Origin of the sequence: Sphingorhabdus sp. EL138 (assembly GCF_945882965.1) — a bacterium.
In the GTDB taxonomy this organism is placed as follows: domain Bacteria; phylum Pseudomonadota; class Alphaproteobacteria; order Sphingomonadales; family Sphingomonadaceae; genus Sphingorhabdus_B.
In genome coordinates, this window is sequence record NZ_CAMCWY010000002.1 from 115343 (window position 1) to 156725 (window position 41383).

30 protein-coding genes and 2 pseudogenes (1 of these 32 only partly in view) are annotated in these 41383 nt (G+C 52.2%); 27 read left to right on the forward strand and 5 right to left on the reverse strand.

Annotated elements, in window-relative coordinates; all coding sequences use genetic code 11:
• The 20 genes and pseudogenes from Q0N43_RS01545 to Q0N43_RS01640 form a co-directional block, all read left to right on the forward strand.
• Positions 1-297, forward strand: the final stretch of a protein-coding gene (locus Q0N43_RS01545) for a hypothetical protein (RefSeq protein ID WP_295441478.1). The gene continues 969 nt to the left of window position 1, outside the view; the window shows 297 of its 1266 coding nt (coding positions 970-1266); its start codon lies off the left edge, out of view; it ends in the stop codon at positions 295-297.
• Positions 298-455: 158 nt separating this feature from the next.
• Complete coding sequence (locus Q0N43_RS01550) at positions 456-1640, forward strand: hypothetical protein (RefSeq protein WP_295441481.1); 1185 nt, start codon at positions 456-458, stop codon at positions 1638-1640.
• The gene (locus tag Q0N43_RS01555; protein ID WP_295441486.1) at positions 1637-2797 is read left to right on the forward strand and encodes a glycosyltransferase; all 1161 of its coding nucleotides are present in this window, start codon (positions 1637-1639) and stop codon (positions 2795-2797) included. Before Q0N43_RS01550 ends, Q0N43_RS01555 begins: the two co-directional genes overlap by 4 nt.
• Positions 2798-2823: 26 nt before the next feature.
• Positions 2824-3951 carry a glycosyltransferase gene (locus tag Q0N43_RS01560; RefSeq protein WP_295441488.1) on the forward strand — a complete coding sequence of 376 codons (1128 nt, stop codon included), beginning with the start codon at positions 2824-2826 and terminating at the stop codon, positions 3949-3951.
• 630 nt (positions 3952-4581) lie between these two features.
• A complete protein-coding gene (locus Q0N43_RS01565) occupies positions 4582-5010 on the forward strand; it encodes a putative colanic acid biosynthesis acetyltransferase (RefSeq protein ID WP_295441491.1) in 429 nt (142 codons plus the stop codon).
• Positions 5007-5651 carry a class I SAM-dependent methyltransferase gene (locus Q0N43_RS01570; protein WP_295441493.1) on the forward strand — a complete coding sequence of 215 codons (645 nt, stop codon included), beginning with the start codon at positions 5007-5009 and terminating at the stop codon, positions 5649-5651. The genes Q0N43_RS01565 and Q0N43_RS01570 overlap by 4 nt, the downstream gene beginning before the upstream one ends.
• A gap of 28 nt (positions 5652-5679) precedes the next feature.
• Entirely contained in the window at positions 5680-6579 is a 900-nt protein-coding gene (locus Q0N43_RS01575) for a glycosyltransferase family 2 protein (protein WP_295441496.1), read from the forward strand.
• Positions 6580-6610: 31 nt separating this feature from the next.
• Positions 6611-7357, forward strand: coding sequence for a glycosyltransferase family 2 protein (locus Q0N43_RS01580; RefSeq protein ID WP_295441500.1), 747 nt, complete (start codon positions 6611-6613; stop codon positions 7355-7357).
• Positions 7358-7367: 10 nt separating this feature from the next.
• Positions 7368-8489, forward strand: coding sequence for a GDP-mannose 4,6-dehydratase (gmd, locus tag Q0N43_RS01585; RefSeq protein WP_295441503.1), 1122 nt, complete (start codon positions 7368-7370; stop codon positions 8487-8489).
• 5 nt (positions 8490-8494) lie between these two features.
• Positions 8495-9451: a GDP-L-fucose synthase gene (locus tag Q0N43_RS01590; protein ID WP_295441505.1), complete on the forward strand. Its 957-nt coding sequence runs from the start codon at positions 8495-8497 to the stop codon at positions 9449-9451.
• 89 nt (positions 9452-9540) lie between these two features.
• Positions 9541-9774, forward strand: coding sequence for a sugar phosphate nucleotidyltransferase (locus Q0N43_RS01595; RefSeq protein WP_366845895.1), 234 nt, complete (start codon positions 9541-9543; stop codon positions 9772-9774).
• Between the two features lie 12 nt (positions 9775-9786).
• A complete protein-coding gene (locus Q0N43_RS01600; RefSeq protein ID WP_295441507.1) occupies positions 9787-11445 on the forward strand; it encodes a hypothetical protein in 1659 nt (552 codons plus the stop codon).
• A 93-nt stretch (positions 11446-11538) separates the two neighbouring features.
• Positions 11539-11732, forward strand: a pseudogene (locus Q0N43_RS01605) (IS3 family transposase); the annotation flags it as partial.
• A 331-nt stretch (positions 11733-12063) separates the two neighbouring features.
• On the forward strand, positions 12064-12687 hold the full coding sequence (locus Q0N43_RS01610) for an outer membrane beta-barrel protein (RefSeq protein WP_295441510.1): 624 nt from the start codon (positions 12064-12066) through the stop codon (positions 12685-12687).
• A gap of 361 nt (positions 12688-13048) precedes the next feature.
• Positions 13049-13690 carry a heme-binding protein gene (locus Q0N43_RS01615; RefSeq protein WP_295441512.1) on the forward strand — a complete coding sequence of 214 codons (642 nt, stop codon included), beginning with the start codon at positions 13049-13051 and terminating at the stop codon, positions 13688-13690.
• A gap of 233 nt (positions 13691-13923) precedes the next feature.
• Positions 13924-14586: a sulfotransferase family protein gene (locus tag Q0N43_RS01620; RefSeq protein WP_295441514.1), complete on the forward strand. Its 663-nt coding sequence runs from the start codon at positions 13924-13926 to the stop codon at positions 14584-14586.
• A 51-nt stretch (positions 14587-14637) separates the two neighbouring features.
• Positions 14638-16356 (forward strand): glycosyltransferase family 2 protein, encoded by a 1719-nt coding sequence (locus Q0N43_RS01625; protein ID WP_295441516.1) that lies wholly within the window; start codon positions 14638-14640, stop codon positions 16354-16356.
• Positions 16357-16585: 229 nt separating this feature from the next.
• Positions 16586-17011 (forward strand): annotated as a pseudogene (locus tag Q0N43_RS01630) (IS5 family transposase); the annotation flags it as partial.
• Positions 17012-17115: 104 nt separating this feature from the next.
• A complete protein-coding gene (locus tag Q0N43_RS01635; protein ID WP_295441519.1) occupies positions 17116-18609 on the forward strand; it encodes an AMP-binding protein in 1494 nt (497 codons plus the stop codon).
• A gap of 16 nt (positions 18610-18625) precedes the next feature.
• Positions 18626-19393 (forward strand): 3-ketoacyl-ACP reductase, encoded by a 768-nt coding sequence (locus Q0N43_RS01640; RefSeq protein WP_295441521.1) that lies wholly within the window; start codon positions 18626-18628, stop codon positions 19391-19393.
• Positions 19394-19618: 225 nt separating this feature from the next.
• Here the strand turns inward: Q0N43_RS01640 and Q0N43_RS01645 are convergent, their stop codons facing one another.
• The 3 genes from Q0N43_RS01645 to Q0N43_RS01655 form a co-directional block, all read right to left on the reverse strand.
• Complete coding sequence (locus Q0N43_RS01645; protein ID WP_295441523.1) at positions 19619-20590, reverse strand: division plane positioning ATPase MipZ; 972 nt, start codon at positions 20588-20590, stop codon at positions 19619-19621.
• A 408-nt stretch (positions 20591-20998) separates the two neighbouring features.
• Positions 20999-21475: a hypothetical protein gene (locus Q0N43_RS01650; protein ID WP_295441526.1), complete on the reverse strand. Its 477-nt coding sequence runs from the start codon at positions 21473-21475 to the stop codon at positions 20999-21001.
• Between the two features lie 124 nt (positions 21476-21599).
• On the reverse strand, positions 21600-21728 hold the full coding sequence (locus tag Q0N43_RS01655; protein WP_295441528.1) for a hypothetical protein: 129 nt from the start codon (positions 21726-21728) through the stop codon (positions 21600-21602).
• A 34-nt stretch (positions 21729-21762) separates the two neighbouring features.
• On the opposite strand from Q0N43_RS01655, the gene Q0N43_RS01660 reads away from it, so the two are divergent.
• Positions 21763-22014 carry a type II toxin-antitoxin system RelE/ParE family toxin gene (locus Q0N43_RS01660; protein ID WP_295441531.1) on the forward strand — a complete coding sequence of 84 codons (252 nt, stop codon included), beginning with the start codon at positions 21763-21765 and terminating at the stop codon, positions 22012-22014.
• Between the two features lie 11 nt (positions 22015-22025).
• On the forward strand, positions 22026-22367 hold the full coding sequence (locus Q0N43_RS01665; protein ID WP_295441534.1) for a helix-turn-helix transcriptional regulator: 342 nt from the start codon (positions 22026-22028) through the stop codon (positions 22365-22367).
• Positions 22368-22635: 268 nt separating this feature from the next.
• Here the strand turns inward: Q0N43_RS01665 and Q0N43_RS01670 are convergent, their stop codons facing one another.
• Positions 22636-23139 carry a hypothetical protein gene (locus Q0N43_RS01670; RefSeq protein ID WP_295441537.1) on the reverse strand — a complete coding sequence of 168 codons (504 nt, stop codon included), beginning with the start codon at positions 23137-23139 and terminating at the stop codon, positions 22636-22638.
• A gap of 630 nt (positions 23140-23769) precedes the next feature.
• Positions 23770-24798, reverse strand: coding sequence for a hypothetical protein (locus tag Q0N43_RS01675; RefSeq protein WP_295441540.1), 1029 nt, complete (start codon positions 24796-24798; stop codon positions 23770-23772).
• A gap of 1128 nt (positions 24799-25926) precedes the next feature.
• Between Q0N43_RS01675 and Q0N43_RS01680 the strand changes: the two genes are divergently transcribed.
• The 5 genes from Q0N43_RS01680 (at position 25927) to Q0N43_RS01700 (ending at position 41017) form a co-directional block, all read left to right on the forward strand.
• The gene (locus Q0N43_RS01680) at positions 25927-35157 is read left to right on the forward strand and encodes a hypothetical protein (protein WP_295441543.1); all 9231 of its coding nucleotides are present in this window, start codon (positions 25927-25929) and stop codon (positions 35155-35157) included.
• Between the two features lie 91 nt (positions 35158-35248).
• Positions 35249-35995, forward strand: coding sequence for a SapC family protein (locus tag Q0N43_RS01685; protein WP_295441546.1), 747 nt, complete (start codon positions 35249-35251; stop codon positions 35993-35995).
• A gap of 419 nt (positions 35996-36414) precedes the next feature.
• Positions 36415-37761, forward strand: coding sequence for a TolC family protein (locus tag Q0N43_RS01690; protein WP_295441549.1), 1347 nt, complete (start codon positions 36415-36417; stop codon positions 37759-37761).
• The gene (locus Q0N43_RS01695) at positions 37748-39841 is read left to right on the forward strand and encodes an ATP-binding cassette domain-containing protein (RefSeq protein ID WP_295441551.1); all 2094 of its coding nucleotides are present in this window, start codon (positions 37748-37750) and stop codon (positions 39839-39841) included. Before Q0N43_RS01690 ends, Q0N43_RS01695 begins: the two co-directional genes overlap by 14 nt.
• A 6-nt stretch (positions 39842-39847) precedes the next feature.
• Positions 39848-41017, forward strand: a complete 1170-nt coding sequence (locus Q0N43_RS01700) for an HlyD family efflux transporter periplasmic adaptor subunit (RefSeq protein WP_295441554.1) — start codon at positions 39848-39850, stop codon at positions 41015-41017.
• Positions 41018-41383 lie beyond the last annotated feature (366 nt).

Sequence of the window (41383 nt, forward strand, 5' to 3'; positions counted from 1 at the left end):
CGCGATGTTTACAATTCTCCGTATCGATTGGGATGGTCTTTCGTCATTGCTGCTTGGTGTTTGGTGAGCTTCCTTGGCAGTGCTGCGTTAATGTCAGTACCAACTAACAAGATCATAGTTTGTACGGCTGTAGCTCTTATTGCTCTTATTCTCACGACTATGTTGGCATACCCGAAGCATCAGCTTAGCCTCACATGGGGGTACTTGGTTGCCATGGCAGCTTATGCCTGCTGCTTAATTGCCGTGATTTGTAACGAGTTCAGGACATCCAATAGTCCTTCTGCCTCCAGAATTTAACTGTAGGGGCAATATAGGGCCCCTTTGTACGACCGTCCCAGCACATTTCAAAGCCCGATACCATGTTGGATTATCTGCTCAGCGCTCCTAATACTTCAGGATCAAAAAATCTGAAAATAACAAATGCTGTTCACTAGACAAAAAACCTTCATTAAAAAATGATCAAAATTGAAACAAAACATGAAAAAGATAAATTCGGCTTTTTATTGCTGGCTATCTATGCATTTGGCGGCTTGGGTTTAGAATTGTTACGTAGACTAGACAGCAGATTTGACAATTCGTTTTTTTCGGAAAGATTAATTGTAACAAATGATGCTTTAAATATATTATATATTCAAACTTTTGTCATGTTATTTGTTTTTCTTTTAGCCAGAAACTTATTTCTATTTCCCATAATTGCAAAATCCCGCAGCATGGTTAGCCTCAGCCCATACATAATATACTTTGGAGTACTGTGTTTACTTTTATTATTTTCAATTTATCACTTAGAATATATTTGGCTTCAAATGCCGGATCGTTTCGAAGGCGCTTTCTACGTCAATGCGTTAATCACTATTGGATCCTCTGCTCTGATACTTGCCTACAATGTAGAGAAATTTAGACCACTTTCAGTAATTAGCGTTCTATTATTTTTCTTTGCGTTAACATACGCGGCGGCGACTGGCTCCAGGGCTGCGGCGCTTCCGTTCTTGGCGTTCGCGGCCTGCGCCTTTGTGAACCGCAATAAAATAGCCGCGCTGGCGCTTGCCCTGCTATCGCTCAAAGCACTGTTAACGGCGCTCGCAATCCGAGCAGAACCGAGCTTTGCTAACTTTGCGGCCAACTTTTTCACATTTGACGCGTCGGAACTTTTTAACAACTTTACTTCAATAGTCGCGCTCTCCTTTCCAGCGGGATATACTGTTCAGGTAGCTTTAGATGCCCACAGTTCACCAGATAGTTTATGGGAAAATATTTTATATCTTTCTCCCATACCTTCCGGCTGGTTACCCGAAGCACTATTTGTAAAATCAACTTTATCCGACGCACTTGGATTTGATTCAAACGTTCTTGGCATCAACACTGATATATACTCCGATCCTATATATAGGGGAGGAATAGTAGGAGCTTTTACCTATCCAGTGTTTCTTTTTGGATTGTATTTCCTGTCAATGTTTTTCGCTTTTCGAATGCCACAGCGCTGGCAATATTCTGCTGCGATGATGTCAAAAACCCTTGCTGCATATGGTCTTATAGGAGGCATGGTGTTCAGCTATCGGTCTGCCACCCGATGGCAGTTGGTTTTTATTTTAATTCTAGCAATCTATATTAGATTAATTAAAGGAAGAAATTCAAATATATGAATACATTAATCATGCACAACACTTTGTGGTCAAAATATAAAGCTGCAGTATTTACACAATTGGAAATTATTGCATTTGAAAGTTTTATCGATTTTAATTTCGTACACATTGCGGAAACGGAGGATGACAGAGTTTCACTTTCTTCTGTAGATTACGAATCCCATAAATATAATTATGAGCTTTTGTGTTCAGGAACAATAGAGAGCAATTGGTGGCCGAAAAGATCGTTCAGACTCATTAAATACTTAAATTCTAAAAAATGGAATTTGGTACTAATACCAGGATATTATAGGCCTGAATATTGGATTGCGCTGGTCTATTGCTTGATAAAAAAAATAAAAATTGGCCTTTTTTGTGACAGTACAAAATTTGATAGCCACTCATCCAGCGCAAGATTATTTTTGAAACGTATTTTTGTTTTCTTTTGTGACGGTTATTTTGCGTATGGTCGCCGAAGTTCCGATTACCTCCGCTTTTTAGGCGCTGACTCTAAAGTTATTTTTGAACGCTGCCAGGCTGCAGCTTTACCAGGCGATTACAGCGCCAAGAATATAATTCGAAGGCGGCAGAACATACGCAATTCGACATCAGTTTTTAAAGTTATTTACGTGGGTCGTTTGTCGCCTGAGAAAGATCTTCTTACGTTGCTCAAGGCTTGGGCAGTAGTTTCCGATAAATGGCCATCTGCTCAGCTTGATTTATTTGGTTCTGGTCCGCAAGATCGAGAGCTTAAACGCTCGGTTGAGAGCATGGGACTTAGTGCTCAAGTACGCTTTCTTGGTGCCAAGGAAATTGCCGACATTTATGACGCCTACATCGCCGCTGATTTGTTAGTGTTGCCAAGCATGAGAGAGCCCTGGGGGCTTGTCGTAAACGAGGCGCTGAGTTTTGGTTGCCCCGTTGTTGTTTCTGACCGATGCGGGTGTGTTCCAGAATTAGTTCTTGATGGACAAACAGGCTTTCAGTTTCGCGGCGGCGACCCTGTTGACCTGGCGGTTAAAATTGACCGAGCGCTTGAACGGTTCTATAAAAATGGCGAGGCTTCGCGTCATTGTACCGAGCACATGGAAAAGTTCACGTCGGTTATTGCAGCACAACAAATTTTAGACGGGTGCCAAAAATTGTTGGCTGGACCGACGCCCGCAACTAATCGTTAGTCACCCGTCACCATTAAGGGTTTTTTATGCGCTTGCTGCATACAGTTGGTTCGATAGATAGCGATCATTCCGGCGTTGCTGTTTGCGTGAAAAACTTGGCGCGGTCCCAGGCGCGGCTTGGCGAGAAACCAAATATTTATACAATGACGGAACCTAATTCAATTGAGGATCAAGGTGTCGTTACAAGACGGTTCTCTCCTGGATTTTTCAACAATAATTTGATACTTAACCTAGGTTGGTCACGCGCACTTCGCAAATCTATAACAGCCGAACAGTTTCATGTGGTTCACACCCACGGCCTCTGGCTAGGACTAAACTCATACCAATCTAAAAGTACAAAATTTGTTATTTCTCCTCATGGAATGCTGAGCTCCGTAGCCCTTGAGTTTTCCAAATTTAAAAAAGCTGCTGCCTTGGCGTTTTACCAGAGAGGTGCGCTAAATTCTGCCCATTTGTTGATGGCAAGCGCGATGAGCGAGTATAACGACATCCGTTCATTTGGCCTAAGACAACCAGTTGCGATTATCCCACATGGTATCGATGTTGGGCCAGTGAAAAAAATCAATACTAAAAACGATGAACTGGTAGTCATATCATTGGGAAGAATTCACCCGAAAAAGGGACTTATAAACCTAGTCAATGCGTGGGCACAACTGACAGATCGGTATCCCAATTGGATCCTGAAAATTGTAGGTCCGGATGAGGACAACCATACTCAAGAATTGAAGGGTCTTGTTCGTAATTTAAATCTGAAAAGAGTAGAAATTCTGCCTGCAGTATACGGAACTGAAAAAGTTGCCCTGATGGAAGCGGCCAGCCTTTTTGTTTTACCATCATTCAGCGAAAATTTTGCGCTTACGGTGGCAGAGAGTTTAGCTTTAGGGGTGCCAGTGATAGCGACAAATGGCACGCCTTGGGAAGGCTTGGAGCTTGAGAATTGCGGATGGTGGATAGATGTTGGAATAAAACCGCTGGTACAGGCTCTCGATACCGCAATGGCCTTGCCGGAAACGTCAAGGCACGAGCTTGGGCAGCGAGGACGAAATTGGATGTTACGTGACTTCACGTGGCTAAATGCTGCCAGCCAGTCTATTGAGGTTTATAATTGGCTCATCCATGGCGGTGAAGTTCCGCCGAGCATACATTTGGACTGACAAGGGTCTGAGATGAATGACCTTTGGGCTAATGGTACCTGGAAGTATCCCGCTTAGATCTGCATTGTGACGATTGTTTTTAGATCTTTTACAACTTGCCTTACAAACTATTGCCGACTGTGGCCTAGGCATTGAGAACTCTAGTTTTGACGAGTTTCGGTGCTAGAATTTTGGAAATGTCGGCACCCTATCCGGTTGATATGATCTGGCCTCCTGGGACCTAGCAATAGAAGAAAGTTGTTGCGTCGGATCTAGTTTAAATTGCCTAGATGTTGCTCGCGTTAAAGGGTGATGATACGTAGCGGTCAGTCATTGGGGTCATTTACCGTCCACGACTTTGACTACACTCCGTTTCTTTTAATGCAGCGCAACATAGCGGTTTATTGATAAACGGCGACTTTGCTTAGAATTGTGCATGAAAGCAGATGCCAGCTGTCCGGTATGTTGTACTTGGCGCGGCGGCCCGGAACGTGACATTATTTTTTTGGTTAATCCGAAAGGGAGGTGGGATCTGTGATTGAAATAGACGTTAACAGCAATCGTAGAGTCCCGAAATGGACGCGCCCTCAACAGGCCGGAAGGGTTTTGTGGACGTTGTTTCATCCGGTGTTCCGTTTTTCGCCTCGGCCGATGTGGGGTTTCCGGCGAAGTATATTGCGGATGTTCGGCGCTCAAGTCGGTAGCGGCGCGCATGTTTATCCAACTGTCAAAATTGCTATCCCGTGGAACATCCGTTTAGGTCAGGATTGTGCGGTAGGTGATTGTGCTATTTTGTACTCCTTGGGGTTAATTAGTATCGGACACCGCTGCACGATTTCGCAGGGTGCACATTTGTGTGCCGGAACGCACGATATCGCCGACCCCGCACGTCGATTGTTAAAGCTACCGATTTGCGTTGGGAACGACGCATGGGTGTGTGCCGATGCATTTATCGGACCGGGCGTGAATATAGGAAACGGTGCAATCGTCGGGGCCCGCGCAGTGGTAATGCGAGATGTTCAGGCATCGGTCATCATGGTCGGCAACCCCGCTCAACAGATTAGGAGTGTAACAGAGTGATAGCCCAGCATTCAATTTCGGGATATATTTATGATGCGCCTGACCAAAATGAATCGCACGCTTATTTGTTACCCATGCTTAAGGCCGAATTGAAAAGCGTTGAATTGAAGCTGTCGGGCAAAAAGCGGGTTTTTGATCTTGGGTGTGGCAATGGAAGTATTGCAGCAATTGTTGCTGCGGAAGGATGGGGCGTGACTGGCGTGGACCCATCGGACCAGGGTATTGATCAGGGACGGCGAGCCTACTCCCATTTGCGCCTCGATCGGGGGTCGGCCTATGACGATCTGGCAGAAAAATACGGCCGTTTCCCAGTTGCGTACAGTTTAGAGGTGATAGAGCATTGTTATGCGCCACGTGATTATGCGCGCAGAATGTTCGATTTGCTCGAGCCAGGTGGAACGGCAATTATCTCTACGCCATACCATGGTTATGTTAAAAACCTTGCAATGGCTATTACTGGTAAAATGGACTCTCATTTTACCGCGCTGTGGGATCATGGTCACATCAAGTTTTGGTCGTTCAATACCTTGCGAATCCTCCTAAAAGATGCTGGCTTTGAGGATATCCGATTTAGGCGCGTAGGCCGCATCGCACCTTTAGCGAAATCAATGTTCGCCATAGCGCGAAAGCCGTCAGCTTAGTCTGCCAGAAGGCTATTTAATTCCTAACATGACCCTTACCGTGATTATCCTGACCAAGAACGAGCAGTTGCACATAGAGCGTGCGATGGCTTCGGTGGCAGGAGTCGCCGATCGCTGTGTAGTGGTGGACAGCGGTTCGACCGATGCTACGCTGACATTAGCCAAGTCGGCTGGTGCGGAAATCCTCAGCAACCCATGGACCAATCATGCGACCCAATTTAACTGGGCGCTTGACCAGTTGGGTACAGAAACACAGTGGATATTACGCCTTGATGCCGATGAGATCGTTACAGCCAAACTGGCGGAAGAAATAAAATCGGTGCTGCCTACCTTGGGAACGGATATCACGGGTGTTTTCGTTTCCCGACACATGGCATTTTGGGGCAGACGGATAAGATGGGGTGGCCTATTTCCGCTTCGTGTCATGCGGCTTTTTCGACACGGGCAAGGCCGATGCGAAAACCGTTGGATGGACGAGCACATCATCACGTCTGGACCCGCGGCAAATTTTGTTGGCGAGATTATCGATGATAACCACAACTCGCTTAGCTGGTGGACTGAGAAACATAACGCTTACGCGTCGCGCGAGGTCGTTGATTTGTTAAGTGTGGAATATGGTTTTGCTCAAGCTGACTCTGTGACCAATATGGGGCAGCGTAGCGAGGCGAGCGTAAAACGATGGATCAAGGAAAATGTTTACGCCCGGCTACCCTCGGGATTACGTGCATTTGCATACTTCTTTTATCGCTACATTGTGCGGCTAGGCTTTTTGGATGGGAAAGAAGGCGCGGCCTTTCATATTCTACAGGGCCTTTGGTACAGATATTTAGTGGATATGAAGCTTCATGAAGTAAAATCCTTCATGAAGAAGACGGGTGCTGGGCCGAAGGACGCAATCCGTTCTGTTTTGGGCATCGACCTGACTTGAGTTTGTGCGGTTAAAGCAAGTTTTTCCTGATTTGAAAATTTCTGTTGTCACTGCGGTTTATAACCGGGTTGCGACTGTGGGGCATGCCATGGCGTCTCTTCAGGCGCAGACCCACCCCCATGTCGAACATATTGTTCAAGACGGCGGCTCCACGGACGGAACACTGGCTGCTCTAACGCAGCTTGCTATCCCGTCCACCTTCGTCCGCTCTGAACCTGACAAAGGCATTTACGATGCTATAAATCTTGGCATTGCGCGCGCCACGGGCGATATCATCGGGCTCATGCACTCAGATGACTTTTACGCTGACGATCGCGCGTTGGAACGGATTGCCGAGGCATTCGCCAGTCCCGAAGTTGACGGTGTCTACGGCGACCTTCAATACGTTGCTGGAGAAAGGCCACATGGTGTCGTGCGTCATTGGCGCTCCGGCGAATATAGTCGCTCGAAATTAGAGCGAGGTTGGATGCCGCCGCATCCTACACTTTATTTACGCCGCAAAGTTTTCGATCAGTGGGGTCTTTACGATACCAATTTTCGGATAGCTGCCGATTACGATGCGATGCTGCGTTATCTGGTGAAGGGCCAGATCAAGCTTGCCTACATTCCAGAGGTCTTGGTGAAGATGCGGATCGGCGGCGAAAGCAACCGATCGCTCAGTCGAATTCTCCTTAAAAGCCGCGAGGACCTCCAGGCTATCCGCCGGAACGGCGTCGGCGGGCTGGGAACCCTTGCGTGCAAAAACCTCCGTAAGTTACCGCAGTTCTTTCAAAGGTGAAAAACCAACAATGACCAAACGTGCATTAATTACGGGCATCACAGGGCAGGACGGAAGCTACCTTGCCGAGTTTCTTCTTGAGAAGGGCTATGAGGTTCACGGTATCAAGCGTCGGGCGTCGTCGTTCAACACGCAGCGCATTGACCACATTTACCAAGATGTCCACGCGCCGGCCCCTCAACTTAAACTCCATTACGGCGACCTCACCGACACCTCGAACCTGACGAGGATCTTACGTGAAGTAGAACCCGACGAGATTTACAATCTAGGCGCGCAGAGCCATGTGGCGGTTAGCTTCGAGGCGCCCGAATATACTGCAGATGTTGATGCCATGGGAACGCTACGTCTCTTGGAGGCTTTACGCTTTTTAGGTTTTGAGAAAAAATCTCGTTTCTATCAGGCCTCGACCTCGGAGCTCTATGGGCTGGTTCAAGAGACACCGCAGCGCGAGACTACACCTTTTTATCCTCGCTCCCCCTATGCCGTTGCCAAGCTTTATGCATATTGGATGACGGTAAATTACCGTGAGGCGTATGGCATCTATGCTTGCAACGGCATCCTCTTCAATCACGAGAGCCCCCGTCGCGGCGAAACCTTCGTGACCCGCAAAATCACTCGCGGATTGGCAAACATCAGCCAGGGCCTTGAAGGCTGCCTTTACATGGGTAACATTGATGCCCTTCGAGACTGGGGCCACGCGAAGGATTATGTCCGCATGCAGTGGATGATGCTACAGCAGGACACGCCGGATGATTTTGTCATCGCAACTGGCACCCAGCACTCGGTTCGACAATTCATAAGCTGGGCTGCCGAAGACTTGGGTATCTCCATTAAGTTCGAAGGCGAGGGCGTTGATGAGATCGGCGTTGTAGAAGGCGTGTCCGGTAATATCGCGACCGGCGTCAAGGACGGTGATATCATCGTGCGCATCGACCCACGCTACTTCCGACCGGCTGAGGTAGAGACGCTGCTGGGCGATCCCACCAAAGCCCGCGATAAGCTCGGCTGGGTGCCGGAGATCACTGCGCGCGAAATGTGCGCCGAGATGGTCGCCTCCGATCTGAACGACGCGCGCCGTCACGCGCTTTTGAAGGCGAACGGCTTTGATACGCCGATCTCGCACGAGGATTGAGACAGATGCGCGCCTATGTAGCCGGTCATCGCGGCATGGTGGGCAGTGCGATAGCGCGCAGCCTCGAAGCCGACGGGGCGGAGATCGTAACCGCCGCGCGGTCGGAATTGGATCTGGCCGACCAATCCGCAGTCAGGAGCTTTTTGGCAAAGGAACGCCCCGATACAGTAATCGTGGCGGCGGCAAAGGTCGGCGGCATCCATGCCAATAACACGCTGCCGGCCGAGTTCATTTACGAAAACCTGATGATCGAGTGCAATCTCATCGACAGCGCCTTTCGTGCAGGGGTCGAGCGGCTACTCTTTTTAGGTTCGTCCTGCATTTATCCCCGCAATGCGCCGCAGCCGATGCCCGAGGAGGCTCTCCTTACAGGCACCCTCGAGCCCACCAACGAGCCTTACGCCATTGCCAAGATTGCGGGCATCAAGCTGTGCGAGAGTTATAACAGGCAGTATGGGGTCGACTATCGCTCGGCGATGCCTACGAACCTGTATGGACCCGGCGACAATTTCCACGAGACTAAATCGCACGTCCTTCCGGCTCTGCTGCGGCGCTTCCATGAGGCCAAGCAAGCCGGTTCGGAAGAGGTCGTCATCTGGGGTACCGGAACCCCTAAGCGCGAGTTCCTGCACGTTGATGACATGGCAGCGGCTTGTGTATTTCTATTGAACCTTCCTAAAGACATTTACGCAGCCAATACCCAGCCCATGCTGAGCCACATCAACGTTGGGACCGGCAGCGATGTCTCGATCGCGGATCTTGCGGGCGTCATTGCACAGGTCACGGGGTTTGAGGGGCGCATTTCGTTTGATACGACAAAACCCGATGGGACGCCGCGCAAGCTTCTGGATGTCACGCGCCTCACGAATATGGGCTGGACGGCGAGCATTCAGCTTGAGGAAGGCATCCGCCAGACCTATGACTGGTATCTGGCGAACCAGGGTTATCTGCGAGCAGCGTAAGGCCGTGAGAAGCTAAATCTTGGACCCAGTTTGTGCACTGCTGCGCCCCTGGCGCAACACACCAAATGTCTAAACCGAGGAAAATATTAATGGCATCCAATCCACGTGTTGTCCCAGTAATTCTGTGCGGTGGCGCAGGGACCCGTCTGTGGCCTGTTTCCAGAAAGTCTTCGCCCAAGGAATTCAAGCCGCTTTTGGGCGAGACTAGCCTGCTGCAAGATGCGGCCATGCGTGTGCGAGGCGATGGCTTTGACAGTCCACTCGTCGTCACGGCAGAGCCATTTCGCTTCATCGTCTCCGAGCAGTTATCGCAAACTTGTTAAATAAAATTAGGAATGGTTAATATTGTGATTGATTCAAATAATGAATATACAAATCTAAACATCTATTTGGAATTATCTTTTATTATTCCAAAAACTTCTAATGAATATGATAAGTGGGCTGATATTTTCGTCGGGCGAGAAAACTGGGTCGACAATCTGCAGTTGAAAAATTTTAATGCATCACCAGTTTTTCATTCGATATATATAGAATCAATACTTCATTCCTATAGACTACTTTGCGAGTTAGCTCGGCTGCCTATTTTTGACACTCCAAAGTTAGTATCTTTATCGGAGGATAAAATTGATGCTAATAGATACACAATAAAAATCGGAACATATTTAGATACTAAGGTGTCACAATCTGTCTATAAAAAACTTATAAACACCGCTTTAAAAATTTGTGAATGGATGGCCCAACATAGCCCCACACCAGACAATAAGCACAAGCTATTTAGCACCATTACCGAAAAAGTGATTAAACCGCTTCATCAAATTATTCCAGCTGGGAAATCCACTATTCCGGTACTTCGAGTTGCGCATGCCTTGGGAATTCCTTTCATTCATTTGGGCTTGGGCGTGTATCAGCTAGGTTGGGGTAGCAAAGCCAGAAGACTTGACAGAAGCATCTGTGAATTTGATTCAGCGATTGGGACAAGGCTAGCACAAAACAAGGTTTCAACTGCAAACATTCTGCGTGAAGTTGGGCTGCCGGCTCCAGTACATGGGGTAACTACAACAGAAACCGATGCTCTCGCAATTGCTACAAAAATTGGGTTTCCGGTGGTAGTTAAGCCAGCTGACGGCGACAGAGGCGAAGGGGTAACTGTAGATATTTTTGAGGAGACGCAGCTTACGGCGGCCTTTGCTCCTGCCCACAAATTGTCAAAGTCAAAACAGGTCATTGTTGAGCGTCAGGTCCTGGGAACATGCCATCGACTATTTATTGCAAATGGTACATTACTGTATGCCGTGAAACGTCATCCAATTTCAGTCATCGGGGATGGTCAAAGAACAGTAAGTCAGCTTGTTGATGATGAAGTCTTGAAAGAGAGCTTTAAGCCGCCATGGAACCGCTCGGAAATTAAGCCCATTGATGAACTGGCGTCACAAACGCTTCAAAAGCTCGGGTTGCTACCCGGGTCTGTTCCTGGTAAAGACATCATCATTCCGCTTCGCCCTATCGAGTCAACAGAATGGGGTGGCGTAGACGAAGATGTCACTCAGCTCGTTCATTCAGAAAATCTGAGGATTGCTCTCCAAGCTGCAAAGATTTTTGGCCTGCATATAGCCGGCGTTGACATAATTAGTCCCGATATCGCCAAGCCGTGGCACGCCAATGGGGCGATTATCAACGAGGTTAACTTTGCGCCTTTGTTTGGAGGTGCGGAAATTTCAAGATCCTATATCCCTAAGTTTTTAAAGGATTTTGTGGATGGTAACGGGAAAATTCCGATTGAGGTTTTTGATAATGAAAAAGCCGCTGAAGCGTTTCAAAAAAGGCAAGCAGTACATGGAATGCGTTGTTACCTGACTACTGCAAATCGAACAATAGACGAGCTCGGGGAAGAGATCGTGATGCCTTTTATAAATGTTAAGCAACGGGTCCGAGCGCTGATCCTTAGTTCAGATGTTGATGCGATCGCAATTTTAAATCAAGAGAAAATTCCTTAGGCCTAGCTTACGTTCCCCGCAGCCCAATGGCACAGATTGGATGTTGTTATTTAGGGAGTGTTTTGGCTTCATCGCAGCGACGCAGGAATGTAGATGAGACAAAAACACTCTTGCCAACCAAAGGCCTCTGCCGGACCTGCCGCAAACGATATTCGTCGGGCAATCCGGCGACATTTTTCTGCCGAGGGCAGGGTTAGGATAGTGCTGGAACTACTGGTGGAGGAAGGCATTGGGCAGAGCCTGCATCACGTCTCAAGGAGTTCATGGAAGCTTGCAAGCGGCGCCTGGCAACGCGAAAGGATCAAGCGACAGACTATCGAATATCGGCGCTTGCAATACCGCAAACTCGCCGACTAATATCAGTTCATCTGATTAGGTCAACGATACCCTATCCTACCCGGTCATCAGTGCCAAATGTTCTGATGATAGACAGAATGGCGGTGGGAGAGCGACCCCCAACCAACTCTCTTCCCATTAAAATGTTGAAATAAAATCTTTTCAGAAACATTGAACGCCCGAGGCTGATCAGCGCTGCAGCAAGATACTGAAACCCCACCTAGTTCATCCAAAGTTCAGGTTGCTGCCGATAGTTTGTGAAGTTGTAGGGAGAGACGTTTAATGCGAATGAAGATCTATTCCATGAAACTCTTTGTGTTCTGCGCAATGTCCACAGCCGCCTTGACCGCGCCTGCAGCGGCACAGGAAACAACGATTTTTGATGGCCCATTCGTCGGCGTGCAGTTGGGATGGCAGCAAGACCGGAGGTCAGCCACCACCAGCCTAGTGCCGCCCACCACAACTCGCGTGACCGGCGATGGTTTGGTCTACGGCGGTCAACTCGGCTACGATGCCAATATCGGCGGCGCCGTGCTTGGCGTCGAGGGTTCCATAATCGGGCGGACTGGCAGCAATGGTCCTGCTGCTCTCGATTACGAGACGGGTCGGACAATCAACGTAACGGCCCGGGCCGGCTTGCTAGTATCCCCTGAAAGCCTCCTTTATGCTCGAGGAGGTTATTCCAATGCGCGCTTCTCGCTCGCCAATCCGGCAGGCAATTCTGAAAGTCGGGACGGGTACACGCTCGGCGCCGGTTATGAGCGATCGCTCACAGACACGATGTCGGCTCGGATCGAATATGCCTACAGCAACCACGGCAGCTATTCACTGCCTGGGATGGGCGGACCCGTAGTTATAAACTACAGGCGCCACGGCGTTACTGCCGGGTTCAATCTTCGGTTTTAAACTTATCAAGAAGAAGGCCAATGCCCCGCTAATTTACGCAGCCATCAGTGCCAAATGTTCTGGCCACAGACAGCCACGATGAAATCTCCGCGACGGGATAGCCGCGCTCCGTGATCTGGGCCACCGCATCCCGCTTGAACTAATCGCTGAAATTTACCTTGCTGATGTTCGTCTCCTTACCTCAAATTTAGGGAAGAAGGCGTCCAGAAATCTAGGGGCTATTCACTTTGGCGCTTCTCTTGTCATTATGTCTATTATCCTTCGACACTCGTGCGAGCCTCAGTACAAAGTCAAATTCGAAGTAAAATCTTATCAGATAACGGCACGATAGTGGCCGCCACCAATGTTTTGAAAGTTATCCATGATGCGTAAAAGATGGATTTTGTTGGTTGTCGCTGGGCTCGTCGGCGTTGGTTCAATCACTTGGAGTGCCATGGCAAGTAATGTCGAAACACCTAGTTATGCGGTGTCCAGCAAAAGTGGTAATCTCGAGATCCGCGAATACGGCCCGACGATTGTCGCAGAAGCGACGGTCGCGGGAGAACGAGACAAAGCGATACAGCGCGGATTTCGGATTATTGCGGATTATATTTTTGGCAACAATCTATCGTCTACAAAAGTTGCGATGACTGCGCCGGTGATGCAGCAATCCAGCGAAAAAATTGCCATGACCGCGCCGGTGATCCAGCAAGCTTCCGGCAAATCGTGGAATGTACGTTTTGTGATGCCTTCAAAATACACGATGGAAACGCTTCCTAAGCCGGTCAATCCCAAAGTCGCGTTGATTGAAGTGCCAGCGATGCGTTTTGCCGCAATCCGCTTTTCGGGCTTCGCGGGTCAGGGTTCACTCGACAAGCATGAAGCTCAGCTACGGGCATTCATGGCGGAGCGCGGCCTAACTGCCACTAGTGAGCCCCAATATGCGTTCTACAATGCCCCTTGGACACTTCCGTTCATGCGCCGAAATGAGGTCATGATCGAAGCCGCTGATACTTCAGGATAACTCATGTATCTGAATAACGGGTGCGATTTAAGCGCCGAGGTTCTAACTTAAGGCCTGCTAATTTATGCATCCATCAGTGCCAAATGTTCTGACGACGGACACCATATGTCTCAAATTATCTGACGACGGACACGTTAACTAACCGGCTGGCATACATCGCAAAATAGTTAACACTTGCTCCGCATGAAGGGCCTCACTATCTTGATCGGGCAGGCAGAAAACTCGGAAGTCCAATGATTGCGGATACAAAAAGATACAATATAACTTTAGTAAATCAACCATCACCTTTCGTATGGTTTCGCGTTGCAAAGACGGGAACTCGAACGGTACTTAAGGTGTTGCGAGAAAGTGGTGCTGCCTTTGTCTCTGAAGAGGGTCATCAGCTGCCGTTACCTAAGTGTGGCTTCCAAAATTATTTTAAATTTACGTTTGTGCGTAACCCCTATGATCGTTTAATTTCGGGGTGGACTAACAAGGTCATTAATGGCGGTAGCGGTGGTGGCCTTCAGGGTATCAAATCTCCTGAACGCTTAATGAATTTCGATTATTTCGTTGATTGGCTGATCAACCAAAATCCGAACGAAATTAACATCCATTATCGTCCTCAAGCCCTTTTAGTGCCCCCTGAAGTTGATTTTACCGGCAGAACTGAATCGATAGAGCGTGACCTTCAATTCGTTCTGTCACAAGTAGGGCTCGATGTGCGTCAGCGAATACCTCACGAAAACTCGACTGGCCCGAGACGCATTAATCTTATAGATATTAAAAGTAGCACGATTAAAAGTATAAATATACTTTACCGCGAAGATTTTGAACGTTTTGACTACCCAATATTCAATGGCACACAAGTTAGAAAAAATATATTTCCAAAAATCGTTTCGGGATATGCTAAATGATATTAGTAATTATCAGATTCCAAATCAATAAAAAAAGTCAAAGGGTCCGAAATGACTAGCGCTTCAAAAAAGTCCCCAAGTTTCGACTCAATACTGGTCGTTACCTACGGAAGGAGTGGCTCAACATTGCTTCAGGGCGTTTTAAATGCGCTTCCCTCAGTATTGATACGTGGTGAAAATTACAATTTCTGCTGGGGCATATACCAAGCTTGGAAATCAATTTGCGTAGCGAAATTAAAATTTGGTGATAGCAATAAAACAAAAATGAAAAGTTCATCATGGTATGGAGCGGAGTTGCTTTCACCATCGAATTTTCAGGAGATGGCTCGGGAATTAATTAAAGTGCAACTTGGCATACCAAGTGATAGTGATATGGTCTGGGGATTTAAGGAAATTAGATATATTGATTTTTTGGACGAGCTTCCAAAGTTTTTAGACTTTATGAAAATTCTTTTTCCGGGTGTTGCGATTATTTTTAATACCCGTGAGCTGCCTGCGGTTCTCGAAAGTGGTTGGTGGTACTCAAAGAACAAAGATGAAACCACTAATCTTCTCAGAAAAGCCGATAGAGTGTTTTTTGAGTATGCCGAAAAAAATAACAATGCGTTTGTTCAGCGTTATGAGCGAACAATATTGGGAGAACCCGGATTGCGGCCACTCTTTGAATTCTTATCAATGTGGCCCGATATGGAAGAAATCTCCAATGTACTGCAAACGCGACATAGCTATGAGGTGAAAGAAACCACTATTTCTCAGTCCATAAAAAACAGGCATGATAAGGCTTCGAAAAACTACGCCGATAGCAAAGAGGGCCTGAGCGCTCTTACACACATTAAAAGCGCCGAACTGAACCTTTGTGATGAAAAGCACATTCTTATTTCTACAATAAGGGACGAGATTCAACGTCTGCCCTGGTTCTTAGAGCATTATAGAGCACTAGGTACAAAGGAATTTTTTATCATTGATAATGGTTCAACAGATGGAAGCACTGAATTTTTAAAAGAGCAGGATGATGTGACTTTGTACAGCGCTCCAAATGGTCAATACAATTCTAGTGGGTTTGGAACCGTGTGGACAGATGCGCTGTCCTACAAGCATGGCATTAACCGATGGGCGCTAGTTGCTGATGTTGATGAGTTATTGGTGTGGCCTAATTGTTCTACAGAAAAAATTCCAGGCTTAGTGAAAAAGGCAGAAAGGCTTGGTCTCAATCGAGTATTTACTCCAATGGTAGATGTATATGGCAAAACTCCATGTAACGAGATGCCGCCGTACGAAGCCGGCAAGCCGTTTTCCGTGTGGTGTAACTTAATGGATCACGTCTCAATTATGAAGTATGGCTTTCACAACGGACGATTTTTCCTTTTTGGAGGTCCACGCATGCGTTTTGGCAACAGCGGCGAGCGCCCCCCGATTATGTCCAAACAGAAGCTTTATTTTGTCGAACAAAATGGAATTAAATCAAGCAATCCACATTTTGATAACTACGTTCTGCCATCGCCTTTGGTTGCGCCACTGTTACATTATAAATTTATGCCTGATTTTAAATACAAAGTAGATAAAGCAATATATGAAGGTCAACACTGGGAAAATGCTCGAGAGTATAAAAACTACAAAGAGGCTGAACTTTATAGGCGCATTATTGTGGGAACAATGTCTGTGCCTGTTGATAGCCCCGACGGTTTATCTGCGTTAATAGAACAAATTTCGGCCACTATTCGCGCTGCCGGTGTGTCAGGCAGTATTCATTGGCGGCGTTTTAACAATTAATTGACAGAAATCATATTTTACTTCGTGCGCAAATTTTACCAAGCATCCCTACTGATGTTTATCGATGCAATTTTTAGGGCCATTTGTGTCCCAAATCGCAGCCTTACTTTACTTAAAATTTTTAAGGTTACCAAAATTATCTACATTATTTGACGTGACCCCCAACTATCATCCAGTGTTGATTAGAGCCTCGGCGTTGTTTTTGCCCATATGGGCTGGTGAAGCAAGGGGGCGCCGTCGCCTGATCGGATGCACCAAGGGCGGGATGAACTCGAAACTGCACGCAGTGACCGATGCGGCAGGCCGCCCGCTACGGATGTTTCTGACGGCCGGCCAACGGAGCGATTACATCGGCGCTCGGGCCCTGCTGGACGGCCTCCCTCCCGCCGACTACATGCTGGCAGACCGTGGATACGATGCAGACTGGTATCGCGAAGCCCTTGAAGACGGGGGGATCACGCCTTGCATCCCTTCCCGAAAGAACCGTAAGGTTCCAATCCCCTATGACGAAGCCCGATACCGCAAGCGCCACAAGATCGAGAACAGCTTCGCTCGCCTCAAGAACTGGCGACGGGTCGCGACCCGCTATGACCGGTGCCCGAAGGTCTTCCTGTCGGCATGCGCATTGGCTGCCGGAGTCATGTTCTGGCTATGAGTCCTGACCCTAACCTTGTGTCAACCTGAACCGTAAGCTACTGTCAAAATCACGAACTTGCAGTCATCAGGCATTGCAATGGCAGGCATCTCGAAGGAAGAACGATGGCAATACGCGACATTAAAGATCCGTTGTCTTCCTTGGGTTGGTGGGCGGACCAAAAAGGTAGTGAGTGTTGTATTATTCAAGGAGATACCAGATTATCGTATCTAAAGTTGTGTGATTATCTGTCTGATGCAGATCGTAGACTTGAAAAATATAGCCAATTTGACACTGCTGTCGTCGCGTTTAATGATCAATTGAAAGCTCTGGTTTACGGAATTGCTTGTTTGGGGCGTGGTATAAATATTTATTTGCCTGGTAGTTCTAATTTGGGAGTAGCATTAAAACAGCTGGTGCTGCATGGTCGAAAAATAATTCTCTTGCATGATCGCGCCGATCTGGAAACAACTATTCCTAATCTTTATGTAAAAGAGTTATCTCTAGAATCAAATTCATTATTATTCGACCTTGAAAGCTTTTGCTTAAAGTCCGGTGTATATTTAAGCGGCAGTGGCACGACAAGCGGATCGCCGAAGCTTATATATCATCGTTCTGATGATTTGAAATCAATGATAAGGCGCGATTGTATCGCGCGGTCATTCAGTGAAGATGAGTTACATGTTTGCCTCATTTCAGTCAGGTTTTTTACTGGTTTTCGTCGTAGTCTTGCAGCGTTATCGGCTGGCGGTTGTGTTGTGCTCCCAGGTCAAGGATCATCTTCGCAGGAATTGGTTGAACGGATTAACACCCTGCGTATCGACCATCTATCCTGCGTTACAAGTCAGATTAATGTACTATCTCAGAAAATTAGTTCTGACCAAGTTCGTTTTCCCAATTTGAAAAGTTTATTGGTCAGTGGCTCGCCCGTCTATGGAGTTCTGCGAGAGAAGATAAAGAGATATCTTACGCCAAACCTTTTCGTTGGCTATGGGACAAATGAAATTGGAGAGGTGTCGATTTATTCTTCGCATCTGAGCCGTAGCTCAGATAAAAATTCGGTCGGCTTCCTTTTGGATGGGATTTCTGCAGAAGTCAGGTCGGATGAAAATGGTTTTGAAAAGTTATTTTTGCGTGATGCCTACGGTAGTGGTTACTATGGCAATTTGGATACGCGGAGTGATTTCTTTTCGCCAAATGACATCGCGCATCTCGGTAGCGATGGAGAATTATTTATCTTAGGCCGATCAGATGATGTGATATTTTTTGAGGGGATAAATATTAACCCGGTTGATATTGAGAATAAAATATCAATCATACCTGGCGTAACTGAAGTCGCTGCATTTGGGGATGTTCGGCAGCATCGCCTAGGTGCTCCAGTTGTCTTTATTGAATTGAATTCACACGTAGCTGACCCCAGAATCAATCAATCTCTGCATAAAATCTTTCCAAGGATGGATAATGTTGAAGTTTGGGCGGGAAGAATTTTACCCAAAACCCCAAACGGCAAAATATTAAAACGGTCGCTCAAAGATTTCCTGAGGTTCGGAAAGTCACCTGAGCCCGGTTCATCAGATTTTTTTTTAGTAGGCGAGCCAAATCCCGACGCAAGAAAATAGTTGTGGAGATAGTACGATGACACATGAAAAAGTAGCTTTTGTGACTGGTTCGAGCCGTGGAATCGGCGCTGCTATTGCAAAACGCTTAGGAGAACAATCCTACAAATTAGTGCTTCACGGTCGGAAGCCAAGCCCAGAGCTTGACGAGGTGAAGAGCTGTTTGGATAAATCGGGCGTGGCTCACGACACCGTTTACTTCGACTTGAACGATATCGGGCAAGGCGATCAAATCGCAGCTGAGGTATTCGAAAAGTTTGGTCGGGTAGATTGTGTCGTAAGTAACGCTGGCGCTGCGTCCTTAAAGCGTGGGGATTTGCTGGACTTGGAAGGCGATGCACTAGACTTTCTGTATCGATCGAACTTGCGGGGACCTTTTCTACTCAACCAAGCGCTTGCTAAGTGCATGATGTATAAACAAAAAAATTATAGCTCGAGCTTCATCTTCATCACCAGCTCAAACGCTCATGCGGTATCAATCCAAAGGACCGATTATTGCATGTTCAAGGCTGCCGCATCGATGATGGCTCAGGCGTTTGCGGTTCGTCTTGCGGAAGCTGGAATTTCGGCATACGAAATCCGACCTGGTCTAATTTACACGGATATGACCAAGGGCGTTAAGGAATATTATGATAAGAAATTGCAAGATGGATTCTCTCTGAATAATAGATGGGGCGTACCAGATGACGTGGCTCGCGCAGTGGGTTCAATAGCGGCTGGTGATTTTGCTTTTTCGACAGGAAGTATTTTTAATGTAGATGGTGGACTGCTTGTTCCACATTACTAATTGTTACGTGAGCTCCAGCTGCCACCCAGTGGCGATTTGGACTTGAAACGTTGGCTCCGCCCACTTGCCTCTCACCCTGCCGTCCAGTACTACCCGCGCACAGGTCTCATGGGTCTCATCGCTGGAGGACCTCAGCGCAACGGATTGAAATTCATACTCAAGGGGGCCCTATATGACCTCATATCCACTCGACGTTCCCGTCATGGTAAATTTGTCAAAGACGTTTTATTTATTTTCCAAAATTCTTGGCGATCGATGGGATGAAAGCGCTTCATGATAAGCTCTCGTTGATTTCTGGGGCACTGCGGCTCTCTCACGTTGATTTTGCTTAGTCCGTTCCTCCCCACTATTTTTTGGAATTTGACGCTCAAAATCTGGAAGATTGTACTGCCTGACGACGTCGCGAATGGTTTTTTCAATTTTATAATTGCGCCTGCCGATGCTGGGTATCAAGCCAAGATCGAGATACGTAAGGCCGTAGCCGTTGAGATCGCGAAAGCTTATGCTCTCAGGCAAGCCAGTGCCAATACGGCAACCTATGGCCGAGGCCACTTCGTCTAACGAGACACTTACTAATTCCCCGAGGCGGCGCTCACCCCCACGGGACCTATTTTTCAGGATGATCCAATCAGGGCTCCGAAGACCTGCCTGCGCCTTTGCGTTCCTCAATTCTGCAATCAGAGCGGCAAAGTGGCCCGCAGCTGAGAATTCACGCGTCGCTGGATTAAAGCGCGCAAGTACGTTCAAGTCATAAACGGACGATCCTACAGGAGTTACAATTGTGTCGGCCATGGCAAGTGCAAATCGGGCGGTAGCGGCGTCAGCTCCTGGGAGGTCGATAACTACAAAGTTAACACCGTTTCCTAAGCGCTGGATCTCTTGGACAAGCAAATTACCACTTTGCTTGTCAAGTGCTGCAAACTTTGGGGTCGGCAAACCAACTTTTAAAATACGAGCCGTTGCCTCTCTCATCTCCAATGAAGTCGTGAGCGACCGTTGGCGATTATCAAGGTCTATTACTAAAACCTTAGCGCCTGAGTGGCAAAGTGCGGTACAGGAATGAAGGGCAAGGGTCGTCTTGCCCACGCCGCCTTTCTCATTGGCAAATACAATAATGTGTGGAGTTGGGGAGGCCTTTTTTAGCAGCTCGCCAACAACAACAGAGGGGGTGGGAACGCCAGACCAATCATTCGACATATAGCCGCCTCGCGCTTGAGTGCCCCGAAATGACGAGCTTTTCCACTTTGTTTACGAATGGCGGTTGTTACAAGTTATCCACAAAGTGTCAACGTTTTTTGCCAGCAAGTATAGTAGTCGACTTCAGTAGTTGCGAGTTATGAGACCTGTGCGCGGGTGTTCCCCGTCAGCACCAATGGCACAGATTTGATGTTGTGATTTAAGGAGTGTTTTGGTCTCATCGTAGTGACGAAGGAACGAAGATGAGACCAAAACACTCTGGCCAACTGAAGGCCTCTGCCGAGCGTGTCGTGAAGGATATTCGCAGGGCGACTAGCAGCACTAAAAGTTCATTATAAGATACTAAATATACAGATTATTTTAATCGTTATGGGCCCTACAGAGGCTGACAGCAACGGTAGGAATTATTCAACCTACCGGAGGGCTATATGTCTGTTGGATATTAAAATTTTCGATACGCCGAAAAGTATACTGATACATCTGCTGATCATTCAAAATCAACTCCGCATTCGATGAACCAAGTGGTCCACTCTTTATAATTTGAACTACCTTAACGCCTAGCTCACTATCTGCACCTTTAGGCAAAACTAGCGCATAGAACTTCAGATCCTTGTCAGATGATGCCCCTTTGTCGCCAGTTGCTCCTCTGCGGCCACTAATCTGACCAGTCGCCCGATCTATGACATCCAGTTTGTAACCAGCCTCTTTAAACACGGCCACCGTCCGATCAAAGGTTTCTTCGATCGGCATAAAGTACGTAAATCGCTGATAGTTACTATCCAAGCTAAAGATCGATCGGTCTGGCTGAAGGGCTGCGCCGCCAGCGCAGGCACTCATCATCGCGAATGGAATAAGAATTGCACCAAACCGCCTCAGATCAAACACTGCCGCTCTCCTAGTTAACTTTATTCTAATAATTAGCCTCGCGGCCAAATCCGTCAACTCCAATTAGGCCATGGACCCATAATGCATCAGACTACGCCCGCGACATTATGGGTCCATGGCCTAGTCAAATCTGGAGAAAATCTAAGGACGCAGAGCATTTCCTGCCGAAAGGATAGCGGATCGGTGCTTGAGCTAATACACCTTCAGCACCACCAAACAGAAATTCAGCACCACCAAACAGAAATGTAGCCATTGACTACAATGTAGCTTTGAGCTACTTCAGGCAAATGAGGGCAATCAGCTATACCAGACAGGCACTGAAGGCACTTCGCAGAATGCCAGCCGATACTGCTCAGCGGATCATAGCCAAGATTGAACAATATGCACAGGAGCCTGAAACACAGGCCAACAATGTTACGGCATTGAAGGGTCGGGAAGGCATCCGTCTTAGAGTTGGCGATTGGCGAGTTATCATGAACGACGACGGGGTTGTCCTTGCCGTTCTTGAAATTGGTCCTCGTGGCAGCGTGTACGAATGATGGAGATGGCAATGGGTAAAATGATCACGATCCCCCTTGATGAGTACAAGGCGCTAAAGCTGGCAGCTGAAGATTTGGCTGACCTCAGCGCCTATGACCGTGCCATGGCAGCGATTACGCGTGGCGATGATGAACTCATCCCTGCCGAATATGCCAAGCGCCTGATTGTCGGTGAAAGCCCTGTTCGTGTGTGGCGAGAATTTCGTGGTCTTACGCAGATGGCATTGTTCGAAACGTCAGGTGTAAATCGTGTTCAGATTGCTGATATCGAAGCTGGCCGGAAATCTGGTTCGGTTGAAACAATCCGAAAGCTAGCTGATGCACTTGGAGTGGCAATGGACGATCTGGTGTAAAAGCCGTTTAGCGCAGGTGCAGGCACTCAGCGGGCGCGTTATCAAAGCAGTCTCCCTGCCATTTGTAATGCCGAGGGGCGAAGTCATTATTGGGTGCCCTATCGGTGTTGTTACGACGACGGGCTTTTCCTTGGAAATGGACAGTCTTGTAGAAGCAGGAGACCGCGCGTTGTACCTCTCGAAAAGGCGGCAGGCGCAAACTGCCGATAACGCGCGCGGGCGATCTTAAATGTTTAGTGGCCGCTGAGCGACGCAGGTGGCTCCAAGCCTAGTGCAGCGCCCGGCCCGCCGGAGCGGGGTCTAAATCAGCTTCAGTGAGCCACTCTGGAAAGGCGGACCGGGCCCACTTCATTGCCCTGTACTGCATGGCAAACACATCAAGCGTCGCCCGCAGGTTCGAATTTGACAAAAACATGCGCGCCTCCTGGCCGCCATGCCCCTTCAGCATCCAAAACATGGCGTTGCCCTGCAACTTGAACTGCATTGCGACACACAGCCAAGGCTGGACGCCATCAGAGACGCAAACCGGCGGGATGGGATTTGCCCGCCGCTCTTGGCGCAGGCGTTGTTGCGCGATGGGCAGCGCCAAATTGGCTGGGATTGGACCCGCCGCCAGTTTATAAGCCTCGTCTGCCATCTTGGGGATGGCCCGGTCCAGTAGGCGACGCGTGAGCATAATCGCCTGCGTCACTTCCTCTGTATTTCGCGCGTCCATTCGAAGGCGGTCTTCGTCAAAATCGGACACAAGCGTGAAGGTTCGGATGGCAAACACTACTGCACCTAAGGTTAGGGTAATCTATTCAAGGGGACTAACATGCTCAGTCATATCGCGCAACTGTGCCGCGGGGGAAGGGGACGTAAACTAAGGGGCGCAACATTTTTTACTTAGCGTGCGCCCCCTACAAATAAATACAAATTAGGCTCAGCAACTATAAAGTGCCGGCGTAAGTGGCGTGAGGATGACTGTGCCCTGCACCCCTCCGGCTCCAATGGCGATGCGGGCATCGCCCCGAGTGACTTGGCTGACCGGGGCGCAGGTGCGCAAGGTCGAGGCCTACTCCCCATCGTCGCACGGCATTCCTCGCGCTGACGACCGCCGGATAATCGGCGCCACTAAGCCTGGACTTAAAAGTTGCGTGGGCGCAGGTTCAGTTGGCAGCCGAGGCAATATTTGGGCTGGCAATGCTGTCCGCGGCTAGCGCAGCCTGGGCCCGAGAGGCCCTCGCCACCGAGCCTGCCGCCGCCGCCGGCATCGCCGGCACTGCCCATAGCCGCAAGGAAAACCCCCTAGGACGCGCCAGTCAGCCTGCAGGCTTCTGGCAACCCGAAAGCTCGACGCGCGCAGGCCGACGTGACCCCCACTCCAGTAAAAGGCGAGTGGCCACCTGGCCTAACGCCCTAATCAGTTTTGCCCGCCGAATGACACAACTGCAGCCACCGCAGCGGCAAACACCACCAGTTGGGCTACAAACAGGAACTTGTCAGTCTTGTGAATAGCCTTGAAGCGTGGGGCATTCTCATCTTCGATCTGGCTCACGGCCTTGTAGGCATAAATAGACCGGACGAGCGTGAAGACAATCAGTGCATAGGCCACGAGGTAGATTTGATCCATGAGTATCAAGTAACCTAGTTCGGGCAGGTCATCGGCGTAGCTCTTCTGTAAGAAAATGGCTGTCAGCAGGGCGCCCGCCGGCAACCCTGTGCGCACGTCAAGCTCATTCGGCTTAATATTTAACGCGGCCAGGGCGGCAATCAGTACAATGAACAGCGGCATCAACAGCGCCCAATAGAAAAAACTGATGGGTCGAGAGATTTCAAGATTGAACGCCAAGGCGGAGTAAACCGCGGGCGTGCCCTCCTCGCCAAATTGCGAGCCATAGTCGTGGGCGTACGTCTTTGCAGTCCACCCATTTAAGATCCAGCCCGGTATATCGAGGCTATCCCCAATGCCGGAATTTTTTTTATCAATTTGGTATGAAACGACTTCGACGCCGTTTGTGGTGTCTTCAACCATGATACTTAATTTTTGGCGATCCAGCGGAAAATCAACCAGCGAGAAGGGTTGCACGAAGCGTCCCTCTACTCGCACTATTTGATACTGGGATCCGTCGGCAAGCAGCTTTGGCTCTTCGAGTAACGGCTCCTGCTGCTTACCCCACTCCTCAACCATATTCGTGAATTCAAGCGTCTCGGTAGGATCGATGTCGCCCTTCCATCTAAACCACACGTAAGTGTCAACGTAATAGGTGTTGCTGGACATATCCAACTGGTAAACCGAGACAGGATAGAACCCGACCGTCACTACCTGCGCAGTCGAAGGCGGAGACTTCACCTCGACATAACTGCCCTTTTTACCGTCACTGGCGAATGCAGAAAAGCTGATTGATAGCGCCGCCCACAGAGCTAACAAAATCTTAAAAATGCTTTTCATCTTCCCTCACCCACATTAAATTAACTGACGTCGGCTCTAGTTGTTCTCTGGCTGTGGTTCAAGGGCATTCTTAAAATCTACATGGCCCGTTGAGGCAGGGGGCAGGGTAGCCTGCGGCCGGAGCAAATAATGTATCCCTGATTTACCGTAATGCCATATCCACCGACACGCAGCCGCGAAAACAAGCCGCCTCACAATGCGCGCCCTAAGCCTATGTTTGCGGGGCCTGATATCGCCAGGATAGGCAAGCTAAGCCGAGGCATTGGAAAAATCTTGTCTGGCGGCAAGCGGATACGCCCGGGTATTACCGCCAACGCAGTCAAGTGTCATCCAAATAAAATAGAAAACCTTCCCGCAGCGACCAACCCGCCCCGCCAGCAAAACAGGCAGCCACCCCGAGACCCACGCAAGTGGCAGCCAACACCTCAGGATATTAGGTCCATTTTGAGAGAAACTCATTTGAGGTTCAACCGCCGGCAGGGAGGCTTTGATGGCCGCGGCCACTCTGCATGCCAAATTGCCTGCCTGCGTTTCAGGTGGCAGGGAAGCCATTTTACCGCACCAAAACTGCGCCAAAGTGGTCAGGCAGCCCCGCGTGCGTGCGATAATGAGGGGCGCGACAGTGAAGAGAATGCGTCCACTATCTTCCACAGGCGCGCGTAATTTGAAGTACAGCCGGGCCTAGAGGTGCCACCATCAACGCAGGCAAAGTCATCAGGATTGTTTACAGAGGCGCTTGCATTCTAGGCATCGCCACGCGGGCTGGTAGGTTGCAGCAATGAGATGCTCGCACCTGCGCATTGGCTGGCAGGGTGCCAAATGTGCCGACGGCGGGCAGCCTCTCAGGCCATGGAAGGCTCCACCCACATCCCGGTCGCGTTCGCCTCGGCCTTGCCGCACGCCGACCCGCTCCGCGTAATCGCTCACGCACTCAATAACCTGCCCCGACGTAGCCGGTGTGGCAGCGCCGCAACGTTGTTGACTGGGGTTGCATAAAAAATATGCAAACAAAAAAGATGCTTGCAAAGAATAAAACACAACTCTAATGACGTCCTCGATGGGGGCATAATAAAATCCCCGAAATTGGCCTCGCCGGCCGGTCTACAGTGTTTTACAATGGAGAAAGTTATGTCCAAGAAACTGCCCGAAGCTGGTGTTGCAAGCGCCGAAACTAATCCTCTGGCGTCTGCAGAGGCGGTAGCCGTGTCTGCAAAGTCACAGCTTACGAACGCAAAATCTGCAAAGTCTTATGCCAAGAAATCAGCCAAGATCAAGGCTGAGGCAGATCGCGACGAGGGCCAGGGCGTTGGTTTCGAGGGCAAGTTATCAAACGATGAGCAGTCGGCTGCGAAGTCTGACGGCTCCGTCAAGCTGGCGATGGCAGACAGTTCTGTGATGTCGGACGCTGGAGTTGGCGCGGGTACTGCTAGCGTGGGCGGTCAGGACGCATCTGCAGGCGGGGGCTCTGCGGCGCCGGCGGCCTCGTCGGGCGGCAGCAGCTCGCTGCCCCTAATCTTGGGCGGCCTTGCCATCGCTGGCGGCGCTGGTGCGCTTGCCGGTGGCGGCGGCAGCAAGAGCAAGGACGTTGTAGTCACGCCAGTCTTCACTGTGGCCGCAGACAAGACGTCTGCCAACGAGGGCGACACGATCCGCTTCACTGTCAGTGGCCTTGGCACGAAGTCGGGTGACACGGTAAGCTATCAAATTTCCGGCATTTCGGCCGAGGATCTTGCCTCCGGCAGCCTCACCGGCTCGGTGGTGCTTGACGCCAGCGGCCGAGGCTTCGTGGATGTCTCGCTCAAGGCAGACGCGCGGACTGAGGGTTCGGAAACCTTGCGCTTCGAACTGGGCAGCACTAGCTCGGTCAGCGTGGCCGTTGCCGACACGTCAATTAACCCAGTCTATACCCTGACTTCGGATAAGCCGAACGCCAATGAGGGTGACACCGTCCGGTTTACGCTAAGGGGCAGTGTGGATGCCAAGCCAGGCGACACCGTCACTTATGTGATTTCAGGCATTGCGGCGGAAGATCTGGCGTCGGGCAGCCTGACTGGCTCCTTTGTTCTCGGCCAGGACCGTGGGGCATTTGTCGACATTTCGCTGGCGGCGGATGCGAAGACTGAGGCTCTTGAAACTCTTGTCATGACTGTAAGCACCGGCGGTTCGACCAGCGTGGCCGTTGCCGACACGTCGAAGGATCCGACTGTCGCCTTCACAGCAGACACCGATCTGCTGATTGGCGAGAGGGCCGGCTCTTCCGACGACAATGAATATGTCGGCCGCGTGGGTTCGACCTTCTTCGCGACTGGCAGTGCCACGACCTTTGCGTCGGGCGACCAGGTTGACGGTGGCGGCGGTGTGAACACGCTGGACTTGTTCATGGATCCGTCCGGCATTGCCGACGGCACCACGGTGACCAATATGCAGGTGCTGAACCTGCGCCTGAACGCGGCGTCGAGCGATGGCCTGGCCAGTGAGCTTTACCTGACGCAGTGGGATAGCTCGCTGCAGCAGATCAACATCAATAGCAACAAGAGCGACCTCGTCCTGCGTGACCAGCAGGTGATCGCGCCGGTCTCGATCGTGGATCGCAGCACGGCGGCGTTCAGCTCGTCCTACACATTTAATTATGCGGCCGGCGTGCTCGACGGCGCGTCCAATGCGCTGGCGTTCACCATCGACAATGTGAACGGCCTTGGCGGTTCCGACGTCAATATCGATGACGGCATGGAGACCGTCTCGTTCGCGGTTGCCGATCGCCTTGACGCTCAATATGCCAGCAACATCAATTTGAACGCAGACGACGTCACGTCGATTGTGGTCACGCAGGGCCGCGCAGGCCAGACGTTCACCATGGACGCTGACGTGTTCTCGGGCGAAGACGGCGGCGCGTCGTTCGTGTCGACCGCGTTTGCTGGCGACATGGACCTCACCAGCGGCGATCTCGAAACCGTCGCGCTTGGCGTGGGTGACGACACCCTCGTCATCAATAATCGTGGCGGCGAAGGCTCCAGCTACAATCTGGGCGCGGGCGACAACAGCATGGAGCTGAACAGCAACCTTGCCGGTTCGATCACCGCACTGGGCGGCAGTGACGAAGTGACAGTCGGCGGTGACGTGGAAGCCACGGGCATCATCAACGTCGGGAATGGTAACAACACTGTAACAGTCGAGGGCATTGTGGACGGCCAAGTGGTTGCCGGCACAGGCAATGACACGATTGATGCCTCCGACACTTCATCGGACAGTTTGATCAATGCCGGCAATGGCGACAACGACGTGGCTATTGGGGAGGGCCACGCTGGCGAGATCGTCACCGGCACTGGCGATGATTTGGTCACCGTTGGTTTTCAGACGGCCAGCGGCAGCGTGATCAACGTGGGCGGCGGTGACAACAAAATCACCATCGACGATGATCATTTTGGCTCGGTCATTGCCGGTGCAGGCAATGATGAGATGACGGTTGGCGACGATCTTGACGAAGGAAGCAGCACCAACCTGGGTGAGGGCGACAACGTTCTCACCGTCAGTGATGACCTCTATGACGCCACTGTTGTCGTCGGTGACGGCGACAACCGCATCGTCATCGGCGGCGAGCTGGATGCGGACGGCGAAATTGTTGTCGGTGAAGATCATGACGGCGTTTACGGCAGCAGCATCACGCTGGGTGACGGGACCAACCGCGTCGATATCCTCGGCATTATGGACGACAGCGACGTCACGTTTGGCGATGGCGATGGCAATGTGCTCAACGTTGGCGACGATGTCGATGCATCAGTGCCTGGCACCATCACTTTCGGCGGTGGTGATGCCAACGAACTGAACATCGGTGGATCGCTGATCGGTGATGCAGTGGTGTTCGGAAATGGCGCGAGCAACAGCGTCACCATCGGTGGCGATGTCACGGACGGCGCTAGCATCCAGCTTGGCAATGGCGGCAACACCATCGACATCGAGGGTAATACCCGCTATTCCAGCATCACTCTTGGCACCGGCAGCGATACGCTGACGGCCGACAGTGGCATATTCACCTCCACCGTCAACATGGGCGGCGGTGCGGATACGCTGAACCTTGGTAATGGCAATGAAGATGTTGGCGTCGGATACTGGTTCCCCGATGACGCCGAGAAGTCCGTCATCGACATGGGGTCGGGCAATGACGTCGTGAACATCCGGTCCGACGGCGGCAATCTTGACGACGCTTTCGGCTATATCTACTCCGGCGGCTTCGTGCAGGGCGGCATTGGCACCGACAAGATGGTGTTCACCGCCGAGACTAGCGCCCGCCTGATCGGCCGTGACATCAACCAACTCGTCACCGTGGATTACAGCGAAGTATTGTTCGAGTTGGGCCAAGTTATCACGGTTACCTTCGCGCGCGGAGATGAAACGTTCGAGGTTGACTACACGGTTGTTCAAGGCGACTTCACCCAGGGCCCCGAGGGCTTGGCCGAGAAGGTGGCTGAAAGCATTGCCGACCAGCTCAATGACGATGACGCATTTGATGCGCTGTTCACGGCCACGGCCGTAGATGGTGTGGTCACCATCGAGAGCGACGAGCCGCTGGAGGATTTTGTCCTCGGCAGCAGCGTGGGCGACGTTGAGGTGGTGCAGCTTTCCGACGCGGAAATCACCAGCGTCGAGACACTCGATTTGGTGGCAGTCAACAGCGACGGTGATGATGACATCACCATTAATGCCGATTTTGAACTGATTGAGGGCACCAACACCGTAAACCTGATCAGTCAGGTTGAGCGCATTGAGGCCGTTGATGACGAGGGCCTGAATGGCGAATACACCGTGTTCGGTGAAGATGGCCCGACCACCTTCGAATTGGATGAACTGAATGGCGGCGAGGCCATAACGGTGAGCGGCCACGAGACCAGCGCCACGGGCAACAGCCAGGTGTCGCGCATCTTTGTCGACACCGACAATGACGATCACGTGGTGGGTGATACGCTCAGCGTGACCATCAATGACGTCACCGTCAATTATGTCGTTACGGCGGCTGATCTGAATGCAGCAACCGGCCTGGCGGATGCGAACAAGATCGCCGCCAGCCTTGCTACGGCCATTACGGCTGCCGCCACGGCTGCCGGCCTGTCGGTTTCGGTTGACGCCGGAGTTCCCACAAGCGGCCCAGAGGTTCCGCGGATCACCCTGATCGGCCAGCCTGGCGTTAGCTTCGATCTAGAAGTTGAGCACACGCGCTTTGGGGCGTCAATAATCGACAGCCTGACTGAAGAAGATCAAAACACCTTCAACATCGCTGACAAAATGGGCGACCTGCGTGTCGGCGACGTGATCACCATCACCGTTGGTGATGATGAGGCAACCTACACGGTCACCGCGGAGGATTGCGAGCGCCTGGAAGCCGATGCCATCGTCGCGTCCTTTAAGGCCGCCGAGATTGGCCTTGACGGTGACTGGGGCGTGCTGACCAGCGAGGATGATGCCACGCTGACGGTGACGCGCGTGATCGACCTTGTGGAAGAAGAGCGCGATGGTGATCAGACTACGTCTGTACTCGTGCAGGCGGCGAGCGACACCGACGACGGCGATGCCGACGTCGTCATCGCAGCCACGCTGGCGGATGACGCTACCGACACGACAATGGATCTGACCGTCGACGGAGAGGGTGACTTCGATCTGGCCATCTTGGGCGGGGAAGATGCGGGCTTCAACGACCTGGAGTTGACCCTTGGGGACAGCCATGATCACACCATTGACACCGGCGGGATTGGTCGCGGTGAGGTCAGTCCGATCATCCAGATTTTCTTGGGGCTGGTTCAGGAAGAGGATGTTGGCTTCGTTCCGGAAGCTTTGGATCTTACCTTCCTTGACGGCACCATTATCCGGATCACAGATGCAGGCACAGACAGCGGGTTCTTTGGTATCGGTGGCGAAGACAGCACGTTCGAGATCTCGACAGATAATGGGTTGACGTTTGAACCTTCAACTTCCGAGGAGTTGAGCGGTTTCGACGAGCTCGACATCGAAGCGCTAACCTTTTACTCCGGTGAGCCCGGCTCGGTCGGCGTGGACGAGTTCGTCGTCGGCTCGAGCGACGTGACTTTCGGCAACTTCCGCGACAGCATTACGGTAAGTGACGAGAGTGGCGTGAACACCACCGGCTCCGATATCGTGCTGGAAAATGTTCTGGCGCACACGGTGACGTCGACCTCCAAGGCCAACATCACCATTGATCAGTACGCCACACGTGACGGCGGCGGGTTCTTCTTTGGCGGCGAGGACCAGCTGGAGGGCGATGACATTACCGTCACCACCGGCACTGGCGATGATCACCTGATCACGCTGGCGCAGTCGGCCCTCACGGACGGCAGCTCCATCGACTTGGGCTCTGGCGTCAACACGCTCAGCCTAGGCTTCGGCAGTGGTGTGACGGTGGGTGATGGTGTGAGCCTAGACTTCGGGTCGATTGACTATTCTGGCGGCCTCGCTGTGTTCGAACTGTTGAACGATTTGGACGACGCGGGCGACAAGGAACTCGTCATGCCGGGCGGCGTTGATGATGTTAAAGAGCTGAAGGTTCAAGACTTCAATCTTGTAGGCGGCCTTACAATCATTGGCGCTGACAACGATTTCACCATCAGCTCGACCGATGATTTCGAGGTGTTCGGCGCGCTGACCATTCAGAACGCGGCGGGTGTAGACATCACTGGCGATTTGCTGGTGCAATCCGACGATCAAATCCATATCGAGATCGGCAACGCCCGCCTGGCCTCCATCACAGCACATGCTGATGACGATAACGAGGTGCATATCGACGGCAACGACGGTGGCGATTTCATTGTTGGCGATGTGTTGCTGAGCAGCGCCACCGACGATGCGGATTTTGAAATCAACGAAAACACTGATACTAGTGTGTTCCTTGGAGATTTGACCGTCACTGGCGAAGACGCTGATCTTGAAATCAACGACAACGCCGAACTGACCGCGACGTTTGGAGATGTGGTTCTGCTTGGCGGTCTTGATGCGGATGTGTTTATTGAAGGCAATGAGGACAGCAGCATTACCTTGGGCAGCGTTTCGGTGACCACGGATGATGCAAACAGCTCAAGCGCTGTGGAGTTTATCGATAACACCGGCACTGTTCTCGAGATGGGCCCGTTGACCATGGACGTCACCGGGGGATCACGAGACGCCGATCTGCAAATTGGTGAAGCGAGTGCCGATGATGACTTTGGAGGCAACGACGGTTCGTCTGTCACCATCGACGGCCCGATCTCCATGTTTGCGAATGACGATATCGACCTGGACGTCAGTGGTAACGATGCCACCAGCGTCAGCCTGGCGGATGGCTCGGTCATCACGCTGGAGACGTGCGGCGGAGACGGCGACATCGACGTTGAACTGAACCGCAACGAGAACAACCACCAGCCACTTGGACCCGATCCTCTCTCGGATGAATTCATCTTGGATTATGCGGTGACGCTGGGTGACATGGTGATGGATGCCGGTCGGCGAATCGAACTCGATATCATCGGCAACGATGACAACACCTACTTCGGTGAGTTGTCGGTGACGGTTGGCGACGTGGACATGTTCGCACACGGCTATAATGAGCTGAGCATCCTCGATAACAATTCCGTGACCGTCGAGATCGGCGAGATGGATTTGCGGGCGGAGAGCTATGTTGAGCTGATTATCGACGACAATGACGGCCGGATCTATGACAACACCCTGGCAAACCCGAACCGTGAGGAGCCAGACTATGCCTCGGTCACCATTGGTGACATCACCTCGGTGTCCGATGGCCTGACCTACTTTGGGATCGGCGACAATGACCTGGCTCAAATCACCGTTGGCAATGTGTCGCTGACGGCTGGTGAAGATGCCGGTATCGAAATCGTCAGCAATACCGACATTGGTATCGGTGAAGAACGGGATGCCGCGCAGACGGAAGTCACTCTGGGTGACGTCACGATTGACGCTCAGGGCCTGGCTGGGCTTAGCGTTGGTCTGCACTTCAGCGGATATGGCGGTTTCTTCGGTGTCAGTGGCCCATTGGAAGGCGGCAACACTAATGCCATCATCGAATTGGGCGACGTGTCTCTGACCGGTTCGGGCGAGGATGCTGCCACTGATCTCGTTATCGCCAACAACCGTGGTGATTTGGGTCACGGCTCGGTTGAAGTGGGCTTAGTCGAAATGACTTCGGAAGGCGACGCCCAGTTCTTCGTCTACAACAACATCCTGACTGGTGTTAGCGGGGCTGACGCGCATGATATGACCGTCGGTAACGTTACTATGTCGGCTGACCAGGATGCAAACCTCGCCATCTCTGACAATGGCCTGCAGGAGTTCGTTGACGAGGCTGATCGGGTCCTCACCACGATTGAGTTCGGTGACATCTCATTGAGTGCCGGCCTTGACGACGTCGGAACTACCGACAACGCTCAGGTGGATATCGAAGGTAATGATAATATCGACCTCGAAGCCGGCGGCGTGACCCTTTCGGGCAACAACACGGGGCTTTTCGTTAACGACAACTTCTACACGGATGCCCTGCTGGGTGATGTCGATCTGACCTCCACCGAGGCAGGCACGTATGTCGCGGATGTGACCGTGAACGGCAACCGATCTTCTGTCATCGAGATGGGCACTGTCACAATTGACAGCGAAAACGATGCCCTAATCGAAGTGGTCGATAACTTTGCCCACTTTGAGGGTGAGGATGACACTGAAGTAACCCTTGGCAGCGTGGATGTGCAAGCCGACGAGGGCGCCGAGTTCTTCGTGTTGGGCAACAGCGACACCAGTGTCACCATCGGCATGGATGCCGTGACTGCTGGCGAGCGTGGCACTATAACGATCGCAGCGGCCTATATCGGTGCGTATGGCGAGGAGCCTAATGGCTTCGCGGTGGTTGCTGGTGAGGATACGGACGTTGTCCTTGGCGATGTCGAGTTGACGGCAAGTGGCTCTGGCACCGAAAGCGATGTCGATGTCTTAATCGGGGCCGTCAATGACTTCGGCGAAGACAGCAGCATCGACATGGGTGACCTGACGGTCAACGCCGATGGCGACGGATATGTCACACTCTTCGGTGAAGACGGCAATCTGACTGCTGGTGATATCGTCATCAACGTCGGCTTGGATGTGACTGTCAACTCCGATCTGTACTTCCGCGTGGACGACATGGATGGCAATGCCGACAATTCGGAGGCGCCTAAAACGCAGACGATCACGCTCTCGGCCTCGTCGGGCGGTGCGGCAGTTGGCACGGTCCACGCCGTGGTGAGCGATGCCGTTGACTTGTCGGCCCTGACCATCTTCGGCACCAATGCCGAGGTGTATCTGACCGGCGACATTGGCACGGACACTGCCGGTACCACCGCCTTCTCGCTCGACCTGAGCGGCCTTGACGGTGAATTTGACGCCGAGGCGATTGATTATAATCCGCTCGGACAAAGTGTCTCAGATCAGGCAGGGCAGGACGACGGCACTTATGTCGAAACCTGGGACGCTGACTTCGGCACCGACAACGTTCGCGTCATCATCGGTGCGGGTGACATGATCTACAACGCCGCGCACTCGTCATGGTTCACGGGCGTTGAAGATACTTTCCCCGCCAACGACTGGGGCTCGCCGTTTACTGACGATGAAGATGGCTGGTACTCGCTTGGTACGGGCGGCGACTTCGAGCCGACTGCCATGGTGCAGACGATCGATTTGGCTGGCACCAACAATTGGACTGCAGGCGATACGCTGACTATTGACTACAACAACGAGACCTACACCTTCACTGTTGGCGCAGGCGGTAATAATTTGATTACCACTGGTACTGGCAATGCTGGCACCGACGCGTTCTTCGACGACACTGGTCTGACTATTGCGTTGGGCGAGGACGACGGCTTTACCATCACCGGCACGCCGGATGGGGCCGAGTTCGATGCCATCTCGGAGTACTCGGCGTTGTTTGGCAGTACGGAGGTTTTCGACGGCTCAAGCAGCATCGTTGAGGAAGATCCGGCGGAAGACAACTTTGGCCAGGAGGCCAAGGAAGCCTTCACATTCACCGGTGACACGGTTGGTGAGATCGTTATCGGCGGCTTCAACCCAGGCGAGTGGGGCGCAGTAAATCCGAACAACGACCGTCCGACAGATCGTCTGGACTTCAGCCAGTTTGACTGGAACGGCGCCGCCGCCGGCAATGGTGTGGCTGACCTCAACGACTTCGAAATTGAGATTGACGACGGTGACGGTTACTTCAAGGATGTGGTTATCACGTACATCGGAGAAGAAGATGTTGAATTCGGTGAGATCCGCTTGGTGGGTGCCGGTGAGTTCGACAATGCAGTCGAACTGGTAGCCGACAGCTTCGTCTTCGGCTGATGACAGTGCGGGGGTGGTGGTGACGGCACCCCCGAACACATTTTGACACGGGGGGGCATGCGCCCCCCCGTTTTTTTATCTGGAGTTTAAAATGTACCAACGGCTCGTTGCGCTGGATGCGGCTAGGCACGCCAAACTAGGCGTCGTCCCCCTGACAAATTATGGCTTCGCTAAGGCAACGCTCTCGATGCCAGTAGTTATCAGTGAAATTGCCGACATCGCACGGGAATACCCCATCGTGTTCCCAACACAGGGGAATATGCCGGTGGCGCTGATGGGTGTCGAAGCGGGCAGCAATGCCTATGTGGGTCCTGAGGGCGATTGGCGTGCTGTTTATGTGCCGGCGTATATGCGCGTCTACCCCTTTGCCGCCGTCAGGGTTCCCGCGTCGCCAGAAGGCGAGGCTGCAGAGCCACGTATTGTTGTCTCAATCGATGAGGCGTCGCGCCTCGTGCAAGAAGGCGAGGGTGAGGCAATATTTGATGATGAAGGCCAATTGGCGGGTCCGGCAGCCACGGCAGTGGCCCTGCTAAGGCGTTTACGTGCCGCAAGCCTCCGCACAGAGGCGTTGGTGCAGGCGATTGATACAGCAGGCCTGTTATTAGAGCAGCCGATCCGCATCCGCGCCGAAGGGCGGCGGGACAGGGAAATTACGGGCATTCGCGTGCTAAACGAACGTGCCCTCAACGCACTGCCCGCCAAGAAGTTCGAGGCGCTTCGAAAGGCAGGCGCCTTGCCCCTGATCTACGCTGCCCTGCTGTCGTGGGCCAATTTCAGCCAAGGCCCTATCGGAAAGTCGCATCCGCTAGTCGGGGGAGCGGGCGGGGCAGACGCCTAGAGAAGCTACCGAGGGGGGGAACTCGGTCAGGCAGCTGCGTTGAATAGAGCAAGATCGGCCGAACATACTGAGCCAACGCTGGTGGGTACGAGTGTCAGCTCTACGCCGATCCTGATCGCCTAGTCTTCACCAACGAGACCTTGGCCAGCATGAAGTCTCTAACTAGAGTTGGGTCAGGAAAAGCAAGGCCCTCTGCTTTACCGCTATTTACAAAAACGGGCACCGGATATATAGAACCGCGAGTTCCAATCTCTGGCGTCACATTGGCACGCTATGGCCCCCACAAGTTGCATTTGCCAGATGGATGATAAGTAATGAAGCTTGGTAGTTTAAAAAATGTCGCGCGCGGCGCCATCTTTCATCGCGGTTATGTGCGTGGTGGGGATTATCGGGTGCGCAGGCAGTCTAAGCGAATTGCCGTGGCAATTGTTATCCTCGCAGCTGGATTTTGTGTTACGAAACCAGCTTATGCCCTCACAGAGGAGCAGGCACAATACGGCCCTCCGAACCCCTTCAAGGCGCAAGCGATTGCCGCCAACAGTCAGGCGCCGGGCGCGCCGCCGACAATACCTGCCGCCCTTCACGAAATTGCCGTTATCGCCACTGCGCAGCATCCCCAGATTAAGGTTGCACTATCCCAAGTGCGTGCGTCTGGTTATGATGTAAAGGGTTCGAAATGGCTGCGATTTCCAAGCGTGAGCGTGGAAGCGCTCGCCACCTCTCGGGGGAGCGTCAATGCCGACCAGAATGGTACTGTCCTCAATTTGGCGATTGAACAGCCGATCTGGTCAGGTGGGCGCATTCTTGCTGCCATTGGTCGTGCCAAGGCCCAGTTGCAGGTTCAGGAGCGGGCGCTGGATGAAGCGGCTCGCGACCTAACGCTGCGCGCCATCCAGGCTTATTTTGACGTGGCCCAGGCAGCTTTGCGTATCGAGGTGCTGGGGCGCGCCTTGGCGCAGAACAGAGAGTTTTTGGGGACGATTTCGCGACGTGTCGAGCAGCAGATCAGCCCACAGTCCGATCTTTCCCTGGCGGGCGCGCGCGCGGCGCAGACAGAACAGCAGCTGGCTCTGGCCCTTGCCCAGCGGCGCAGTGGCCTCAACACACTTTACGAACTGACTGGCAATCCCAGCTTTGACCTTGGCTATGTCGAGCGTTATGACCCTGCGCTACATCATCCCGACCTAGATGGGGCCGTCGACCTGGCGCTCGCCTGTGATCCCAAGTCAGCACGCTTAGGTGCGTTGGTCATTGTAGCCGATGCCGACCAGAGGGCGGCAAAGGCGGCGCTACTGCCGCAGCTTCTTGCACAGGGGTCGAGCAACGAGATACTTGGAGAGCGTTTCGGTGTTGTGCTTCGTGCACAGTCCGGTAACGGGCTGTCACAGGCTGCTGCGGCACAGGGTGCAAGGGAACGATCGCTTGCTGCGGAGGAAGGCGTCGCCGCTGCGCAGCGCGAGCTGCGCGAGGCACTTCGGCTTGATTTTGTCAACAATGCAGCTGCGCGTGAGCGCCTTGTGAGTGCCGGAACTGCGGCTGACAGTGCGTCTGACGTCGCTGGCTCTTACCGTCGCCAGTTCATTGCAGGCAAGCGCACTTGGCTGGATGTGATGAATGCCCTGCAGGAAGCAACGAGTTCCCAGTTGGCGGTTATCGACCTCGAGGTCACCGCGCAGTTGACCAGCGCCCGCATCGCCTTGCGCACATGCGCCTGGCAGCCACGCGCACCTCTTTACGACATGGATCCCCGCAATGTTAACAAATGAACCCGTCTTCACGACGGTTGAGCGTTTTGCCCGGTTGAAGGGAGCGGCACTCGCACCGAACTGGAGCGCCGAACTGGAACCCCTTGATCCGACGGACCTCCAGTCGCTTGAGCGGATGACGGCGACGCTGGGTTGGCCCGAGCCATTGGCTCTAGTTGATCGTCCACGACCAGACCAGTTCCCGCTGCTTGTCTGGTCCCCCGAGCAGGGGCTGATGATTGCCACGCAGTGGCGAAGAGAAGATGTGTTGCAACTGCATGGCGGCAAAGTGACCGAGTTGCCATGGACAAGCTCCCTCGTTTTCTTCGATGTGATATTCCCCGATCCATTGCAGGGCAATCAGCCGATACATGCAATCGACATATTTCGTCGCGCCATAAAGCGCCGCAAAAGCGTGCTGTTGGCTGCCGCACTGGCGACAATCGTCGCGAACATCCTGACGCTGGCGACCTCGCTCTATTCAATGCAACTGTTTGACCGAGTTATCCCCCTCGGCAGCTTCTCCACGCTTTGGGTACTAACGGTCGGCGTGCTGATTGCACTGGCGATTGACTGGGCGCTTCGAAGCACCCGGGCGCTGCTGATCGAGCGCGAGGCGGGCAACATCGACGCAGAGGTGTCCGAGTATTTCTTTGCCCGAGCACAGTCGGTCAGACTAGACGAGCGGCCGCCAGGTGTGGGCACGATGGCAGCCCAATTGCGTGGGCTTGAACAGGTGCGTAGCCTTATGTCCTCCGCATCCATTTTTGTTATGGCTGACCTGCCCTTTGCACTCTTCTTCGTCATTGTGGTCTTCTGGCTGGGCGGGGTCGTCGCCTTGGTTCCCATCATCGCTCTCCCGCTTGCGTTGTCGATCGCCTTCCTGATCGGGCGCTCCTTGCGCATAGCCACCGAACGCGCCCAAGTTAGCGCGATGCGAAAGAATGGAATGCTAGTGGAATCGCTGGACGCGGTTGAAACCATCAAGGCCACGCGTGGTGGGTGGTTCATGCTTGCCCGCTGGAACCGGCTGGTGCATGAAATTCACCATCATGAAGATCCGATAAAGCGAACCTCGGCCATCACCACAACGGTGTTCTCGACACTGCAGCAGATTGCCTATGTCTGCCTCATGGCGGTCGGCGCCGTTGAAGTGTCGCAGGGACGCTTGACCGCCGGTGGTCTGCTCGCCTGCTCAATCATTGGCGGCCGCATCAATGGGCCGCTTCTCGCAATGCTGCCCAATCTAATCGTTCAATGGGGCTATGCACGCTCGTCACTCAAGGCACTAGATGCGATCATTGCCTTGCCGGTTGACACGTCCACCGAAAAGGGCGCGTTGCGCCCCGCCACGCTGGTAGGGCCTCTGCTGTTGGAAAATGTTCATTTTGCCTATCCCGGCGCTCGGGAAGGGCTAGACATCGAACGCCTCGAAATCCGCGCCGGAGAACGTGTAGCCATTATTGGCGGTATAGGCTCCGGCAAATCCACGCTCCTCAGGCTTATGGCTGGTCTCTACCCGCCCCAGCAAGGCTTGGTCCGTTTGGCGGGACTGGATGTGGCGCAGGTTGCGGATGATATCCTGCGCGACCACGTGGGCTATTTGCCGCAGGATTACCGTCTAGTACACGGATCGTTGCGCGAAAATCTAACAATGGGCCTGCCCAATGTTTCCGATACGGAATTGCTGGACGTCGCCAAGGTTACGGGATTGGCCGCAATGATTGCGGCTCATCCTAAGGGGCTTGACATTAGCATATCCGAAGGTGGTCGCGGCCTTTCAGGCGGGCAGCGCGGTCTAGTGGGGATGACACGCCTTGTATTGAGCAAGCCAAGGCTCTGGCTGCTCGATGAACCAACAGCAAATTTTGATCAGGCCACCGAAGGCATGGCCATGTCCGCCGTCGCGCGTCAGCTTGGTCCAAGTGACACGCTTGTGCTAGTCACGCACCGCATGCATTTACTGGCCGGGGTAGAGCGCGTAATCGTGCTGGCGCAAGGCAAGATTGTCATGGACGGACCTGCTGGCGAAGTGATAACCCGTCTTAAACCCAAACGCCCCGCGCCCCAGGTCATTAAGACCTCGGTTCGGGCGGAGTGAAGTAACATGACATTCAAGCAGCGCCTTAAGTCCATTGGCCTCGGCGGATTTATAATCCTTATCTCGGCAACCGCAGTCGGGAGTTTCTTGACCTGGGCAAACTGGGCCGAGCTTGACCAGATCACTCGCGCCACCGGCAAGGTGATACCGATCGGCAAGGTTCAGGTAATCCAGAGTGTTGACGGCGGCGTCATCGAGGAAATTCTCGTCCGCGAAGGTGATGTCGTCCAGAAGGGTCAGCTGCTCGTCTTGATAGACCGGGCGAAAGTGCAGGCCGCTGTCGACGAAAGTCGCGCCAAGGTCGCTGCATTCAAGAGCATCATGGCGCGCATCAAGGCAGAACTCTATAATCAGCCGCTGCAATTCCCGACCGAGGTGAAGGCCTATCCAGATTTCATAGCCAACCAGACAGCCCTCTACCAGAGCCGACGGCAAACCATTTCCGCAGAAATTGAAGCCTTGAAGTCCGTCCGCAATCTTATGCAGGAGGAACTGGAACTCAACCAGCCGCTGGTTGCCAGCGGTGACGTTGCGAGGGCCGAAGTGATCCGCATGCAGCGCGGAATAGCCGACATAGTGGGCCAGATGGTCAATCGGCGTTCAAAGTATCAGCAGGACCTGCAGACGGAGTTTGCCAAAGTTGAGGAGGAGCTGTTCAGTGCCGAGCAGACACTGGCCCAGCGGGAGGAAGCCCTTACAGCAACACGAGTATTGTCACCCACCACCGGTATCGTCAAGAATGTCCGCTTCACGACGGTTGGCGCAGTGCTGCGGCCAAGCGATGAAGTGATGCAGATCGTGCCGACAGGCGAGCGGTTGATCGTGGAGGCGCAGGTCTCGCCGCGTGACATCGCCTTCATTCGTCAGGGCCAGACGGCGTCGGTGAAGTTCGACACCTATGACAGCGCCATTTATGGGGCAGGGGCAGGCATCGTATCCTATGTCAGCCCGGATACGTTATCTGAGCAGAGTGAGGATGGCCAGACCACGAACTATTATCGGATCAACCTCACTGTCGATATCAAGCCGATGCGCCCGAAGCGGTTGGGAGAGAAAATCATGATACAGCCTGGCATGACCGTCATGGCTGAGATCAAGACTGGCGAAAACACGGTCCTGGGCTATCTGACCAAGCCCATACTGAAGACCGTTTCGCAGTCCATGGGCGAACGCTGAGGCGTAACCGGCAGGCCGCGCGGGACGGAGGTGACGAACCAACTCGGCGGGCGCCTTGTCCGCTGCCTTAACAGCCCAATCTTCATCACCGAGCCAAAGACATTCCACACGTGGCATTCCCGCGTCACATTTGGTTGCGATTTGACAGACCATGGCGGGGGTAGTATCCGGTGCCATCTGTCAAGAGAGTTGACCAGCAACTATCAACCTTAACGTTTGACCTGCTCCCGTTAAATTGGTCCATTTTTGTGTGAAAAATCTCGGTTAGGTTTGGCAGGTGTCAGCCAGGAGATTTTGGCATGAAGCAGAGTAGGTTCAGCGAACAGCAGATAGCGTTCATATTGAAGCAGGCAGAGGATGGAACGA

Excerpts from the sequence above, each read along its gene's own strand:
- Q0N43_RS01550 (WP_295441481.1), top strand. The coding sequence starts at position 456 with ATGATCAAAATTGAAACAAAACATGAAAAAGATAAATTCGGCTTTTTA.
- Q0N43_RS01555 (WP_295441486.1), top strand. The coding sequence starts at position 1,637 with ATGAATACATTAATCATGCACAACACTTTGTGGTCAAAATATAAAGCT.
- Q0N43_RS01560 (WP_295441488.1), top strand. The coding sequence starts at position 2,824 with ATGCGCTTGCTGCATACAGTTGGTTCGATAGATAGCGATCATTCCGGC.
- Q0N43_RS01565 (WP_295441491.1), top strand. The coding sequence starts at position 4,582 with ATGTGGGGTTTCCGGCGAAGTATATTGCGGATGTTCGGCGCTCAAGTC.
- Q0N43_RS01575 (WP_295441496.1), top strand. The coding sequence starts at position 5,680 with ATGACCCTTACCGTGATTATCCTGACCAAGAACGAGCAGTTGCACATA.
- gmd (WP_295441503.1), top strand. The coding sequence starts at position 7,368 with ATGACCAAACGTGCATTAATTACGGGCATCACAGGGCAGGACGGAAGC.
- Q0N43_RS01590 (WP_295441505.1), top strand. The coding sequence starts at position 8,495 with ATGCGCGCCTATGTAGCCGGTCATCGCGGCATGGTGGGCAGTGCGATA.
- Q0N43_RS01595 (WP_366845895.1), top strand. The coding sequence starts at position 9,541 with ATGGCATCCAATCCACGTGTTGTCCCAGTAATTCTGTGCGGTGGCGCA.
- Q0N43_RS01600 (WP_295441507.1), top strand. The coding sequence starts at position 9,787 with ATGGTTAATATTGTGATTGATTCAAATAATGAATATACAAATCTAAAC.
- Q0N43_RS01610 (WP_295441510.1), top strand. The coding sequence starts at position 12,064 with ATGCGAATGAAGATCTATTCCATGAAACTCTTTGTGTTCTGCGCAATG.
- Q0N43_RS01615 (WP_295441512.1), top strand. The coding sequence starts at position 13,049 with ATGATGCGTAAAAGATGGATTTTGTTGGTTGTCGCTGGGCTCGTCGGC.
- Q0N43_RS01620 (WP_295441514.1), top strand. The coding sequence starts at position 13,924 with ATGATTGCGGATACAAAAAGATACAATATAACTTTAGTAAATCAACCA.
- Q0N43_RS01625 (WP_295441516.1), top strand. The coding sequence starts at position 14,638 with ATGACTAGCGCTTCAAAAAAGTCCCCAAGTTTCGACTCAATACTGGTC.
- Q0N43_RS01635 (WP_295441519.1), top strand. The coding sequence starts at position 17,116 with ATGGCAATACGCGACATTAAAGATCCGTTGTCTTCCTTGGGTTGGTGG.
- Q0N43_RS01640 (WP_295441521.1), top strand. The coding sequence starts at position 18,626 with ATGACACATGAAAAAGTAGCTTTTGTGACTGGTTCGAGCCGTGGAATC.
- Q0N43_RS01645 (WP_295441523.1), bottom strand. The coding sequence starts at position 20,590 with ATGTCGAATGATTGGTCTGGCGTTCCCACCCCCTCTGTTGTTGTTGGC.
- Q0N43_RS01655 (WP_295441528.1), bottom strand. The coding sequence starts at position 21,728 with ATGGCTACATTTCTGTTTGGTGGTGCTGAATTTCTGTTTGGTGGTGCT.
- Q0N43_RS01660 (WP_295441531.1), top strand. The coding sequence starts at position 21,763 with ATGAGGGCAATCAGCTATACCAGACAGGCACTGAAGGCACTTCGCAGA.
- Q0N43_RS01665 (WP_295441534.1), top strand. The coding sequence starts at position 22,026 with ATGGGTAAAATGATCACGATCCCCCTTGATGAGTACAAGGCGCTAAAG.
- Q0N43_RS01675 (WP_295441540.1), bottom strand. The coding sequence starts at position 24,798 with ATGAAAAGCATTTTTAAGATTTTGTTAGCTCTGTGGGCGGCGCTATCA.
- Q0N43_RS01680 (WP_295441543.1), top strand. The coding sequence starts at position 25,927 with ATGTCCAAGAAACTGCCCGAAGCTGGTGTTGCAAGCGCCGAAACTAAT.
- Q0N43_RS01685 (WP_295441546.1), top strand. The coding sequence starts at position 35,249 with ATGTACCAACGGCTCGTTGCGCTGGATGCGGCTAGGCACGCCAAACTA.
- Q0N43_RS01695 (WP_295441551.1), top strand. The coding sequence starts at position 37,748 with ATGTTAACAAATGAACCCGTCTTCACGACGGTTGAGCGTTTTGCCCGG.
- Q0N43_RS01700 (WP_295441554.1), top strand. The coding sequence starts at position 39,848 with ATGACATTCAAGCAGCGCCTTAAGTCCATTGGCCTCGGCGGATTTATA.